Source organism: Streptomyces lusitanus, from assembly GCF_042647945.1.
Lineage (GTDB): Bacteria > Actinomycetota > Actinomycetes > Streptomycetales > Streptomycetaceae > Streptomyces > Streptomyces pseudogriseolus.
Genome location: NZ_JBHRWL010000029.1, coordinates 1 through 41,200 on the forward strand (window position 1 = coordinate 1; position 41,200 = coordinate 41,200).

The 41,200-nt window shown below is 73.3% G+C and carries 37 protein-coding genes and 1 rRNA gene; 30 read left to right on the forward strand and 8 right to left on the reverse strand.

All coding sequences use genetic code 11. The features are described from left to right. The first annotated feature begins 148 nt into the window (after positions 1 to 148). Together rrf and ACFOSY_RS30490 are read left to right on the forward strand one after the other, a co-directional pair. Positions 149 to 265 (forward strand): 5S ribosomal RNA (gene rrf, locus ACFOSY_RS30485). A 1,089-nt stretch (positions 266 to 1,354) separates the two neighbouring features. Beyond that, positions 1,355 to 2,110, forward strand: a complete 756-nt coding sequence (locus ACFOSY_RS30490) for a hypothetical protein (RefSeq protein ID WP_394313198.1) — start codon at positions 1,355 to 1,357, stop codon at positions 2,108 to 2,110. An 88-nt stretch (positions 2,111 to 2,198) separates the two neighbouring features. Here the strand turns inward: ACFOSY_RS30490 and ACFOSY_RS30495 are convergent, their stop codons facing one another. Beyond that, positions 2,199 to 3,494 carry a DUF1015 family protein gene (locus ACFOSY_RS30495; RefSeq protein ID WP_394313133.1) on the reverse strand — a complete coding sequence of 432 codons (1,296 nt, stop codon included), beginning with the start codon at positions 3,492 to 3,494 and terminating at the stop codon, positions 2,199 to 2,201. A gap of 72 nt (positions 3,495 to 3,566) precedes the next feature. Here ACFOSY_RS30495 and ACFOSY_RS30500 point away from each other — a divergent pair, with 72 nt between their 5' ends. Genes ACFOSY_RS30500 through ACFOSY_RS30515 form a run of 4 tightly spaced genes read left to right on the forward strand, consistent with a single transcriptional unit; the run spans position 3,567 to position 7,592 of the window. Beyond that, complete coding sequence (locus ACFOSY_RS30500; protein ID WP_394313135.1) at positions 3,567 to 4,595, forward strand: HAD hydrolase-like protein; 1,029 nt, start codon at positions 3,567 to 3,569, stop codon at positions 4,593 to 4,595. Positions 4,596 to 4,651: 56 nt separating this feature from the next. Beyond that, a complete protein-coding gene (locus ACFOSY_RS30505) occupies positions 4,652 to 5,695 on the forward strand; it encodes a FecCD family ABC transporter permease (RefSeq protein ID WP_394313136.1) in 1,044 nt (347 codons plus the stop codon). Next, positions 5,692 to 6,729: a FecCD family ABC transporter permease gene (locus tag ACFOSY_RS30510; protein WP_394313137.1), complete on the forward strand. Its 1,038-nt coding sequence runs from the start codon at positions 5,692 to 5,694 to the stop codon at positions 6,727 to 6,729. The genes ACFOSY_RS30505 and ACFOSY_RS30510 overlap by 4 nt, the downstream gene beginning before the upstream one ends. Beyond that, positions 6,726 to 7,592: an ABC transporter ATP-binding protein gene (locus tag ACFOSY_RS30515; protein ID WP_394313139.1), complete on the forward strand. Its 867-nt coding sequence runs from the start codon at positions 6,726 to 6,728 to the stop codon at positions 7,590 to 7,592. The genes ACFOSY_RS30510 and ACFOSY_RS30515 overlap by 4 nt, the downstream gene beginning before the upstream one ends. Positions 7,593 to 7,612: 20 nt before the next feature. On the opposite strand, the gene ACFOSY_RS30520 is transcribed toward ACFOSY_RS30515, so the two are convergent. Continuing rightward, entirely contained in the window at positions 7,613 to 7,960 is a 348-nt protein-coding gene (locus ACFOSY_RS30520) for a sterol-binding protein (RefSeq protein WP_394313141.1), read from the reverse strand. A gap of 42 nt (positions 7,961 to 8,002) precedes the next feature. Here ACFOSY_RS30520 and ACFOSY_RS30525 point away from each other — a divergent pair, with 42 nt between their 5' ends. The 5 genes from ACFOSY_RS30525 (at position 8,003) to ACFOSY_RS30545 (ending at position 13,224) form a co-directional block, all read left to right on the forward strand. Beyond that, on the forward strand, positions 8,003 to 8,287 hold the full coding sequence (locus tag ACFOSY_RS30525; RefSeq protein WP_394313143.1) for a hypothetical protein: 285 nt from the start codon (positions 8,003 to 8,005) through the stop codon (positions 8,285 to 8,287). Positions 8,288 to 8,294: 7 nt separating this feature from the next. Beyond that, positions 8,295 to 9,110 (forward strand): TlyA family RNA methyltransferase, encoded by an 816-nt coding sequence (locus tag ACFOSY_RS30530; RefSeq protein WP_394313145.1) that lies wholly within the window; start codon positions 8,295 to 8,297, stop codon positions 9,108 to 9,110. Continuing rightward, the gene (locus tag ACFOSY_RS30535; protein ID WP_006132518.1) at positions 9,107 to 10,012 is read left to right on the forward strand and encodes an NAD kinase; all 906 of its coding nucleotides are present in this window, start codon (positions 9,107 to 9,109) and stop codon (positions 10,010 to 10,012) included. Before ACFOSY_RS30530 ends, ACFOSY_RS30535 begins: the two co-directional genes overlap by 4 nt. Positions 10,013 to 10,133: 121 nt before the next feature. Continuing rightward, entirely contained in the window at positions 10,134 to 11,876 is a 1,743-nt protein-coding gene (gene recN / locus ACFOSY_RS30540; protein WP_394313150.1) for a DNA repair protein RecN, read from the forward strand. 208 nt (positions 11,877 to 12,084) lie between these two features. Then, entirely contained in the window at positions 12,085 to 13,224 is a 1,140-nt protein-coding gene (locus ACFOSY_RS30545) for a glycosyltransferase family 4 protein (RefSeq protein WP_394313153.1), read from the forward strand. Between the two features lie 717 nt (positions 13,225 to 13,941). Here the strand turns inward: ACFOSY_RS30545 and ACFOSY_RS30550 are convergent. Both ACFOSY_RS30550 and ACFOSY_RS30555 read right to left on the reverse strand, forming a co-directional pair. Beyond that, positions 13,942 to 15,573 (reverse strand): PucR family transcriptional regulator, encoded by a 1,632-nt coding sequence (locus ACFOSY_RS30550; RefSeq protein WP_394313155.1) that lies wholly within the window; start codon positions 15,571 to 15,573, stop codon positions 13,942 to 13,944. 108 nt (positions 15,574 to 15,681) lie between these two features. After that, the gene (locus tag ACFOSY_RS30555; RefSeq protein WP_394313200.1) at positions 15,682 to 17,484 is read right to left on the reverse strand and encodes a glycoside hydrolase family 15 protein; all 1,803 of its coding nucleotides are present in this window, start codon (positions 17,482 to 17,484) and stop codon (positions 15,682 to 15,684) included. A 463-nt stretch (positions 17,485 to 17,947) separates the two neighbouring features. Here ACFOSY_RS30555 and ACFOSY_RS30560 point away from each other — a divergent pair, with 463 nt between their 5' ends. The 12 genes from ACFOSY_RS30560 to ACFOSY_RS30615 all read left to right on the forward strand — a co-directional run bounded on the left by ACFOSY_RS30560 (position 17,948) and on the right by ACFOSY_RS30615 (position 31,995). After that, complete coding sequence (locus ACFOSY_RS30560) at positions 17,948 to 19,615, forward strand: CTP synthase (RefSeq protein WP_394313157.1); 1,668 nt, start codon at positions 17,948 to 17,950, stop codon at positions 19,613 to 19,615. 107 nt (positions 19,616 to 19,722) lie between these two features. After that, positions 19,723 to 20,349 carry an NUDIX domain-containing protein gene (locus ACFOSY_RS30565; protein ID WP_394313159.1) on the forward strand — a complete coding sequence of 209 codons (627 nt, stop codon included), beginning with the start codon at positions 19,723 to 19,725 and terminating at the stop codon, positions 20,347 to 20,349. A 234-nt stretch (positions 20,350 to 20,583) separates the two neighbouring features. After that, a complete protein-coding gene (locus tag ACFOSY_RS30570; RefSeq protein WP_394313161.1) occupies positions 20,584 to 22,641 on the forward strand; it encodes a tetratricopeptide repeat protein in 2,058 nt (685 codons plus the stop codon). A gap of 136 nt (positions 22,642 to 22,777) precedes the next feature. Continuing rightward, on the forward strand, positions 22,778 to 23,902 hold the full coding sequence (ald, locus tag ACFOSY_RS30575) for an alanine dehydrogenase (protein ID WP_086685722.1): 1,125 nt from the start codon (positions 22,778 to 22,780) through the stop codon (positions 23,900 to 23,902). Between the two features lie 415 nt (positions 23,903 to 24,317). Next, positions 24,318 to 25,454, forward strand: coding sequence for a ParA family protein (locus ACFOSY_RS30580; protein ID WP_078592272.1), 1,137 nt, complete (start codon positions 24,318 to 24,320; stop codon positions 25,452 to 25,454). Beyond that, positions 25,439 to 25,999, forward strand: coding sequence for a hypothetical protein (locus tag ACFOSY_RS30585; protein ID WP_394313164.1), 561 nt, complete (start codon positions 25,439 to 25,441; stop codon positions 25,997 to 25,999). Before ACFOSY_RS30580 ends, ACFOSY_RS30585 begins: the two co-directional genes overlap by 16 nt. A 510-nt stretch (positions 26,000 to 26,509) precedes the next feature. Next, positions 26,510 to 27,637, forward strand: a complete 1,128-nt coding sequence (locus ACFOSY_RS30590; RefSeq protein WP_394313202.1) for a segregation and condensation protein A — start codon at positions 26,510 to 26,512, stop codon at positions 27,635 to 27,637. Next, positions 27,634 to 28,287, forward strand: a complete 654-nt coding sequence (gene scpB, locus ACFOSY_RS30595; RefSeq protein WP_394313166.1) for an SMC-Scp complex subunit ScpB — start codon at positions 27,634 to 27,636, stop codon at positions 28,285 to 28,287. Before ACFOSY_RS30590 ends, scpB begins: the two co-directional genes overlap by 4 nt. Next, on the forward strand, positions 28,287 to 29,411 hold the full coding sequence (locus ACFOSY_RS30600) for a pseudouridine synthase (protein ID WP_394313167.1): 1,125 nt from the start codon (positions 28,287 to 28,289) through the stop codon (positions 29,409 to 29,411). The genes scpB and ACFOSY_RS30600 overlap by 1 nt, the downstream gene beginning before the upstream one ends. 80 nt (positions 29,412 to 29,491) lie before the next feature. Continuing rightward, a complete protein-coding gene (locus ACFOSY_RS30605) occupies positions 29,492 to 30,214 on the forward strand; it encodes an NUDIX hydrolase (RefSeq protein ID WP_394313204.1) in 723 nt (240 codons plus the stop codon). Continuing rightward, positions 30,211 to 31,233, forward strand: coding sequence for an ADP-ribosylglycohydrolase family protein (locus ACFOSY_RS30610; protein ID WP_394313169.1), 1,023 nt, complete (start codon positions 30,211 to 30,213; stop codon positions 31,231 to 31,233). The genes ACFOSY_RS30605 and ACFOSY_RS30610 overlap by 4 nt, the downstream gene beginning before the upstream one ends. Before the next feature lie 3 nt (positions 31,234 to 31,236). Beyond that, complete coding sequence (locus tag ACFOSY_RS30615; RefSeq protein ID WP_394313172.1) at positions 31,237 to 31,995, forward strand: nucleotidyltransferase domain-containing protein; 759 nt, start codon at positions 31,237 to 31,239, stop codon at positions 31,993 to 31,995. Here ACFOSY_RS30615 and ACFOSY_RS30620 read toward each other — a convergent pair. Next, positions 31,921 to 32,664, reverse strand: a complete 744-nt coding sequence (locus tag ACFOSY_RS30620) for a nucleotidyltransferase domain-containing protein (protein WP_394313175.1) — start codon at positions 32,662 to 32,664, stop codon at positions 31,921 to 31,923. The genes ACFOSY_RS30615 and ACFOSY_RS30620 overlap by 75 nt on opposite strands. A 22-nt stretch (positions 32,665 to 32,686) precedes the next feature. Continuing rightward, positions 32,687 to 33,103: a Rieske (2Fe-2S) protein gene (locus ACFOSY_RS30625; RefSeq protein ID WP_394313177.1), complete on the reverse strand. Its 417-nt coding sequence runs from the start codon at positions 33,101 to 33,103 to the stop codon at positions 32,687 to 32,689. A 192-nt stretch (positions 33,104 to 33,295) separates the two neighbouring features. Between ACFOSY_RS30625 and aroH the strand changes: the two genes are divergently transcribed. From aroH to der, 5 genes are all read left to right on the forward strand, one after another. Further along, positions 33,296 to 33,658, forward strand: coding sequence for a chorismate mutase (aroH, locus tag ACFOSY_RS30630; RefSeq protein ID WP_394313180.1), 363 nt, complete (start codon positions 33,296 to 33,298; stop codon positions 33,656 to 33,658). Continuing rightward, positions 33,655 to 34,740: a prephenate dehydrogenase gene (locus ACFOSY_RS30635; protein ID WP_394313182.1), complete on the forward strand. Its 1,086-nt coding sequence runs from the start codon at positions 33,655 to 33,657 to the stop codon at positions 34,738 to 34,740. The genes aroH and ACFOSY_RS30635 overlap by 4 nt, the downstream gene beginning before the upstream one ends. Before the next feature lie 138 nt (positions 34,741 to 34,878). Beyond that, positions 34,879 to 35,565 (forward strand): (d)CMP kinase, encoded by a 687-nt coding sequence (cmk, locus tag ACFOSY_RS30640; RefSeq protein ID WP_394313184.1) that lies wholly within the window; start codon positions 34,879 to 34,881, stop codon positions 35,563 to 35,565. After that, entirely contained in the window at positions 35,562 to 36,209 is a 648-nt protein-coding gene (locus ACFOSY_RS30645) for a lysophospholipid acyltransferase family protein (protein WP_394313187.1), read from the forward strand. The genes cmk and ACFOSY_RS30645 overlap by 4 nt, the downstream gene beginning before the upstream one ends. Before the next feature lie 76 nt (positions 36,210 to 36,285). Then, positions 36,286 to 37,776 (forward strand): ribosome biogenesis GTPase Der, encoded by a 1,491-nt coding sequence (gene der, locus ACFOSY_RS30650; RefSeq protein ID WP_006131516.1) that lies wholly within the window; start codon positions 36,286 to 36,288, stop codon positions 37,774 to 37,776. 74 nt (positions 37,777 to 37,850) lie between these two features. On the opposite strand, the gene ACFOSY_RS30655 is transcribed toward der, so the two are convergent. After that, positions 37,851 to 38,225 carry a hypothetical protein gene (locus ACFOSY_RS30655; protein WP_394313190.1) on the reverse strand — a complete coding sequence of 125 codons (375 nt, stop codon included), beginning with the start codon at positions 38,223 to 38,225 and terminating at the stop codon, positions 37,851 to 37,853. A 210-nt stretch (positions 38,226 to 38,435) separates the two neighbouring features. After that, positions 38,436 to 39,305 (reverse strand): hypothetical protein, encoded by an 870-nt coding sequence (locus ACFOSY_RS30660; RefSeq protein WP_394313192.1) that lies wholly within the window; start codon positions 39,303 to 39,305, stop codon positions 38,436 to 38,438. Positions 39,306 to 39,897: 592 nt separating this feature from the next. Between ACFOSY_RS30660 and ACFOSY_RS30665 the strand changes: the two genes are divergently transcribed. Both ACFOSY_RS30665 and ACFOSY_RS30670 read left to right on the forward strand, forming a co-directional pair. Beyond that, complete coding sequence (locus ACFOSY_RS30665; protein WP_394313194.1) at positions 39,898 to 40,548, forward strand: transglycosylase family protein; 651 nt, start codon at positions 39,898 to 39,900, stop codon at positions 40,546 to 40,548. Positions 40,549 to 40,941: 393 nt separating this feature from the next. Continuing rightward, positions 40,942 to 41,157: an I78 family peptidase inhibitor gene (locus ACFOSY_RS30670; RefSeq protein ID WP_394313196.1), complete on the forward strand. Its 216-nt coding sequence runs from the start codon at positions 40,942 to 40,944 to the stop codon at positions 41,155 to 41,157. The last annotated feature ends 43 nt before the right edge of the window (positions 41,158 to 41,200 follow it).

Sequence of the window (41,200 nt, forward strand, 5' to 3'; positions counted from 1 at the left end):
ACGTGTGGAGTTGACCGGTACTAATAGGCCGAGGGCTTGTCCTCAGTTGCTCGCGTCCACTGTGTTAGTTCTGAGACAACGACCGTTGTCGGCTTTGAGCAGAACGCATAACAGAAGAGTGTGCTTGTTCGCTCGAAACCATCAGGGTTTCGGTGGTCATAGCGTAGGGGAAACGCCCGGTTACATTCCGAACCCGGAAGCTAAGCCTTACAGCGCCGATGGTACTGCAGGGGGGACCCTGTGGGAGAGTAGGACGCCGCCGAACAATCTTTTGGAGGACCCCTGGTCGCCAGCGTTCAGCTGGGGCCAGGGGTCCTTTTTGTATTTATGCTTGCAGTACCCGAGACAGGAGTCACCGATGTCCACCAACTCTCCCGACGACCGACCGGAGCGCGACCAGCGCCGACGGGACAGTGGTGACCGCTCGGACCGTGGCGGCCAGCGCGGCGGTGGCGGCCCCCGGCGCGGCAACGACCGCGACCGTGGCTTCCGCAGGGACGGCGACCGTCCCCCCTTCCGCCGCGACGACCGCGACCGCGACCGGGACCGTCGTGACGACCGGGACCGCAGCGGCGGCCGGCCCGAGCGGGGCGGTTTCCGCGGGCGGGACGACAACCGCGACAACCGCGGGGGCGAGCGCGGCGGGTACCGCGGGCGCGACGACCGCAGGGACGACCGGCGTGATGACCGGCGTGATGACCGGCGTGACGATCGGGACCGTGGTGGTTACCGGGGTCGGTCCGACGACCGTGGTGACCGTGGTGGCTTCCGCCGCGACGACAACCGTGGCGACCGCGGCGACCGGGGCGGTTTCCGCCGGGACGACAACCGCGGTGACCGCGGCGGTTTCCGTCGCGACGACGACCGTGGATACGGCCGGCGCGACGACCGCAGGGATGACCGGCGCGACGACCGGCGTGACGATCGGCGTGACGATCGGGACCGTGGTGGTTACCGGGGTCGTTCCGACGACCGTGGTGACCGTGGTGGCTTCCGCCGCGACGACAACCGTGGCGACCGGGGCGACCGGGGCGGTTTCCGCCGGGACGACCGCCCCGAGCGCGGTGACCGCGACCGCGATCGCGACCGTGGCGGCTTCCGTCGCGGTGGCGACAGCCGTACCGACTCCCGGGGCGGCGACCGCGACTCGCGTGGCGGCGGCTTCCGGCGCGACGACCGTGACCGGGGCGACCGGGGCGGCTTCCGCGGACGTGACGACCGCGACTCGCGCGGACGTGGGCCGCGGCGCGACGACCGGGGCGGCCGTCCCGGTGGGTTCCGTGGGCGCGACGACCGCCAGGGCGGCGGCCGGTTCCGTGACGAGCGGGACCGTGACCGCGAGCCCATCAAGCGGCTGCCGATCCCCGAGGACGTCACCGGCGACGAGATCGACAAGGACGTCCGGCAGGAGCTCCAGAGCCTGCCCAAGACGCTCGCCGAGGACGTCGCCAAGAACCTGGTGATGGTCGCCCGGCTCATCGACGAGGAGCCCGAGCGCGCCTACGCCTACTCCCGTATCGCCCTGCGGCTCGCCTCGCGCGTGGCCGCCGTGCGGGAGGCCGCCGGGTTCGCCGCGTACGCGACGCAGAAGTACGCCGAGGCGCTCGCCGAGTTCCGGGCCGCGCGGCGGATGACCGGGACCGTGGAGCTGTGGCCGCTGATGGCGGACTGCGAGCGCGGTCTCGGACGGCCGGAGAAGGCGCTGGACATGGCCGGCGCCCCCGAGGTGCAGAAGCTGGACAAGGCCGGCCAGGTCGAGATGCGGCTCGTCGCGGCGGGCGCCCGGCGCGACATGGGCCAGCTGGACGCGGCCATCGTCACCCTGCAGAGCTCCGAGCTGGCGTCGAACTCCGTGCAGCCGTGGACCGCGCGTCTGCGGTACGCGTACGCCGACGCGCTGCTCGCGGCCGGCCGTGAGGGTGAGGCGCGTGAGTGGTTCGCCAAGGCCGTCGAGGCCGACCGGGACGGCAGCACCGACGCCTCCGACCGGCTGGCCGAGCTGGAGGGCGTGGAGTTCATGGACGCCCTTGTGGAGGACGAGGACGAGGACCAGGACGGCGCCGACCGCGCCGGCCAGGCCGCGCAGGACGACGACGACCACAAGGACTGACGTCCGCGTGGCAGCCACGCACATGACATGAAAGGGGCGGACCCCGGCGACCAGCCGGGGTCCGCCCCTTTTCGTGTGTCCGGGGCGCTCAGAGGTCCAGCGCCCGCAGCACCAGGCCCGACGCCGGCTTCGGGCCGAACGACGTCGACTTGCGGGGCATCGTCACCCCCTGGCGGGCGAGGTCGCGTACGACGTCCTCGTGCACGGCGTGCATCAGCACCGCCGTACCGCCGTCGCGCCGGGCCTTGTCCACCGTGGCCGCCGTGTCGTGGATGTACGCGATGTGGGCGGGGTCGTCGGGGACGCGCCAGACATGGTCGAGGAGCGTGGCGTGCAGGACCGTCGCGTCCAGGGTGCGCCAGGCGGCCGGGCGGTCACCGGGCACCGTGCGGTCCAGCAGCGCGGGGTCGGGCCGGTCGACGAGGTGGAAGGCGTCGTCGGCCCCGGTGAGCAGGAACGCGTTGCCCTGCGCCGCCGCCTCGGCCAGCGCGTCCATCGCCTGCGGCAGCGGCACGTCCAGGCGGCGGACGCGGAACGAGCCGTCCAGCGCCCGGACGGCCTCGGGGACCGGCAGGCCGTGCAGCAGGCGGTGGATGGCGCGGACCCGCAGCGGATAGCGGGCCGTGTCGACCAGCAGGACCAGGCCGTGGTCCCAGGGGCCGGGGGAGGGGTGCTCCGCGCGCAGACGGCGGTAGGTCGCCCAGCGGTGGTGGCCGTCGGCGATCAGGGCCTGGTGGGCTGACAGTTCGCCGCCGATCACCGCCAGGTCGGCGGGGTCGGTGACGGACCACAGGCGGTGGTGGACGCCGTCCTCGGTGGTCGTCGCGAGAAGCGCGGGCCGCTCTGCCGTGCGCTCGATCAGGGCGGCCGTGCCCACCGCCGTGCCGTCGTCGCCCCGGTAGGTGAGGAGCAGGGGTTCCAGGTTGGCGCTGGTCGCCCGCATCAGGTCCGCGCGGTCCGCGACGATGTGCGACATGACGTCCTCGTGCGGCAGCACCAGCCGCTCCTCGGGGCCGGAGACGCGCAGCGCGCCGATCACGCCCCGCTGCACCAGGCCGTCGCCGTCGCGCTGCTCGTAGACGTACAGGCCGGGTTCCGGGTCGGGGATGAGGACGCCCTCGGCGCGCCAGCGGCGGAGCGTCTCGGCGGCCTGGGCGTTGCGCTCCGCGGGCGTGCCGGCCTCGGGCAGGATCAGGCGGACGATGTTGTAGGGGTCGGCGGACTGAAGGTGGTGCAGGCCGTCGGGGCGGACCACGACGTCGTAGGGCGGGGATGTCACGGCGGCCAGGCTGCCGACCCGGTCGGGGTCGTACCGAAGGCCGCGGAACGGGGTGAGTTCCAGCCCCCGGGGCGCCGTCGCGCTCGAGTGACCTGCAGTGTTCATCCCGGCATCGTACGGGTGTCGGCCCCATGAGGGATGATCGGGGGAAAGCCGTCGAACGAGGAGCGATGCGGAATGAGCCGGAGCGTCAGGACGAGGCCCGAGGGCAGTGGGCAGGCCCTGAGCGAGGCGTACGACACGGCGCTGCTCGACCTCGACGGAGTGGTGTACGCGGGCGGTGAGGCCATCGGGCACGCGGTCCCCTCCCTCGCCACGGCGCGGGACGGCGGCATGCGTCTCGCCTACGTGACCAACAACGCGCTGCGCACGCCCGACGCCGTCGCCGCGCACCTGACCGAGCTGGGCATACCCGCCGAGGCCGGTGACGTCATCACCTCCGCGCAGGCGGTGGCGCGGCTCATCGCCGACCAGGTGCCGCAGGGCTCCCGGGTGCTCGTCGTGGGCGGCGAGGGCCTGCGGGTGGCGCTGCGCGAGCGCGGGCTGGTGCCGGTGGAGTCGGCGGACGACGACCCGGCGGCGGTCGTGCAGGGGTACGGCGGCCCGGAGCTGGCGTGGGGCCGTTTCGCCGAGGCGTGCTACGCGGTGGCGCGCGGGGTGCCGTGGTTCGCGTCCAACACCGACCTGACGATCCCCAGCGGCCGGGGCATCGCGCCGGGCAACGGCGCGGCGGTGGAGGTCGTACGGATCGCCACCGGCGCCGAGCCGCAGGTGGCGGGCAAGCCGCTGCCGCCGATGCACCGGGAGACGATCCTGCGGACGGGCGCCGAGCGGCCGCTGGTGGTGGGGGACCGGCTGGACACGGACATCGAGGGGGCGTTCAACGGCGGGGTGGACTCGCTGCTGGTGCTCACCGGGGTGACCGGCGGCGCGCAGCTCCTCGCGGCGCCGCCGCGGCACCGGCCGACGTACGTGGACGCCGACCTGCGGGGGCTGCTGACCGGTCAGCCGGAGGTCGCCGGGGCCGGCGGCGGGTTCCGGTGCGGCGGGTGGACGGCGTCGGCCGGCGCCGGGCGGCTGGAGCTGGACGGGGACGGCGCCCCGGTGGACGGCCTGCGGGCGCTGTGCGCGGCGGCCTGGACGGCGGCCGGCGAGGAGGCGTGCGGGCTGGACGCGGACAAGGCGCTGGCGCGGCTGGGTCTGTGACGGCCCGCCGGGCCACCGGAGCTTGATCCAATGGGAGGATAGGCTAACCTAACCGGGTGTTGGTCGAGAGTCCCCCCGAACAGCGCGCGGAGACCGCCTCCGCGCTCCCCGGCCGCCGGGCGATACGCGCGGCCGGTCTGCTCGTGTCCCTCGCGGTCCTGGTGCTCGTCGCGCTGGCGAGCATCGCGGTCGGCGCGAAGGAACTGTCCCTGGGGCAGGTGTGGCACGGACTGTTCGACGCGTCGGGCACCTACGCCGACACGGTCGTGTCCGACCGGCTGTCCCGCACCCTGCTGGGTCTGCTCGCCGGCGCCGCCCTCGGTCTCGCCGGGGCCGTGCTCCAGGCGCTGACCCGCAACCCGCTGGCCGACCCGGGACTCCTCGGCCTGAACGCGGGCGCGTCCGCCGCGGTCGTCACCGCCATCACCTTCTTCGGCGTCACCTCCCTGTCCGGATATGTGTGGTTCGCGTTCTGCGGGGCGGCCGCCGTCGGCGCGGTGGTGTGGTTCCTCGGCGGCCGCCGGGGCGCCACCCCGGTACGGCTGGTGCTCGCCGGCACCGCGATCAGCGCCGCGCTCTACGGCTATCTCCAGGCTGTGATGATCCTCGACGACGCCGCACTCGGCCGGATGCGCTTCTGGACGGTGGGCTCGCTCTCCTCCGGCAGCGACGAGGCCGTCATGCAGGTGGTGCCGTTCCTGGTCGTCGGCAGCGTGCTGGCGCTGCTGCTCGCCCGGCCGCTGAACGCCATGGGCATGGGCGACGACACCGCCAAGGCGCTCGGCGCCGACCTCAACCGCACCCGCGCGCTGTCCATGCTGGTCGCGACGATGCTGAGCGGCGCCGCGACCGCCGCGTGCGGGCCGATCGTCTTCGTCGGCCTGATGGTGCCGCACGTGGTGCGCTCCTTCACCGGACCCGACCAGCGCTGGATCCTGCCGTACGCGGCGGTCCTGTCGCCGGTGCTGCTGCTCGGCGCGGACGTGCTCGGCCGGGTCGTGGCCCGGCCCGCCGAACTGCAGGTGGGCATCGTCACCGCGATCATCGGCGGCCCGGTGTTCATTCTTCTCGTACGACGGCGGAGGACGGCCCAGCTGTGAAGACCACCCGTGCGGTGCGCGTCCCCGGCGGCCTCTCGGTCCGGCTGGACGTGCGTGCCCTCACCGTCGTCGTGCTGCTGATGCTGCTGGCGCTCGGCGCGAGCGTGGTGCTCATCGGCACCGGCGACTTCCCGATGTCCGCCTCCGACGTGCTGACCACCCTGGTCGGCCAGGGCGACGAGGGGCAGGAGTTCATCGTCACCGAACTGCGGCTGCCGCGGGTCCTGGTCGGGCTGCTCGTCGGCGCCTCCCTCGGGATCGGCGGCGCCCTGTTCCAGTCCATCTCCCGCAACCCGCTGGGCAGCCCCGACATCCTGGGCCTCGGCCAGGGCGCCACGGCCGGCGCGCTCACCATGATCGTGCTGTTCTCCGGCACCGCCAACCAGGTGGCCCTCGGCGCGCTCGCCGGCGGCCTGCTCACCGGCACCGCCATCTACGTCCTCGCCTGGAAGCGGGGCGTGCACGGCTACCGGCTGGTGCTGGTCGGCATCGGCGTCTCCGCGGTCGTCACGGCGGTCAACGGCTATCTGCTCACCAAGTCCGACATCGTCGACGCGGCCCGCGCGGTCGTGTGGATGACCGGGTCCCTCGACGGGCGTGACTGGAAGCAGGTATGGCCGCTGCTCGCGCTGTGCGCCGTCCTCGTCCCGGTCGTTCTCGCCAACTCCCGCGCGCTGCGCATGACGGAGATGGGCGACGACGTCTCCAACGCCCTCGGCGTGCGCGTCGAGCGGATGCGGCTGGTGCTGATGCTGTGCGCCGTGCTGCTCACCGCGTCCGCGACCGCCGCCGCGGGACCGGTCAGCTTCGTCGCGCTCACCGCGCCGCAGCTCGCCCGGCGCCTGACCCGTTCGCCCGGACCGAACCTGGTCGCCTCGATGTGCATGGGCGCCGCCCTGCTGGTCCTCGCCGACGTCCTCTCGCAGCGGGCGTTCGGCGCCGAGCAGCTGCCCGTGGGCGTGGTCACCGGCGTGCTCGGCGGCGTCTACCTGCTGTGGCTGCTGGTCACCGAGCGCAGGGCGGGCCGGATATGAGCGGCGCCGAGAAGAAGAACACCCGAAGGAGCACCGTGAACCGCCTGTCCGCCGAGAACGTCACTCTGGCCTACGACCAGCGGGTCATCGCCGAACAGCTGTCGGTGGAGATACCGGACCACTCCTTCACGGTCGTCGTCGGCCCCAACGCCTGCGGCAAGTCCACCCTGCTGCGCGCCCTGTCCCGCATGCTGAAGCCCACCGAGGGCCGGGTGCTGCTGGACGGGCAGGCCATCCACTCCCTGCCCGCCAAGAAGGTCGCCCGCACCCTCGGCCTGCTGCCCCAGTCGTCCATCGCGCCCGACGGCATCACCGTCGGCGACCTGGTCGCGCGTGGCCGCTACCCGCACCAGAGCCTGCTGCGCCAGTGGTCCTCCGAGGACGAGCGGGTCGTCCAGGAGTCCATGGCCCGCACCGGCGTCGCGGGCCTCGCGGAGCGGTACGTCGACGAGCTGTCCGGAGGGCAGCGGCAGCGCGTGTGGATCGCCATGGCGCTGGCCCAGGAGACGCCGCTGCTGCTGCTCGACGAGCCGACCACCTACCTGGACATCCAGCACCAGATCGACGTGCTCGACCTGTGCGCCGACCTGCACGAGGAGCAGGGCCGCACCCTCGTCGCCGTGCTGCACGACCTCAATCACGCCGCCCGGTACGCCACCCATCTCGTCGCCCTGCGCGAGGGCCGGGTCGTCGCCCAGGGCGCGCCGAAGGACATCGTCACCGCCGAGCTGGTGGAGGAGGTGTTCGGGCTGCGCTGCCAGGTCATCGACGACCCCGAGACGGGCACCCCGCTGGTGGTGCCGGCGGCGCGGGCGTCCCGAGCGAAGGCGGAGGCCGGCAGGGCGGAGGCGTCGACGGTCTGAGGCCGACAGGGTCCGAGGCGCTACAGGAGCTTCCGCAGCTGGAACAGGTCGCGCAGGCCCGCCTCGAGCCGTACCCGCCCCGAGGCCCAGGCCCGGGCGAAGTGCAGCTCCCCGCCGACCAGGGCCACCAGGTCGTCGCCCGTCATGGCGAGCCGGATCTGCGCCTTCTCGCGCGGCGGGCCGGGGAAGGTGTCCCGCACGTCGATCCGGCCGCCGGTGAGCCGTCCGGCGAAGGTCACGTCCAGGTCGGTGATGTGGCAGCTGACCGACCGCTCCATGGACGCCGCCGCACGGACGTCGCCCTCGGCGCGTCCCATGCTGTCCGAAAGCTTGTCGAGTGCCGCACGGCACTCCTCGATCGTGGCCATCGCGCACGACGGTACCCCAGCCGTTCGCGGTAGCGTCGGGGCATGAACGACGCAGTGCCGCAGGCGGCGGACACGGAGCCGGACACGGAGGCGGACACCGGCGCCCCGCAGGACGGGCCCGCCGGACCCGCTCCCCTGGGCGTGCCGCGCACCCCGACCGGGAACGCCGAGGTCGACGCCCATGTGGAGCGGCTGGCCGACGCCGACCACCTCACCACCGACGGCCACCTCGAGGTGTACGAGGATGTACACCGGGGGCTGCGCGACGCGCTCACCGCGCTCGACACCCGCCCGGGGCCCCCGCCGGCACAAGGACACAGGAGCTGAACCGAACGTGGCAGGAGTCGCACGCCGCCGTCTCGACGCGGAGCTGGTCCGCCGCAAGCTGGCGCGCTCGCGCGAACACGCCAGCCAGCTGATCGCCGCCGGGCGGGTCAGCGTGGGCAGGACGGTGGCCACCAAGCCCGCCACCCAGGTGGAGACCGCGGCCGCGATCGTGGTCGCCGAGGACGCCGGCGACCCCGACTACGTCTCCCGCGGGGGTCACAAACTGGCCGGGGCGCTGGACGCCTTCGTGCCGCGAGGTCTTGTCGTCAAGGGCCGCCGCGCGCTCGACGCCGGCGCCTCCACGGGCGGTTTCACCGATGTGCTGCTGCGGGCGGGCGCCGCACACGTGGTCGCGGTGGACGTCGGATACGGACAACTCGCGTGGTCTCTTCGGCAGGATGAACGCGTGACCGTCAAGGACCGTACGAACGTACGGGAGTTGACGCTCGAGGCCATCGATGGGGAGCCAGTGGATCTTGTCGTGGGGGATCTGTCGTTCATCCCGCTCGGACTGGTGCTGCCCGCTCTGAAGCGGTGCGTGACGCCGGACGCCGATCTGGTGATGATGGTGAAACCGCAGTTCGAGGTGGGCAAGGAGCGGCTGGGCAGCGGCGGTGTCGTCCGCAGCCCGCAGCTGCGCGCCGAGGCCGTCCGGGGGGTGGCCGCCAAGGCCTGGGAGCTGGGGCTCGGGGCGAAGGGTGTGACGGCGAGTCCGCTGCCCGGGCCCTCCGGGAATGTCGAATACTTCCTGTGGCTGCGGGCCGGGGCACCGGAACTGGACCCGGCCGACGTTGACCGTGCTGTGGCGGAGGGGCCGCGTTGACACAGAACCGTGCTCGTACTGTTTTCCTGCTGGCCCACACCGGGCGGGCCGCGGCCATCCGCAGCGCCGAACTCGTGGTCAAGGGCCTGCTGCGCTCCGGTCTCGGGGTGCGGGTGCTGGAGGAGGAGGCCCGCGACCTGCCGCTCCCGGACGACGTGGAGACGGTCAAGGAGGCCACCCCGCAGTGCCTGGACGACTGCGAGCTGCTGATCGTCCTCGGCGGTGACGGCACGCTGCTGCGCGGCGCCGAGTTCGCCCGCGCCTCCGGGGTGCCGATGCTCGGCGTCAACCTCGGCAGCGTGGGATTCCTCGCCGAGGCCGAGCGGGACGATCTGGAGAAGGTCGTCGACCGGGTGGTGAGCCGGGCGTACGAGGTCGAGGAGCGGATGACCGTCGACGTCGTCGTGCACCGCAACGGCGACATCGTGCACACCGACTGGGCGCTGAACGAGGCGGCCGTGCAGAAGGTGTCCGCCGAGCGGATGCTGGAGGTCGTCCTGGAGATCGACGGCCGGCCGGTGACCGGGTTCGGCTGCGACGGCATCGTGTGCGCCACGCCGACCGGGTCCACCGCGTACGCGTTCTCCGCGGGCGGGCCCGTGGTGTGGCCGGAGGTCGAGGCCTTGCTGATGGTGCCGATCAGCGCGCACGCGTTGTTCGCGAAGCCGTTGGTGACGTCTCCGAACTCCGTTCTGGCGGTGGAGGTGCTGCCGCATGTGCCGCCGGGGGTGCTGTGGTGCGACGGGCGGCGGACCGTCGAGCTGCCCGCGGGGGCTCGGGTGGAGGTGCGGAGGGGGGCCGTGCCGGTACGGCTGGCCCGGCTGCATCACGCTTCGTTCACCGACCGGCTGGTGGCGAAGTTCGCGTTGCCCGTGTCGGGGTGGCGGGGGGCGCCGCAGTAGCCGTCGCGCGCGCCCACGCGGCGGAGCCGCATGTCGATGCAGTCCCGCGCCCCTGGAGGGGCGCTTCCACTCGGCCGGGTGACAAGGGCGGGGCGGTCGCACTCCCCGGCGTCGACCTCGTATGGTCGTGTCCGTGCTTGAAGAGATGCGGATACGGTCGCTCGGTGTCATCGACGACGCTGTGGTGGAGCTGTCGCCCGGCTTCACCGCCGTCACCGGTGAGACGGGTGCGGGCAAGACCATGGTGGTCACCAGCCTGGGCCTGCTGCTCGGCGGGCGCGCGGACGCGGCCCTGGTGCGCATCGGCGCGCGCAACGCCGTGGTCGAGGGACGGATCGCCGTGCCCGAGGGCTCGCCGGCCGTGGTGCGCGCCGAGGAGGCCGGGGCCGAGCTCGACGAGGGGACGCTGCTGGTCAGCCGTACCGTCTCGGCCGAGGGGCGGTCCCGCGCCCACCTGGGCGGACGCAGCGTGCCCGTGGGGCTGCTCGCGGAACTCGCCGACGACCTGGTGGCCGTGCACGGGCAGAGCGACCAGCAGGGCCTGCTGAAGCTGTCCCGGCAGCGCCAGGCGCTCGACCGGTACGCCGGGTACGCGGTCGCCGTGCCGCTCGGCAAGTACGCGGAGGCGTACAAGCGGCTGCGGGCGGTCGCCGCGGAGCTGGAGGAGATCACCACCCGCGCGCGGGAGCGGGCCCAGGAGGCCGACCTGCTGCGCTTCGGTCTCGAGGAGATCGCCGCGGTCGAGCCGCGGGCCGGCGAGGACACGGAACTGGCGGAGGAGGCGGAGCGGCTCGGGCACGCCGAGGCGCTGGCGTCGGCCGCCGCGGTCGCGCACGCCGCGCTGGCGGGCAATCCGGAGGACCCCGAGGGCGTGGACGCGGGGACGCTCGTCGCGGGCGCCCAGCGGGCGCTGGAGGCCGTGCGGGCGCACGACCCGGCGCTGGCCGCGCTGACCGACCGGATCGGCGAGATCGGCATCCTGCTGCGTGACGTCGCGGGCGAGCTGGCCGGTTACGCCGACGACCTGGACGCGGACCCGCTGCGGCTGGCGGCGGTGGAGGAGCGCCGGGCGGCGCTGACCGCGCTGACCCGCAAGTACGGCGAGGACGTCGCCGCGGTGCTGGCCTGGGCGGAGCAGAGCGCCACGCGCCTCACCGAACTGGAGGGCGACGACGAGCGGATCGGCGAGCTGACCGCGGAACGAGACGCACTCCGCGTCGAACTGGGCGCGCTGGCGCAGGAGTTGTCCCAGGCGCGGGCGGAGGCGGCGGAGCGGTTCGCGGCGGCCGTGACGGAGGAGCTGGCGTCGCTCGCGATGCCGCACGCGCGCGTCTCGTTCGAGATCCGGCAGACCGAGGACCCCGACGGTGTCGAGGTGAACGGGCGCACGGTGGCGTACGGTCCGTCGGGCGTGGACGAGGTCGAGCTGCTGCTGGCCCCGCACCCCGGGGCGCCGCCCCGGCCGATCGCCAAGGGCGCCTCGGGCGGTGAGCTGTCGCGCGTGATGCTGGCGGTGGAGGTCGTCTTCGCGGGGACCGACCCGGTGCCGACGTACCTCTTCGACGAGGTGGACGCGGGCGTCGGCGGCAAGGCGGCGGTGGAGATCGGGCGGCGGCTGGCACGGCTCGCGAAGAAGGCGCAGGTCGTGGTCGTCACGCACCTGCCGCAGGTGGCCGCGTTCGCCGACCGGCAGCTGCTGGTGGAGAAGACCGACGACGGCTCGGTCACCCGGTCCGGCGTGAAGGTGCTCGAAGGCGAGGACCGCGTACGGGAGTTGTCGCGGATGCTGGCCGGCCAGGAGGACTCCGAGACGGCGCGGGCGCACGCGGAGGAGCTGCTCGCGGCGGCCCGGGCGGACGCCTGACCCTGCCGGACGGGGACCTTCCGTCATCCTTACGGGTGATGTGCCGTCCCGTGTGGACCCCCGGCGTACGCCCGCGCGTTTCCCGGAACTGCCGTGCGTGCTGGCATGCTTGACGGTGTACGCGGAGGACGCCGCGCGGGCCACCCCTCCGCGGGATCCTTCGGTACGTTCGTCGTGACCGTCCGACCCGAACCAGGAGCCCGGCCACGTGACCCCCGTGAGCAGCCACGCACCGCACGGCCGGCCGCCACTGCGCACCGTGCAGGTGCTGGGCGGCGGCAACGCCGCCGGCGGCGCGCACGTACGCTCGCTGGCCGCCGGGCTCGTGGCACGGGGCGTGCGGGTGACGGTGTGCGCCCCCGAGGAGGCGGACGGCGCCTACGGCTTCACCGGCGTCGGCGCGGAGCTGGTGCACGTGCCGCGCAGCAGCGACCCCGGTTCGGTGGCCGCGCTGCGCGCCGCCTGCTCGGGCGCCGACCTGGTGCACGCGCACGGACTGCACGCCTCGTTCCGCACGTCACTGGCGCTCAGCGGGCGCGGCACCCCGTTCGTCGTCACCTGGCACGACCGGGCGTACGCCGAGGGCCCCCGCGCGCACTTCCTGCGCGTGCTGGAGCGACGGGTCGTACGGGCCGCCACCGTGGTGCTGGGGACGACCTCCGCGCTGGTGGACCGCGCGCGCCGCAGCGGGGCGCGGGACGCCCGGCTGGCCGCGGTCTCCCTGCCGGGCCCCCGCAGCGCGCCGGCGTCGGAGGAGGCGGAGCGGCGGCGGCCCAAGGTGCGCGCCGAACTCGGCGCCGTGGACCGCCCGTTGATCGTCGCCGTCGGCTCCCTGGAGCGGCACCGGGGCCATGACGTGCTGGTGGACGCCGCGCACGCCTGGCAGCGCCTCGACCCGGCGCCGCTGGTGGTGATCGCGGGGGAGGGGCCGCTGCACGCCGAACTGCGGCGCGCCGTCGAGGCGCGGGACCTGCCGGTGCGGCTGCTCGGCCGGCGCGAGGACGCCTCCGACCTGCTCGCCGCGGCCGACGTGGCCGTGCTGCCCTGCCGCGGCGAGGAGGCGCGGTCGACGTTCGCCCAGGAGGCCCTGCACGCGCGCGTGCCGCTCGTCGCCTCCCGGGTCGGCTCCCTCCCCGAACTCGTCGGCGACGCCGCGGAACTCGTACCGCAGGGCAACGCGCGTGCCCTCGCCGACGCCGTGACCCGGCTCCTCGAGCACCCGGAGCACCGCGAGGCGCTCGTGCGGCGGGGTGTACGCCAGGCCGCGACCTGGCCGACCGAGGACCAGACGGTCGCCCAGGTCCTCGCCGTCTACGACGAGCTGACCCAGCCCCGCCCGCTGACCTGAACACGGTGGCCGACGGCACGGGGCCACTTGTCGGCAGCTCGGGGTCGGCTGTCGGGAACGCGTGGTCGGCGCGGCCGACGGCACGTGGCCGACAGCCGACGGCCGTGAGCGCGAGGCCGGCGGCCGACGGCACGGGACCGGCAGTCGACCGCACGGGGCCTGCGGCGTCAGCACGCGGCCGGCAGTTGAAAGCAAGGGCCGGCAGCCGTCAGCAGGCCAGTGGCCGTCAGCACGAGGCCAGTTGTCGTCAGCGCGGGTCGGCGGCCGTCTGCACGCGGCCGACAGGCGACGGCGGAGGCCGGCGGCCGGGCGGCATGTGGTCGGCAGTAGACCGCACGGGGCCTGCGGCGTCAGCACGCGGCCGGCAGTTGTGAGCAAGGGCCGGCAGCCGTCAGCAGGCCAGTGGCCGTCAGCACGAGGCCAGTTGTCGTCAGCGCGGGTCGGCGGCCGTCCGCACGCGGCCGACAGGCGACGGCGGAGGCCGGCGGCCGGGCGGCATGTGGTCGGCAGTAGACCGACCGGGGTCTACGGCGTCAGCACGCGGCCGGCAGTTGTGAGCAAGGGGCCGGCAGCCGTCAGCGCAGGGCCAGCGGCCGTCACCACGCGGCTGGCAGCCGTCAGCACGAGGCCAGTTGGGCGGCGTGCGGACGGCTGTCGGCCATCACGCGGCCGACAGCCGTCAGCACGCGGTCAGCTGTCGGCAGCACGCTGCCGCGGTCACGGCACATGCCGTCGGGCCCGTAGCGCCAGGCTCAGTGTCAGGACCGTCTGCGGGTCGTCGAGGTCGGCGCCCAGCAACTCCCCGATGCGCGCGAGCCGGTTGTAGAGCGTCTGACGGTTCAGGTGCAGTTCCCGCGCGGTCTCCGCCTTGCGGCCGGCGTGCGCCAGATAGGTCTCCAGGGTCGGCAGCAGGGCGGGCCGCGAGCGGCGGTCGTGAGCCAGGACCGGGCCGATCGCCCGGTCCACGAAGTCCGCCAGGTCCGGATGGTCGCGCAGCCGCCACAGCAGCAGGTCGATGTCCAGCCGCCGGGCGTCGTACCAGGGCCGCTCCGGCAGCCCCTGCGCCGCCGTCGCCGTCTCCACCGCGTGCCGCAGCCCCGTCGGCACCGCCGCCCAGCCGCCGGCCGGCCCGACCACCACCACGGGCGGCCGTCCGCCCGGCCGCAGCATGCCCGCGCGCTCCACCCCGGCGCGCAGCGCGGCGGCCACCCGGTCCGCGACGGACGGACGGTCCTTCTCCGCGCGCAGCGCGAGCAGCAGCGGCACCCGTCCCTCGACCGGCCGCACGCCCAGCAGCACCGGCACGCCGAGCGAGGACAGCTCCTCGCCCACCGCGCGGGCCAGCACCGCCCAGCCGCCGTTCAGCGGGGACAGCGTGTCGCCGAGCCGCATGACCACCGGCAGCAGCGGCCCCGGCCCCGGCTTGAAGCCCAGCACCCTGGCCTGCGCGGGCGCGTCCTCCGCGCCGACCCGGCCCTCGGCGAGGTCGGTGAGGAAGTCGCCGCGGCCGCGCGCCGCCAGCTCCTCCTCCTGGCGGGCCTGCATCAGCACCAGGGCGAGGACGCCCGCCGCCCGCTCCGCCGCCATCCGGTGCACCGGCTGCGGCGCGCTGCGCACCGGCAGCAGCACCAGCCGCGCCCGGACGCCGCCGCTGCCCGGGCCCCCGCCGGGCACGTCCACCAGAACCGTGCCGGCCGGCGGGTCGTCGCGCTGCCGCTCGCGCAGCCCCTCCCACACCTGAAGCGGCTCGGCGCCCTCGGGGCCCTCGCCGGCCGCGTACAGCAGCCGTCCGTCGGTGGTCTCCAGGAACACCGGATTGCCGGTGAACCCGGCGAGGATCTCCAGGACCTGCGGCACGCCCCCACCGCCGAGCAGCGCCTCGGTGCAGCGCCGGTGCACCTCCTCCGCGCGCTGGAGCAGCGCGTAGTGCCCGTTGACGATCTCGGTGTGGATCTCCTCGGTGACCGTGACGAACGGCACCTCGCGGTGGAGCTGCACCAGCGGCAGTCCGGCGGAGCGGGCCGCGTCGACCAGGGCGGCGGGCAGCCGCGTGAAGCGCGGGCCCAGCTCGACCACCAGGGCCGCGATGCCCCGCTCGGCCAGCGTGCGCACGAACGCCCGCTGGTCGGCCGGGCGCGTGCCCAGTCCGTAGCCGGTGGTCAGCAGCAGTTCGCCGCCCTTGAGCAGGGAGGCGATGTGGGGCACCTCGCCCGCGTGCACCCAGCGCACCGTGCGCCCCAGCCGCTCCGCGCAGGCGACGACCTCGGGAAGGCCGCCGCGCAGCCCCGGCAGCTCCAGGGCGCGCTGCACGGTGATGCCTGTGGGCGGGGGAGTGCCGGCGGTGCTCATGCAGCGGACGGTACCCGGGGGCGCGTCCCCGTCACACGCCCGGCCCGCACGGACGGACCCCCGCACCCGGACCGGCCGGGGACGGGGGCCGAAGCGGAGGCGGCGCGGTCAGCCCGCGTACGCCCCCGACGCCGTCAGGCGCAGGGCCGTGTCGATGAGCGGCACGTGGCTGAAGGCCTGCGGGAAGTTGCCCACCTGGCGCTTCAGGCGCGGGTCCCACTCCTCCGCCAGCAGCCCGAGGTCGTTGCGCAGCGACAGCAGCTTCTCGAACAGCTTCCGCGCCTCGTCCACGCGGCCGATCATGGCCAGGTCGTCGGCCATCCAGAACGAGCAGGCGAGGAACGCGCCCTCGTCGCCGGGCAGGCCGTCGACGCCCTCCTCCTTGCCCTCGGTCGGGTAGCGCAGGATGAACCCGTCGGAGGTGGACAGCTCACGCTGGATCGCCTCGACGGTGCCGATCACCCGCTTGTCGTCCGGCGGCAGGAAGCCCACCTGCGGGATCAGCAGCAGGGAGGCGTCCAGCTCCTTGGAGCCGTAGGACTGGGTGAAGGTGTTGCGCTCCTTGTCGTAGCCCTTCTCGCAGACCTCGCGGTGGATGTCGTCGCGCAGTTCCTTCCAGCGCTCCAGCGGGCCGTCGGCGTCGCCGGACTCGATCAGCTTGATGGTGCGGTCGACGGCGACCCAGGCCATCACCTTGGAGTGCACGAAGTGGCGGCGCGGGCCGCGCACCTCCCAGATGCCCTCGTCGGGCTCCTGCCAGTGCTTCTCCAGGTAGCTGATCAGCTTCAGCTGGAGCAGCGAGGCGTAGTCGTTGCGTGCGAGGCCGGTCATGTGGGCCAGGTGCAGCGCCTCGGTGACCTCGCCGTACACGTCCAGCTGGAGCTGGTGGGCCGCGCCGTTGCCGACCCGGACGGGGGCGGAGGCCTCGTAGCCGGGCAGCCAGTCCAGCTCCGCCTCGCCGAGCTCGCGCTCGCCGGCGATGCCGTACATGATCTGGAGGTTCTCCGGGTCGCCGGCCACCGCGCGCAGCAGCCACTCGCGCCAGGCGCGGGCCTCCTCGCGGTAGCCGGTGCGCAGCAGCGAGGACAGGGTGATCGCCGCGTCCCGCAGCCAGGTGTAGCGGTAGTCCCAGTTGCGGACGCCGCCGATGTCCTCGGGCAGCGAGGTCGTGGGCGCGGCGACGATCCCGCCGGTCGGGGCGTAGGTGAGGGCCTTCAGCGTGATCAGGGAGCGGATCACGGCCTCACGGTAGGGGCCGTGGTACGTACAGTGCTCGACCCACTCGCGCCAGAAGTCCTCGGTGGCCTCCAGGGACTGCTCGGGCTCGGGCAGCGCCGGGGGCCGCTTGTGCGAGGGCTCCCAGGAGATGGTGAACGCCACACGGTCGCCGGGCGCGATCGTGAAGTCCGAGTACGTGGTCAGTTCCTCGCCGTAGGTCTCGGCGTCGGTGTCGAACCACACCGAGTCCGGGCCGGCCACGGCGACGGTACGGCCCTCGTGCCGGTGCACCCACGGCACCACCCGGCCGTAGGAGAAGCGCATGCGCAGGGTCGAGCGCATGGGGACGCGGCCCGAGACGCCTTCCACGATGCGGATGAGCTGCGGGGCGCCGTCGCGCGGGGGCATGAAATCCGTCACGCGGACCGTGCCGCGGGGGGTGTCCCACTCGGATACCAGGATCAGGGAGTCGCCCCGGTAGTGCCGCCGGGTCGCCGCGGGCGGCTCCGCGTCGTCGGCGTGCGCGGGGCCCAGCCGCCAGAAGCCGTGTTCCTCGGTTCCCAGCAGCCCGGCGAAGATGGCGTGCGAGTCGAAGCGCGGCAGGCACAGCCAGTCGACCGTGCCGTCCCGGCAGACCAGCGCTGCGGTCTGCATGTCTCCGATGAGTGCGTAGTCTTCGATGCGCCCGGCCACGTGCATCTCCAGTCGAACGGCCACGTCACCCCACGAGGGGGCTGTCGCTAGTGCGGTCAAGGGGGGTGTTGCAATGCGTCGTTGAGCTGTGAAGCAAAGCAGTCGCTCAGCCGTGCATGCAAAGCGCCAATCTTCGCTCAACGAACTGACGAGCTCACGTTGTTCCGGAACTTACGGGCGGGGGTGGTGCCGTTCGGCCGGCCGGGCTCGGCAGCGAGTGTCCGAGCAGGATACGACGCACGTAGATGATCTGTGTGCCGCTCGCGGCAACGCGGGTCCGCCGAACGAGTGAGCCCCGGGTGAGGGTCTCGTGCGTGTTACATGCTGCGTGGCCTCTTGTGCGCGGAGCGTGGCCGTGAGCCATCCTCCCGCGGCGCTGATACGCTGGTAGCCCGTGGACCGGTGGGCGAGAAACCCCGGAACCGCACCCACAGACCGCGACCACGGGAGCCCCCTCTTGGCCATGCCGCCCGCTGCTTTCCGAAACAGCACAGCTTCGACGACCAAGCACATCTTCGTCACCGGGGGTGTCGCCTCCTCTCTCGGCAAGGGCCTGACCGCCTCCAGCCTCGGCATGCTGCTCAAGGCCCGCGGCCTGCGCGTCGTGATGCAGAAGCTCGACCCGTACCTCAACGTCGACCCGGGCACGATGAACCCCTTCCAGCACGGTGAGGTGTTCGTCACCAACGACGGCGCCGAGACCGACCTGGACATCGGCCACTACGAGCGCTTCCTCGACCGCGACCTTGACGGCTCCGCCAACGTCACCACGGGCCAGGTCTACTCCACGGTGATCGCCAAGGAGCGGCGCGGCGAGTACCTGGGCGACACCGTCCAGGTCATCCCGCACATCACCAACGAGATCAAGCACCGCATCCGGCGCATGGCGACCGACGAGGTCGACGTCGTGATCACGGAGGTCGGCGGCACGGTCGGCGACATCGAGTCGCTGCCGTTCCTGGAGACCGTCCGCCAGGTGCGGCACGAGGTCGGCCGGGACAACGTGTTCGTGGTCCACATCTCTCTCCTTCCCTACATCGGCCCGTCCGGCGAGCTCAAGACCAAGCCGACCCAGCACTCGGTGGCGGCGCTGCGCAACATCGGCATCCAGCCCGACGCGATCGTGCTGCGCTGCGACCGCGAGGTGCCCACCGCCATCAAGCGGAAGATCTCGCTGATGTGCGACGTCGACGAGGCCGCCGTGGTCGCCTGCCCCGACGCCCGCTCGATCTACGACATCCCGAAGACCGTGCACGGCGAGGGCCTGGACGCGTACGTGGTCCGCAAGCTGGACCTGCCGTTCCGCGACGTCGACTGGACCACCTGGGACGACCTGCTGGACCGGGTGCACAACCCCGACCACGAGATCACCCTGGCCCTGGTCGGCAAGTACATCGACCTGCCGGACGCCTACCTGTCGGTGACCGAGGCGCTGCGCGCCGGCGGCTTCGCCAACAAGGCCCGCGTGAAGATCAAGTGGGTCACGTCCGACGACTGCAAGACCCCGGCGGGCGCCCAGGCGCAGCTCGCCGACGTCGACGGCATCTGCATCCCCGGCGGCTTCGGCGACCGCGGTGTGCTCGGCAAGGTCGGCGCGATCAAGTACGCCCGCGAGAACAAGATCCCGCTGCTCGGTCTCTGCCTGGGCCTCCAGTGCATCGTCATCGAGGCCGCGCGGAACCTGGCGGACATCTCCGACGCCAACTCCACCGAGTTCGACCCGGCCACCGCCCACCCGGTGATCTCCACCATGGCGGAGCAGCTCGACATCGTCGCCGGCGAGGGCGACATGGGCGGCACCATGCGGCTCGGCATGTACCCGGCCAAGCTGGCCGAGGGCTCCATCGTCCGCGAGGTCTACGACGGCAAGGAGTACGTCGAGGAGCGCCACCGGCACCGCTACGAGGTGAACAACGCCTACCGCGCGGAGCTGGAGAAGAAGGCGGGCCTCAAGTTCTCCGGCACCTCGCCCGACGGCAAGCTCGTCGAGTACGTCGAGTACCCGCGTGACACGCACCCCTACCTGGTCGCCACCCAGGCGCACCCGGAGCTGCGGTCGCGTCCGACCCGCCCGCACCCGCTCTTCGCCGGGCTGGTGAAGGCCGCGGTCGAGCGGAAGATCTCGCAGTAGCACACCCAGTTGTACGGTTGCCGGGGTGCGAACCTTCAACGGTTCGCGCCCCGGCTGCCTTTTCGCAGGCCGGCCGGGTACCGCCGCATCGGCTCGGAAGGACAGGCATGACGATCAAGGACACCCCTCAGGAGTGGGAGATCCGCGGGACGCAGACCCCCTTCGTCGGCAAGAAGACCTCGGTGCGCACCGACGAGGTCGTCATGCCCGGGGGCGCCGTGGTCCACCGCGACTACCAGGTCCACCCGGGGTCCGTGGCCGTCCTCGCCCTCGACGACGCGGACCGGGCCGTCGTGCTGCGCCAGTACCGGCATCCGGTGCGCCAGAAGCTGTGGGAGATCCCCGCCGGTCTGCTCGACGTGCCCGGCGAGAACCCGCTGCACGCCGCCCAGCGCGAGCTGTACGAGGAGGCGCACGTCAAGGCGGAGGACTGGCGGGTGCTGACCGACGTCTACACCACGCCCGGCGGCTGCGACGAGGCCGTGCGGATCTTCCTGGCCCGGGGGCTGTCCGAGGCCGAGGGCGACCGGTTCGCGGTGGAGGACGAGGAGGCCGACATGGAGCTGGCCCGGGTCCCCGTCGACGAGCTGGTGCGCGGCGTGCTCGCCGGTGACCTGCACAACAACTGCCTGGTGGTGGGCGTGCTTTCGCTGGTCGCCGCCCGCTCCGGCGACGGTCTGGACGCGCTGCGCCCGGCTGAGGCGCCGTGGCCGGCCCGGCCGTTCGAGGCGTGACGGCGTAGGGCCCCCGGGGCGGTACCGGCCGTACGGCCCGGGCGGTATCAGCCGTACGGCTCCCTGCGCGCTCCCAGGGGCGTGAATCCTACGATCTGTTGATCCGATCGAGGGAGTCTCGCCCACCGCGCCGCGCTCCTCACGGAACGTCGCAGAGCGTGAACTAGGCTCTGGAAAACGCCCGTACCGGAGACCCGGCGGGCTTGCGCGTGCGGTGGGACGGGAGTGTGGCCCGTGACGGATCAGGCGGTGGACCCGAACGGCGTGCGGCTCCCTCGAGGCGCCCACCCGGACGGTCGATTCCTGGGCCGTACCAGGGAGTTGAAGGAACTGCGCGCCGACATCGAGCGCGCCGGACTCGACACCCTCTCCGGCCGCAAGGCCCCCCGCGCACGCGTGCTGCTCATCGCCGGACGGCCCGGATCGGGCCGCTCCGCCCTCGCCGAGGAACTCGTCCGCCAGGTCGCCGGCGACTACCCCGACGGGGTCCTCCGCACCCGGCTCGGCGAACCCGACGGCACCCCCGTGCCCGTCGGACGCGCCGCCCGCGATCTGCTCGACGCGCTCGGCGAGCCCGCACCCGCCGGCGCCCCCGAGGACGAGCTCGCCGAGGCGCTGCGCACCGCCCTCGCCGAGCGCCGCGCGGTGCTGCTGCTCGACGACGCCGCCGACGCCGAGCAGGTCGACGCCCTGCTCCCGGACAACCCCGACTGCCTGGCCGTCGCCGTCTCCTCAGGACCGCTCACCGGCATCGCCGACGTCCGCCCCTGCACCCTCGGCGGCCTCGACACCAAGTCCGGGGTGGAACTGCTGTCCCGGTTCACCGGCTCGGTGCGCATCACCGTCGACCCCCGGGCCGCCGAGCGCCTCGCCGAGCAGTGCCAGGGCCAGCCCGCCGCGCTGGTGCTGGCCGGCGGCTGGCTCGCCGCACGCCCCAAGGCCGCCGTCGCCGACCTCGCCAAGCAGCTGCACACCGACGCCGGCGCCGCCCCCGTCACCGCCCGGCTGCTGCGGCTGGTGCACGACGCGCTGCCGCAGACCGCCGCCCGCACCCTGCGCCTGCTCGCCCTCGCCCCGGCCGGTCTCGTCGACCCGCACACCGCCGCCGCCCTCACCGGCTGCTCGGTCGAGGCCGCGCACACCACCCTCGACGACTTCGCCGCCCACGGCCTGCTGCACTCGGTCGGCTCCTCGCTGCCGCAGTACCGGGTGCCCGGCTGTCTGCACCGCGAGCTGCGCCGGCTCGCCGAGGACCACGAGCGGCCCGCCGAGCTCCAGCTGGCCCGCGCCCGCATGCTGGAGCGGACCGTGCGGCTGCTCCAGTCCTGCCGCGCCATCACCGAGACCGACAGCCCCGAGTCCCGCGAGAAGCTCGCCGCCCTGCCGCGCCCCCTGCGCTTCCCCACCCCCCGCGTTGCCGCCGACTGGCTGCGCCTGCGCCGCCCCGCCCTGCTGGCGGCCGCCCGGCTCGCGGTGGCCGACGGACAGCTGGACACCCTGGCCCGGCGGCTGATGTCCCAGCTGGTGCGGGCCCTGGTCGCGCACTTCGGCACCCGCGCCGCCGCCGGCGACCTCTACGACATCCACAACCTCGTCCTCGACGTCGCCGAGCGCCGGAACCTGCCCCGCGAACGGGCCGCCGCCCTGCTCAACCTCGGCGACCTCGACGCCCGCACCGGCCGCACCACGGAGGCGCTGGCGCGCTACCGGGCCGCCCTGGACGCCGGACGCGAGGCCAACGACCCCTACGCCACCGGCCGCGCGATGGAATCCGTGGGCGGCGCGCACCTGGACCTCGGGGACTACGACCGGGCGGCGGACTGGTACGGCCGTGCCCTCGCCGAGCGCCTCGCCCGCGACGAGCGTCCCGAGGCCGCCCGGCTCTACGGCCGCATCGGCGCCGCCCACACCTACGCGGGCCGCTACGGCGAGGCGATGCGCAACTGGCGCGCGGCCGTCGCCGGACACCGCAGGGACGGGGACGTGGCCGCGCAGGCCAGGGCGCTCAGCGAACTGGGCCGGGTGCAGGAGTACGCGGGGCGGCTCGAGGAGTCGCTGCGCACCTGCCGGGAGGCCGTGGAGTGGGCGCGGCGCGCCGAGGACACCCGGTTGCAGACCGCCCTGCACCTGCGCCTGGCCGACTCCTACGAGCGTCTCGGCGACCCCGCGTCGGCCGCGCTGCACCGCGGCACGGCCGAGCGCATGCTGGCTGAGGAGGCCCCGGAAGGCGACTCCGAGCCGGAACATGGAGCTAACGCCTGCGAAATCCGTACCGCTTCCGCTGAAGATTGATGCAATGGAAGGCTAGACAGCGGGAACACCTTCATTAGACTGGCTCTGCCGCACCATCTCCTGCGGTCTCTCCCGGTGTGCCCGTGCGTGCCCGGGTATGTGTAGTGATATCCCCATACCCTCTGAGCCAAGGACCGTGATCGACGTGAAGGTCGGCATCCCCCGCGAGGTCAAGAACAACGAGTTCCGGGTGGCCATCACCCCCGCCGGCGTGCACGAGCTCGTGCGCCACGGCCACCAGGTCGTCATCGAGCGCGGCGCAGGTGTCGGCTCCTCGATCCCGGACGGCGAGTACATCGCCGCGGGCGGGCAGATCCTGGACACCGCCGACGAGGTCTGGGCCGCCGCCGACCTGCTGCTCAAGGTCAAGGAGCCGGTCGCGGAGGAGTACCACCGCCTGCGCAAGGACCAGACGCTCTTCACCTACCTGCACCTGGCCGCGTCCAAGGAGTGCACGGACGCCCTGCTGGAGTCCGGCACCACCGCCATCGCCTACGAGACCGTCGAGCTGCCCAATCGGGCCCTGCCGCTGCTCGCCCCGATGTCCGAGGTCGCCGGCCGCCTTTCCACCCAGGTCGGCGCCTACCACCTGATGCGCGCCCACGGCGGCCGCGGGGTGCTGCCCGGCGGCGTCCCCGGCGTGCTGGCCGGCCGCGCGGTCGTCATCGGCGCCGGCGTGTCCGGCTGGAACGCCGCGCAGATCGCCATCGGCATGGGCTTCCACGTGACCCTGCTCGACAAGGACATCAACAAGCTCAAGGAGGCCGACAAGGTCTTCGGCACGCGCATCCAGACCGTCGTCTCCAACTCCTTCGAGCTGGAGAAGGCCTGCCTGGAGGCCGACCTGGTGATCGGCGCCGTGCTGGTGCCGGGCGCCAAGGCGCCGAAGCTGGTCACCAACGAGCTGGTCTCCCGGATGAAGGCCGGAAGTGTCCTTGTCGACATCGCGATCGACCAGGGCGGCTGCTTCGAGGACTCGCGTCCGACCACGCACGCCGAACCGACCTTCAAGGTGCACGAGTCGGTCTTCTACTGCGTCGCCAACATGCCCGGCGCGGTGCCCAACACCTCGACCTACGCGCTCACCAACGCCACGCTGCCGTACATCGTCGAACTCGCCGACCGCGGCTGGGTGGAGGCGCTGCGCCGCGACCCGGCGCTCGCCAAGGGTCTCAACACCCATGACGGCAAGGTCGTTTACAAGGAGGTCGCCGAGGCGCACGGGCTGGAGCACGTGGAGCTCGCCTCGCTGCTCGGCTGATCCGCGGCACTGACGCCAAGTCGACCAAGTCACCGACCCGCAAAGGCGATACGTCAACTCGGGACGTCAACGCGTCGCACCGGGCCGGACCTTGCGCGCCAAGGTCCGGCCCGGTGTGTGTATGGTCACGTCCTGGTTCAGGAGCAACTCGCCTCGAACGTAACCGTTCTACCGATTCGTACACCCGTGAAACCTGCTGTGCGACGGCCGTACGCCCTTGACAGAGGGATGTTTCATTGCCGACACATCGGGCCGGGTCCGGCGGATTGTGTTGCTGCGGACGCCCGACACGCCATAGAGTCGCCAACCGTCGGCATGGTGCCACGCTGACCTGTCTAGAAGTTTCCTGGTCACCAAGGAGGTAAGACGACTTGTGAATGAGTCGACATTTACTCCCGGGGGTGGTCAACCAGGAATGCCTGCGCCGGGCCAGGGGTCCGCGGGATTCGCTGCTGTCGGCTCCGTCGCTGTGCGCACCTTCGCAGCCCACCAGAGTCACGGAACTCCAGGAGTGACTCACCCAGCACACCAGAGCATGGATGGCCATCACGTGAACGCCATGGCCGGCGACGGAAGTGGCGCGCCCCACAACCATTTCGCCGACTACGACGAACTGCCCGAGGGGCACTTCTACGACCCCGACGCCGAGTACGAGCCCGATCCGGAGTACGCGGCCACGCTCGCGCCCGACGCGGCCCGCCAGCGCCGTGAGCGCATCGGCCCGACCGGGCGCCCGCTGCCGTACTTCCCGATCCCGGGCCCGCTGACCGACCACGGCCCCGCGAAGATCATCGCGATGTGCAACCAGAAGGGCGGCGTCGGCAAGACCACGTCGACCATCAACCTGGGTGCCGCGCTCGCGGAGTACGGACGCCGGGTGCTGCTCGTCGACTTCGACCCGCAGGGCGCGCTGTCGGTCGGACTCGGCGTCAACCCGATGGAGCTCGACCTCACCGTCTACAACCTGCTCATGGAGCGGGGCATGGCGGCCGACGAGGTGCTGCTGAAGACCGCGGTCCCCAACATGGACCTGCTGCCCAGCAACATCGACCTGTCGGCGGCCGAGGTCCAGCTGGTCAGCGAGGTCGCGCGCGAGTCGACGCTCCAGCGGGCGCTGAAGCCGCTGATGGACGACTACGACTACATTGTCATCGACTGCCAGCCGTCGCTCGGTCTGCTCACGGTCAACGCGCTGACCGCGGCGCACAAGGTGATCGTGCCGCTGGAGTGCGAGTTCTTCGCGCTGCGCGGTGTGGCGCTGCTGACCGAGACCATCGAGAAGGTCCAGGAGCGGCTCAACCCGGAGCTGGAGCTCGACGGGATCCTCGCCACCATGTACGACTCGCGCACGGTGCACAGCCGTGAGGTGCTCGCACGGGTGGTCGAGGCGTTCGACGACCACGTCTACCACACGGTCATCGGGCGTACGGTCCGCTTCCCGGAGACCACGGTCGCCGGCGAGCCGATCACCACGTACGCGTCCAACTCCGTCGGCGCCGCCGCCTACCGTCAGCTCGCCAGGGAGGTGCTCGCCCGGTGTCACGCCGAGTGAGTCTGCCGGGGGCCGACGAACTCTTCCGTACGACAGGGGGGATGGGGCTCCAGGCGTCCACCCCCAGGCGCGGCGGCGACGCCCGCGTCCCCGCTCCCGCGGGGGAGGGCGACGCGGCCGCCGCCGCCCACGAGGACGCGCCGCAGTCGGTGCCCGTGCAGGGCGGCGACGGCGAGGGCGCGGAGCACGTCGCGGCGGACGTGGAGCCCGCCGAGTCCGCGGAGTCCCGCAGCCGGGGCGCCGCGGGCGCCGGACGGCGCGCGGCGCCGGCCACCGACGGCGCGGCCGCTGCGGCCCCGCGCAAGCGGGGGCGGTCCGCGGCACGACGGCCCAGCGGCCGCGAGCGGCACGACGAGAAGATCACCGTGTATGTGTCCGCCGAGGAGCTGATGGACCTGGAGCACGCGCGCCTGGTCCTGCGCGGTGAGCACGGCCTCGCCGTCGACCGCGGACGCATCGTCCGCGAGGCGGTCGCCGTGGTCCTCGCCGACCTGGAGAGCCGCGGGGACGCCAGCATCCTCGTACGCCGCCTGCGGGGACGGTAGCGGTAGCCTGCGGGGGCCATGACCTCGAACGACCCACCCGCCCCCGCGCCCCGCCGCCGCCCCCTGGGCCGCGGCCCGGCCACCCCACGGGACGCGGGGCCTCTCTCCGATGAGGAGACGGGGCCGCGGGACGCGTCCGCGGACGAGGCCGCGCCTCGTGACACGCGGAGGGCGTCCGCCGGCGAGGCTGCGCCTCCCGACACGCCGGTGGCGCCGACCGGGGTCCCTGACGGCGAGGACGCGGCAGAGGGGCCGGCGTCGTCGGCGCATCAGACCCGGCCGGAGCCGGCCGCCGTGTCGGGCGCGCCCGACGACACGGTGAAGCGTGCCGACACCCCGCCCGCTGCCGCGCCGGAGGCGCCCGTTGAGGGGCCTGACGGCGAGGGCGTGGCGCGCGGGTGGGCGTCGGCTGCCGTGCCGACGGACCCGGACACCGCCCGGCCCGGGGAGGACTCGTTCGCCGGCCCGGTGGACGCCCAGGCGGAGACAGGCGCGCCGGGCGACACGCCAATGCGTCCGGGCCGTGCCGGCACCCCGCCCGCTGCCGCGCCGGTGGCGCCCGCTGGGGCGCCTGACGGCGGGGGCGCGGCGCGCGGGTCGGCGTCGGTATCGACTGCCGCGCCTGCGGACCTGGATGCCGCTCGGGCCGGGCTCGCCGGGCCGGAGGGCGCCTCGCCCGCCGAGGAGCGCGCCCGCGTCGGTGGGGAGGGGCGGTCGGCATCCCAGGGCGGTGCGCGGCCGCCTGTGTCCTCCGCCGCAGGGGCCGAGTCCGGCGTGGGCGACCGGAAGGTGGGCGCGTCGGGCGCCGAGGACGCGGAGGATGCCGGGGACGGGCGGTTCACGGTTCGGCTGGCGAACTTCGAAGGCCCCTTCGACCTGCTGTTGCAGTTGATCGCCAAGCACAAGCTGGACGTCACCGAGGTCGCGCTGTCCAAGGTGACGGACGAGTTCATGGCGTACATCCGGGCCCTGGGGCCGGACTGGGACCTGGACGAGACGACCGAGTTCCTCGTCGTCGCCGCCACGCTGCTCGACCTCAAGGCGGCCCGGCTGCTGCCCGCCGCCGAGGTGGAGGACGAGGCCGACCTCGCGCTGCTGGAGGCCCGCGACCTGCTGTTCGCGCGGCTGTTGCAGTACCGGGCGTACAAGCAGATCGCCGACATCTTCAGCCGCAGGCTGGAGGACGAGGTGCGCCGTTTCCCCCGTACCGTCGGGCTGGAGCCGCACCACGCGGAGCTGCTGCCGGACGTGGTCATCAGCATCGGACCCGAGGGGTTCGCCAGGCTGGCGGTCAAGGCGATGCAGCCCAAGCCCAAGCCGCAGGTGTACGTGGACCACATCCACGCGCCGCTGGTCAGCGTCCAGGAGCAGGCCGGGATCGTCGTGGCCCGGCTCAAGGAGCTGGGCGAGGCCAGTTTCCGGGCGCTGGTGGAGGACACCGACGACACCCTCACCGTCGTCGCCCGCTTCCTCGCCCTGCTGGAGCTGTACCGGGAGAAGGCCGTCGCCCTCGACCAGGAGACCGCGCTGGGCGAGCTGACCGTGCGCTGGACGGGCGGCGACGGGGACTCCGTACCCGCGGTCACCGACGAGTTCGACCGGCCGCCCGAGCCGCCCCAGGAGGAGAGGACACCGTGAGCGAGGACACGAGCGGCGCCCCGGCGGGGGCGAGCCAGGTGGCGGACCTCGATCTGAAGCCGGCGCTCGAGGCCGTGCTGATGGTCGTGGACGAGCCCGCGACCGAGGAGCACCTGGCGAAGATCCTGGAGCGCCAGCGCCGCCAGGTCGCCGACGCGCTGGCCGAGCTGGCGGACGAGTACACCGTCCAGGGCCGCGGCTTCGAGCTGCGCCGGGTCGCGGGCGGCTGGCGCTTCTACACCCGCCCCGAGTACGCCGCGGCCGTCGAGGGCTTCGTCCTGGACGGCCAGCAGGCCCGCCTCACCCAGGCCGCGCTGGAGACCCTCGCGGTCGTCGCGTACCGCCAGCCGGTCAGCCGCAGCCGGGTCTCCGCGGTGCGCGGGGTCAACTGCGACGGCGTGATGCGCACCCTCCTCCAGCGGGGTCTGATCGAGGAGGCGGGCACGGAACCCGAAACAGGTGCGATCCTGTACACGACGACGAACTACTTCCTGGAGCGGATGGGCCTGCGCGGTCTGGACGAGCTCCCGGAGCTCGCGCCCTTCCTCCCGGAGGCGGAGGCGATCGAGGCCGAGACCCAGGAAGGGTTGCCGTCGTTCGATCCGGACGCCCCGGATTCCGAGGACGCAGACGACAAGACGGAACTTTGATGCGAAGCAGCAGCGGCAGGAACAGCAGCGGAAACAACGGCGGGAGCCGTGGTGGCAACAGCGGCGGCCGCGGCGGGAGCGGCGGGAGCGGAGGTGGCCGTGGCGGCCACCGCGGCTCCGGCGGCAACCGCGACAACCAGCAGGGCGGTCGTCCGAAGAGGCCGCGCCCGGAGGAGCGGCGCTACGACGTGGGCCCCGGCGCCTCCCAGGAGGGACCCAAGTCGGGCCGTGGGCCCACGGCCCGGGGCGGCGCCAAGGGCGGGCCGAGGAAGCCCCTCCAGCGGGGCCGCTCGGTCCCGGCGACGTCCCGCGAGTACGAGACGCGGGCCGAGGAGCGCAACCGGGAGCGGTACGCGGGCAAGAAGGACGTGAAGCTCCCGAAGACCTTCCCGGGCGCCGAGCAGGAGGGCGAGCGGCTCCAGAAGGTGCTCGCCCGGGCCGGCTACGGCTCGCGGCGCGCCTGCGAGGAGCTGATCGAGCAGGCCCGGGTCGAGGTCAACGGCGAGATCGTGCTTGAGCAGGGCAAGCGTGTCGACCCGGAGAAGGACGAGGTCAAGGTCGACGGCCTGACCGTGGCGACGCAGTCGTACCAGTTCTTCTCGCTGAACAAGCCCGCCGGTGTCGTCTCCACGATGGAGGACCCGGACGGCCGCCAGTGCCTCGGCGACTACGTCACCAACCGGGAGACCCGGCTCTTCCACGTCGGCCGGCTCGACACCGAGACCGAGGGCGTCATCCTGCTCACCAACCACGGCGAGCTGGCGCACCGCCTGACCCACCCGCGTTACGGCGTGAAGAAGACCTACCTCGCGCACATCGTCGGACCCATCCCGCGCGACCTGGGCAAGCGGCTCAAGGACGGCATCCAGCTCGAGGACGGGTACGCCCGCGCGGACCACTTCCGGGTGGTGGAGCAGACCGGCAAGAACTACCTCGTCGAGGTGACCCTGCACGAGGGCCGCAAGCACATCGTGCGCCGCATGCTCGCGGAGGCCGGCTTCCCGGTCGACAAGCTGGTGCGCACCGCCTTCGGGCCGATCACCCTGGGCGACCAGAAGTCGGGCTGGCTGCGGCGGCTGTCGAACACCGAGGTCGGCATGCTGATGAAGGAGGTCGACCTGTAGGTCGCCTTCAAGGGCTTGCGCCCCCGCACCGCCACCCCCTTTAATAGTCGTACTGACTATTAAAGGGGGTGGAGGTCGTCGTGGACGGCTACGACAAGCACGCCTTCGAGCCCTTCGCCGTGACCGTCGACCTCGCCGTCTTCACGATCCGCGAGGGCGCGCTGCACGTCCTGCTCATCGAACGCGGCCAGGAGCCGTACGCCGGCCGCTGGGCGCTGCCCGGAGGCTTTCTGCGGCCCGACGAGTCCGCGGAGCGCGCCGCCCGGCGCGAACTGGGCGAGGAGACCGGCCTGACGGACGTCGGCGGTCTGCACCTGGAGCAGCTGCGCACCTACAGCGAGCCCGGCCGGGACCCCCGGATGCGCGTGGTGTCCGTCGCCTTCGCGGCGCTGCTGCCCGACGCCCCCGAGGCGCACGGCGGGGGCGACGCGGCCCAGGCCCGGTGGACCCCGTACGACGCGGCGCGGGACCTCGCCTTCGACCACGACCGGATCCTCGCCGACGCGCGGGACCGGATCGGCGCCAAGCTCGAGTACACCGGACTCGCCACCGCCTTCTGCCCGCCGGAGTTCACCCTCGGGGAGCTCCAGCAGGTCTACGAGACCGTCTGGGGCACGACCCTGGACCGCCCCAACTTCCGGCGCAAGGTGCTCGCCACCCCCGGCTTCGTCGAAGCCGTGCCCGGCGCCGCGCGCCTCACCGGCGGCCGGGGCAAGCCCGCCGCGCTGTACCGCACGGGCACCGCCGCCGCCCTCCACCCGCCCTTGCTCCGGCCCGTCGTCCCGGAAGGACGTCCCTCATGACCACGACCACCGTCACCAAGCGCGCCGCGACCGGAGCGCTCACCGGACTCGCCCTCGGGGACGCGCTGGGCTTCCCCACCGAGTTCAAGGACGTCCCCTCGATCCTCGCCACGTACGGCGACTGGCGTGAGCTGGACCTGCCGAAGCCGGCGATCGTCACCGACGACACGCAGATGACGCTCGCGCTCGGACGGGGCCTGCGCACCGCCATGGACCGGGGGACGCTCGCCCCGAAGCGCCTGGAGCGGCCGGTGCGTGAGGAGTTCGTGGAGTGGTGGCGCTCCCCGGAGAACAACCGCGCGCCCGGCAACACGTGCCTGCGCGCCTGCCAGCTGCTGTCGCGCGAGGACCGCCCCTGGCAGGAGGCCAGCCAGATCCACTCCAAGGGCTGCGGCGCCAACATGCGCGTCGCCCCGATCGGCCTGGTCCCCGGCCTCACCGACGAACAGCGCGCGGGCGCCGCCCAGTTGCAGTCCGCCCTCACCCACGGCCACCCCACCGCGCTCGCCGCCTCCGACCTCACCGCGCACGCCGTACGGCTGCTGGCGGAAGGCGCCGAACCGGCCGGCCTGATCGGCCTGTTGCGCTCCTACGCCTACGACAACCGCACCCGCTACCACGAGTTCTGGCTCGGCGACCTGTGGACCCGCGCCCAGGACCCCAGCCCCGAGCACTTCATCGCGCGCGGCTGGGACGAGTGCCTGGAGATCCTCGGCCGCCTCCAGGAGGCCGTACGGACCGTCTCCCCGGAGACCGACCCCTGCCGGGCCACCGGCGAGGGCTGGATCGCCGAGGAGGCCCTGGCGACCGGCCTGCTCTGCTTCCTCCTCTTCGTCGACGAGCCCGTCACCGCCCTGCGCCGCGCCGCCTGCACCTCCGGCGACTCCGACTCCATCGCCTGCCTCGCCGGGGCCTTCGCGGGCGCCCACCTGGGCGCGGACGCCTGGCCCGCCGACTGGGCGACCCGTATCGAGTACCGCGACGACCTGCTCACCCTCGGCACACTCTGGGACGCCTGAGCGATGACCGACACCCGCGACCTCGATCTCGACCTGCGCCCGGTGATCGCGCAGCAGCCCGACCCGGTGCTGTTCGCCACCGTCTCCGGCGCGCACCTGTACGGCTTCCCGTCCCGTGACTCGGACGTGGACCTGCGCGGCGCCCACCTGCTGCCGGCCGCCGCCCTGGTCGGACTGCGCGAACCGGACGAGACCCGGTCCCGGATGTGGGTGCGGGACGGCGTCGAGATGGACCTGGTCACCCACGACGTGCGCAAGTTCGTCCGGCTGATGCTGCGGCGCAACGGCTACGTCCTCGAACAGCTGCTCTCCCCGCTGGTCGTGCGCACCACCGAGGCGCACCGTGAACTGGTCGCCCTCGCGCCCGGGGTGCTCACCGGCCACCACGCCCACCACTACCGGGGGTTCGCGGGCACCCAGTGGCGGCTGTTCGAGAAGACCGGCGAGCTGAAGCCGCTGCTGTACACCTTCCGGGCACTGCTCACCGGCATCCATCTGATGCGCACCGGTGAGGTCCAGGCCCACCTGCCCACACTGGCCGGGGAGGTGGGGGAGGCCCCGGTGTATCTGACGGAGCTGATCGCCGCCAAGGCGGAGCGGGAGCACAAAGGCGCCGACGTCGACCGGGAGCGGGTGCGGGACGACGTCGAGCGGCTGCACGGGGTGCTGGACGCCGCGCAGGCGGCGTCAGCCCTGCCCGACGCGCCCGCTGGGCTCGACGCCCTGCACGACCTCCTCGTACGGGTACGGCTGGAGGGCTGAGGCGCGGCGGGTGCGGATCAGGAAGTCCTCCACCCGCCGGCGGTCCGGTTCCCCGGGGAGCGGGGTGCGGGCCGCCGCCTCCTCGGCCTCCGCGGCCAGGCGGTTCATGCGGGCCTCCACCTCCGCCCACGGCACCTCGCCGCGCTTCACCGCCAGCAGCTCCTCACGCCGGCCGCCCACGTCCACCGTGAGCACGCCCGTGCGCAGCAGGTCGCGGGCGCTGGTCAGGAGGCGGAGCAGATGCATGGCGTGCTTCCAGCGCGGGGCGCCGTGGGTGCGGACGTCGGCGTCCAGCTTGCGGCGCTGGCCCAGCGCGTACCGCACGAACGTGCCGTGGACCGCGCGGGAGAGGAACGCGCCGCGCAGCGACAGCAGTTCGCGCCCGGTGGCGTCGGCGTGCTCCACCAGCGGGGAGTGCAGGCACTCCAGGACGTTGGGGTTGCCGCGCAGCGCCAGCTCGCAGAACCGCTCCAGCTCCCAGCTGAACTGCTCCTTTGCCGGTCCCTCGACGTGCGTGGGCGGCTTCTCGAAGCCCCAGAACAAGGCAGTGGGCGCGAGGAACACGCCCCGGCGGTCGGTGTCGCTGGACTCCGTGGCCAGACCGAAGGCACGGGAGCCCATGACACAGGCGTAGATCGTGTGATCCGTGACCAGGCTCTCGGGGCGCATGCCCGGCAGCGTACGCGGCGGATCACGCCCGGCGAATCGTGTTTCCGTCCACCGTGATCCGCTCCTCGGGCAGCGACCGGGTCGCCGGTCCCCGCTCCACCGAGCCGTCGGCGACGCGGAAGCGGCTGCCGTGACAGGGGCAGTTGATCGTGCCGTCCGCGACCTCGGACACCAGGCACCTCTGGTGGGTGCAGATCGCCGAGAAGGCCTTGAACTCGCCCTCCTCGGGCTGGGTGACCACGATCTCCTCCGCTGCGAGGATCCTGCCCCCGCCCACCGGGACGTCCGCCACCGGCAGCAGCGCCTGCCCGGGCGTCCCCTCACCCTCCGCCGTGTCCGACGGCGTACCGGCCCCGCCGTCCTCCGCGCCGCAGCCCACGGTCAGCGCCACCGCGCCCGATACGAGCAGGACGGTGCGCCGCGTCGCCCGTGTGGTCATCTCGTCACTCCCTGGATCGCCGTCGCCGCATCCTGACACCGAATACGGAACGAAGGAAGCAATACCGGCGAAACGTCACCCGGCGCGCATACCGGCCGTCTCAGCGGGCGGTCGCCCGGCGCCGGCCCGGCCCGGGGCTGACTACGCTGGACGACCGAACAGCCTTTACGCACGTCAGCAAGGAGCATCGTCGTGGCGGTACGCGCGGTCCGGGGGGCCGTCCAGTTGGAGCGGGACGAGGCCGGACACATGGAGGAGCAGGTCGGGGCCCTGCTCACCGCCGTGCTGGAGCGCAACGAGCTGCACCCGGACGACCTGATCAGCATCTGGTTCACGGCCACCCCTGACCTGCACAGCGACTTCCCGGCCGCCGCGGCCCGCAAGCTGGGCATCGTCGACGTGCCCCTCATCTGCGCGCAGGAACTCGACGTCGAGGGCGCCATGCCCCGCGTCGTCCGCCTCCTCGCGCACATCGAGTCCGACCGGCCCCGCTCCGACATCGCCCACGTCTACCTCGGCGCCGCGGCCGCCCTGCGCAAGGACATCGCCCAGTGAGAACCGCCCTCGTCATCGGCACCGGACTGATCGGCACCTCCGCCGCCCTCGCCCTGAACCGGCGGGGCGTCGCCGTCCACCTCGCCGACCACGACCCCGAGCAGGCCCGCACCGCCGCCGCCCTCGGCGCCGGCACCGACGAGACGCCCGAGGGCCCGGTGGACCTGGCGATCGTCGCCGCCCCTCCCGCGCACGTCGCCGACGTGCTCGCCGACGCGATGCGGCGCGGCGTCGCCCGCGGCTACATCGACGTCGCCAGCGTCAAGGGCGGACCGCGCCGCGAGCTCCAGGCGCGCGGCCTCGACCTCACCCCCTACCTCGGCACCCACCCCATGTCCGGCCGGGAGAAGTCCGGCCCGCTGGCCGCCACCGGCGACCTCTTCGAGGGCCGCCCCTGGGTGCTCACCCCCACCCGCGACACCGACACCGAGGTCCTCAACCTCGCCCTGGAACTGGTGTCGCACTGCCGTGCCGTCCCGGTCGTCATGGACGCCGACGCCCACGACCGCGCCGTGGCCCTCGTCTCCCACATGCCCCACCTGGTGTCCAGCCTGGTCGCCGCCCGCCTGGAGCACGCCGACGAGGCCGCCGTACGGCTGTGCGGCCAGGGCATCCGGGACGTGACCCGGATCGCCGCCTCCGACCCGCGCATGTGGATCGACATTCTCTCCGCCAACCCCGGCCCGGTCGCCGACCTGCTCACCGACGTCGCCGCCGACCTTGAGGAGACCGTCCGCGCCCTGCGCGCGCTGGAGTCCTCCGACGAGCACAAGCGCCGCGACGGCGCCACGGGCATCGAGGACGTGCTGCGCCGCGGCAACGCCGGCCAGGTCCGCGTCCCCGGCAAGCACGGCTCCGCCCCTCGTCTCTACGAGACCGTCACGGTCCTCATCGACGACCAGCCGGGCCAGCTCGCCCGCATCTTCGCCGACGCCGAGCGCGCCGGGGTCAACATCGAGGACGTCCGCATCGAGCACGCCACCGGACAGCAGGCCGGTCTCATCCAGCTCATGGTCGAACCCAAGGCCGCCCCGGTCCTCACGGCCGCGCTGCGGGAGCGGGGCTGGGCGATCCGGCAGTGACGCCCGTCTCCCCGCCCGTCCCCGCGGGCGGGGGAGGGCGTCCGCATGTCGGAGGGGTTCCCGGGAGCCAGTAATCTGGTGCGGGGCGTGTCCACGCCCCGCACACCCCACCCCACCGCACCAGGAAGGTGTTCCTCCGTGGAAAACGGCGCCGCCAAGCCCGTGATCGTCGCCATCGACGGTCCCTCCGGCACGGGCAAGTCGAGCACGTCGAAGGCCGTGGCGGCGCAGCTCGGGCTGAGCTACCTGGACACCGGCGCCCAGTACCGGGCGATCACCTGGTGGATGGTGACCAACGGCATCGACACGGCGGACCCGTCCGCGATCGCCGCCGCGGCGGCCAAGCCCGAGATCCTCTCCGGCACCGACCCCGCGAACCCGACGATCACCGTCGACGGCGTGGACGTGGCCGGACCGATCCGCGAGCAGGACGTCACCGCCAAGGTCAGCGCGGTCAGCGCGGTCCCCGAGGTGCGCGCCAGGATCACGGAGCTCCAGCGCGCCATCGCCGCCTCCGCCGTCACCGGCATCGTCGTCGAGGGCCGCGACATCGGCACCACCGTGCTCCCCGACGCCGACCTGAAGATCTTCCTCACCGCCTCCCCGGAGGCCCGCGCCGCCCGCCGCAGCGGCGAGCTCAAGGGCGCCGACCTGCACACCACCCGCGAGGCCCTGATCAAGCGGGACGCGGCCGACTCCAGCCGCAAGACCTCCCCGCTGGCCAAGGCCGGCGACGCGGTCGAGGTGGACACCACCGAGCTGACCCTCCAGCAGGTCGTCGAGTGCGTCGTCACCCTCGTCGAGGAGAAGCGGGCGGGGAAGTGACCGACGTTCCCTCGACGCGGGGCGCCGAGGTCGGGCGGCGCATCGGCGTCGGCCTGATGTACGGGCTGTGGAGGCCGCGGGTGCTGGGCTCCTGGCGGGTCCCCGCGGCCGGCCCGGTGATCCTCGCCGTCAACCACGCCCACAACATCGACGGGCCCATGGTCATGGGCGTGGCGCCCCGGCCGACGCACTTCCTGATCAAGAAGGAGGCGTTCGTCGGCCCGCTCGACCCGTTCCTGACCGGCATCGGCCAGGTGAAGGTCGACCGGCACTCCACCGACCGCACCGCCATCGCGCGGGCGCTGGGCGTGCTGGAGCAGGGCGGCGTCCTCGGCATCTTCCCCGAGGGCACCCGCGGCGAGGGCGACTTCGCCTCGATCCGCGCCGGGCTCGCGTACTTCGCGGTGCGCAGCGGGGCGCCGATCGTGCCGGTCGCCGTCCTGGGAAGTTCCGACCGGCCCGGCCGGTTGATAAAGGCACTGCCCCCGCTGCGCTCCCGTGTCGACGTCGTCTTCGGCGACCCGTTCGACGCCGGCGACGGAAGCGGGAGACGTACGCGCAAGGCGCTGGACGAGGCCACGGCACACATCCAGAAGCAGCTCACCGCTCACCTGGAGAACGCCAGGCGCCTCACCGGCCGCTGAGCGACACTTCCAGTAGTGGATCTCCGCCCCGCGGGGCTCCACCGATCACCACGATGAACGACGAGGTACGGACTTCATGAACGACCACATCGAGCCCGGCGGCTCGGACGCGCACGACGCTGCGCACGAGCACGATCACGGGGCGCTGGGCGATGCCGAGTTCGCGGAGTTCATGGAGCTCGCCGCGGAGGAGGGCTTCGACCTCGAGGACGTCGAGGGCGCCATCGAGGCGGCGGGCCACGGCCCGCTCCCGGTCCTCGCCGTCGTCGGCCGCCCCAATGTCGGCAAGTCGACCCTGGTGAACCGCATCATCGGCCGCCGCGAGGCCGTCGTCGAGGACAAGCCGGGCGTCACCCGCGACCGCGTCACCTACGAGGCCGAGTGGGCGGGCCGCCGCTTCAAGGTCGTCGACACCGGCGGCTGGGAGCAGGACGTCCTCGGCATCGACGCCTCCGTCGCCGCCCAGGCCGAGTACGCCATCGAGGCCGCCGACGCGGTCGTCTTCGTCGTCGACGCCAAGGTCGGCGCGACCGACACCGACGAGGCCGTCGTCCGGCTGCTGCGCAAGGCCGGCAAGCCCGTCGTGCTGTGCGCCAACAAGGTGGACGGCCCGAGCGGCGAGGCCGACGCGGCCTACCTGTGGTCCCTGGGCCTCGGCGAGCCGTACCCGGTCTCCGCGCTGCACGGCCGTGGCACCGGCGACATGCTGGACCAGGTCCTCGAGGTGCTGCCAGAGGCGCCCGCGCAGACCTTCGGCACCGCCGTTGGCGGACCGCGCCGCGTCGCCCTGATCGGCCGGCCCAACGTCGGCAAGTCCTCGCTGCTGAACAAGGTCGCGGGGGAGGAGCGCGTCGTCGTCAACGAACTCGCCGGCACCACCCGCGACCCGGTCGACGAGATGATCGAACTCGGCGGCAAGACCTGGAAGTTCGTCGACACGGCGGGCATCCGCAAGCGGGTCCACCTCCAGCAGGGCGCCGACTACTACGCCTCGCTGCGCACCGCCGCCGCCGTGGAGAAGGCCGAGGTGGCCGTCGTCCTCATCGACGCCGCCGACTCCATCTCGGTGCAGGACCAGCGGATCGTCACCATGGCCGTGGAGGCGGGCCGCGCCCTCGTCCTCGCCTACAACAAGTGGGACACCCTCGACGAGGAGCGCCGCTACTACCTGGAGCGGGAGATCGAGACGGAGCTCGGCCAGGTCGCCTGGGCGCCGCGGGTCAACGTGTCCGCCCGCACCGGCCGGCACATGGAGAAGCTCGTCCCGGCGATCGAGACGGCGCTGGCCGGCTGGGAGACCCGGGTGCCCACGGGCCGCCTGAACGCCTTCCTCGGCGAGCTGGTCGCCGCCCACCCGCACCCGGTGCGGGGCGGCAAGCAGCCGCGCATCCTGTTCGGCACGCAGGCCGGCACCAGGCCGCCCCGGTTCGTGCTGTTCGCCTCCGGCTTCATCGAGGCGGGCTACCGGCGCTTCATCGAGCGCCGGCTGCGCGAGGAGTTCGGCTTCGAGGGCACGCCCATCCACATCTCGGTGCGGGTGCGGGAGAAGCGCGGGCGGAAGAAGTAGCCGTCCGCGGCCCGACGTGACGAAGGGGCGGTCCCGCTGCCGGGACCGCCCCTTCGCCGTGTCCGCCGCGCCCGTCAGGCGCCGCCGCGGGGGGCCGGGGGCAGCCCGGCCGGCACATGGTGCATCTCGTTCGTCCCGCGGCCCACCGCGCCCACACGCTGCCACTGCGGCGGCTCGACGGCGGGCCGCACGAGGGACGCGCCGAACGACCCGGGACTGTGGTCGCGGTACCCGCCCGTACTGTGCGGGATGTTCCCGAAGCCGGTGAAGCCCCAGTCCTCCTCACCGCTGCGGTCGCCCGGCAGCGTCCGGAAGGACTTGACGTACTCGGCGTAGAGGGCGTCGTAGATCGGCGTGGCCGAGTGGCCGCTCCGGTAGTCCTGCGCCGGGCGCACGGGTACGGGGACCGAGGCGAGGGACTGGCGGCGGGGAGCGTCATATGCGTGCACGTATCTCCAAACGACCCCGCCCCACAAGGGATGCGGCCCACCCGAAGTTTTCGCAGGCAGCACCCCTCCAAGGGGCGCGGGGAACTGCGCGCCCAGCCCCCACGCACCGTCAGCCGACCCGACGGCGTGAAGGCCCCTTCATGGGCGCGGGGAACTGCGCGCGTAACCCCCACCGGCGGCCGGCCGACGCACAACGCAAAGCGACCCGTCTCAGATCCCCGCCAGCGGCAAAGCCGCCCCCACCAACTTCCCCCCGCCCGCAGCCTTGTCCAACGCATCCCGCATCAGATCCTCCCGCGGCTGCCGCCCGATGGACCCCACCGGCGCGGCGAACATCAGCACCTGCTGATGCTTGTTCGCCGCCGCCCGCCACCCGTCGGTGACCTGAAGCGGCTGGTGCGCCTGCCACCACGCCACAGGCCGCCCGCCGCTCGGATTCGGCTGGAGCACGGCGTGCAGCTGCCCCGCCGCGAGCAGCACCGACCACCCGTGCAGCACCGGCGGCACGGCGGCCAGCTCGGTGAGCGGCATGAAGCCCTGCTCGATCAGGAGCGGCAGGAAGTCGTCGCCGGAGCCGAACGTGCCGGGCCGGGCGACCGGGGCGGTGGGCTCGACCACCAGGGCGGGGTGCAGCTCGCCCTGGATCAGCACCAGCCCGCTGGTCACCCCCAGCACCGCCTGCTCGGGCACGAGGTCCGCGGGCTGCTGCGACTGGTGCGGCTGGTGCGGCTGCTGGACGTCCTGCGCCTGCCCGCCGTACTGCGGCTGATGCCCCTGCGGAGCCTGCTGCTGAGACTCCGGGCCTCCGGCGCCGATGGACCGCACGGCTCCCTGGAGCTGTTCCTCGGTGACCTGGACGACCTGCGAGGGCAGGCAGGTGGCGTGGGCGAAGGCGAGCACGGCGGTCTCGTCGCCGATGAACAGGACGGTGCTGGTGCGCTCCTGCTCCGAGTCGCCCGGGGTACGGCAGGAGGTGCAGTCGTAACTGCCCGGGGCGGACTCTCCGGCGAGCAGGCGGGCTGCTTCTTCGTCGCCGATCTCGGCGCGTACCTCGTCGCTGACGTCGAGCATGCGCGGCACGGGTGGCTCCCTCGGGATGCGGTGCGTGGCGAGGCCGGGTGGCTCCCGGCCCGTGGTCCGGGTGGGTCCCCGGCTCATGAAGAAGACAACGGGCGATCTGTGGCGGGAGTCACGCCTTACGGCGAACGGAATCGAACCATCCAGCGCGCAGGGTCACCGCCGGTGCGGAATCCGGCACTCAACGTCAACTCGCCGCAAGCGCAAGGGGTTTGACGGGGTGAGGTGCCTCACGGTTTACCCCGTGCCGTGGTCGACAAATCCGGAAATCGCGCAATGAAATGGGTGGCCGAAAATCGCCGATACCCAGGGTAAGCCCCAACTGGTCAGGCACGACAGGCCGTTGGTTGATCCCGGCGCCCGCGGCTCCTTACATTCCTCCGCCGGGTGCACAGAGCACCGCTCGGGTACGTCCGCCGACCGCACCACCGGTGCACCAGCAACACGCACCGCCGGTGCACCAGCAACACGCACCACCGACGCACCACCTTCGTACGACCCCGACGGCGGACGGGGCGGCCGCGGCCCGCGTGTCCCATGACGCGCCGGGCGGCGCACCGCCCGGGGGAGCCCGGGTCCTCGGGGAAGGATCTCCATGTCCGCATGTGCCGACAACTCCCGTCGTAACGCCCGCAGGGCCCGTCCGGCGGCCGTCCTGGCCGGCGCGATCCTGCTCGCACCGCTCGGGCTGCTCGCCGCCGCAGGCGGCGCCGCGGCCGCGGACGACGGGGTGTGGGACCGCATCGCCCAGTGCGAGAGCGGCGGCGACTGGCACATCAACACCGGCAACGGCTACTACGGCGGACTGCAGTTCTCCGCCTCCACCTGGAGCGCCTTCGGCGGCACCGCGTACGCCCCGACGGCCGACCGGGCGAGCAAGGCCCAGCAGATCGAGATCGCCACCAGGGTGCAGCGCGCCCAGGGCTGGAACGCCTGGCCCACCTGCGGCGCCCGCGCCGGGGCGTCCGGCCCCGCCCCCGCCGCGGACGCCGCGCCCGCGCAGGAGGCCGAGCGGAAGCCGGCCGTGACGGAGCGGAGCACGGCGCAGGCGGCCCCCGGGCGCTCGTCCGGGCGTCACCCGGACCGGGGCGCCTCCCGCGGCGACCACGTCGTCCGTCCCGGCGACACCCTGAGCGGGATCGCCGCCCGGTACGGGACGGACTGGCGGCGGCTGTACGCGGCCAACCGGGACGTCATCGGTGACGATCCCGACGTGATCGTGCCCGGGCAGCGGCTCGACATCTGAGGCGCCCCCCTCGCCCGGGCGCGACGGGTCCCTCCGGCTTCCGGAGGGACCCTCGGCCGCCCGGCCCGCCATGTGACGAACATGCGCATTTCTTGTGCACATCGGTTTCACGTACCGACCGCACCAGCCCGGGAATGCGCCGACGAGATACTCCCGAATACCTCACGCGACCCAATTCTTTCGGTGTTTGTCAGGGCGGCGACGAGGTACCCGGGAATTCGCCGTGAATGCGCTGCGGGCGCCACGGAACCGCTCTTTCGGGTGACCGCCGCCCGTACGGCGCCGTCGTGATCCTGTGACACAAGTGTGACCGCGGACGGTCCAGGGCGTCGGCTTCCGCCTCGACTTCGGTGCGGACTTCCCCGTTTCCGGGCCAGGGCATAGCGTGGCCGCATGGCACCCATTCCGACACCCCCCACGGAACCCGGCGACAGCCCGGACGCCTATGTCGGCCTCGCCGCCGACCGGGCCGAGCAGCTCGCGCGTGAGCGCGGCTGGTCCTCGGTGCGGGCCCTGGCGCCGGGGACGATCGTCACCATGGAGTACCGCGTGGGCCGGCTGAACTTCGAGGTGAGGGACGGCCGGGTGGCGCGGGCCTGGAAGGGCTGAGACACGTCGACGGCCCCGGTCCTCGAGCTCGAGGACCGGGGCC

Excerpts from the sequence above, each read along its gene's own strand:
- ACFOSY_RS30495 (WP_394313133.1), bottom strand. The coding sequence starts at position 3,494 with ATGAACACTGCAGGTCACTCGAGCGCGACGGCGCCCCGGGGGCTGGAA.
- ACFOSY_RS30500 (WP_394313135.1), top strand. The coding sequence starts at position 3,567 with ATGAGCCGGAGCGTCAGGACGAGGCCCGAGGGCAGTGGGCAGGCCCTG.
- ACFOSY_RS30515 (WP_394313139.1), top strand. The coding sequence starts at position 6,726 with ATGAGCGGCGCCGAGAAGAAGAACACCCGAAGGAGCACCGTGAACCGC.
- ACFOSY_RS30520 (WP_394313141.1), bottom strand. The coding sequence starts at position 7,960 with ATGGCCACGATCGAGGAGTGCCGTGCGGCACTCGACAAGCTTTCGGAC.
- ACFOSY_RS30525 (WP_394313143.1), top strand. The coding sequence starts at position 8,003 with ATGAACGACGCAGTGCCGCAGGCGGCGGACACGGAGCCGGACACGGAG.
- recN (WP_394313150.1), top strand. The coding sequence starts at position 10,134 with ATGGTCGTGTCCGTGCTTGAAGAGATGCGGATACGGTCGCTCGGTGTC.
- ACFOSY_RS30550 (WP_394313155.1), bottom strand. The coding sequence starts at position 15,573 with ATGAGCACCGCCGGCACTCCCCCGCCCACAGGCATCACCGTGCAGCGC.
- ACFOSY_RS30560 (WP_394313157.1), top strand. The coding sequence starts at position 17,948 with ATGCCGCCCGCTGCTTTCCGAAACAGCACAGCTTCGACGACCAAGCAC.
- ACFOSY_RS30565 (WP_394313159.1), top strand. The coding sequence starts at position 19,723 with ATGACGATCAAGGACACCCCTCAGGAGTGGGAGATCCGCGGGACGCAG.
- ACFOSY_RS30580 (WP_078592272.1), top strand. The coding sequence starts at position 24,318 with ATGCCTGCGCCGGGCCAGGGGTCCGCGGGATTCGCTGCTGTCGGCTCC.
- ACFOSY_RS30590 (WP_394313202.1), top strand. The coding sequence starts at position 26,510 with ATGCGTCCGGGCCGTGCCGGCACCCCGCCCGCTGCCGCGCCGGTGGCG.
- ACFOSY_RS30600 (WP_394313167.1), top strand. The coding sequence starts at position 28,287 with ATGCGAAGCAGCAGCGGCAGGAACAGCAGCGGAAACAACGGCGGGAGC.
- ACFOSY_RS30610 (WP_394313169.1), top strand. The coding sequence starts at position 30,211 with ATGACCACGACCACCGTCACCAAGCGCGCCGCGACCGGAGCGCTCACC.
- ACFOSY_RS30615 (WP_394313172.1), top strand. The coding sequence starts at position 31,237 with ATGACCGACACCCGCGACCTCGATCTCGACCTGCGCCCGGTGATCGCG.
- ACFOSY_RS30620 (WP_394313175.1), bottom strand. The coding sequence starts at position 32,664 with ATGCGCCCCGAGAGCCTGGTCACGGATCACACGATCTACGCCTGTGTC.
- ACFOSY_RS30625 (WP_394313177.1), bottom strand. The coding sequence starts at position 33,103 with ATGACCACACGGGCGACGCGGCGCACCGTCCTGCTCGTATCGGGCGCG.
- der (WP_006131516.1), top strand. The coding sequence starts at position 36,286 with ATGAACGACCACATCGAGCCCGGCGGCTCGGACGCGCACGACGCTGCG.
- ACFOSY_RS30665 (WP_394313194.1), top strand. The coding sequence starts at position 39,898 with ATGTCCGCATGTGCCGACAACTCCCGTCGTAACGCCCGCAGGGCCCGT.
- ACFOSY_RS30670 (WP_394313196.1), top strand. The coding sequence starts at position 40,942 with ATGGCACCCATTCCGACACCCCCCACGGAACCCGGCGACAGCCCGGAC.